The sequence below is a fragment of the Kaistella chaponensis genome (assembly GCF_900156725.1).
Taxonomy (GTDB): Bacteria; Bacteroidota; Bacteroidia; order Flavobacteriales; family Weeksellaceae; genus Kaistella; species Kaistella chaponensis.
On the sequence record NZ_FTOI01000003.1, the window covers coordinates 173,014 to 230,684 of the forward strand.

Annotated in this window: 50 protein-coding genes (2 of these 50 only partly in view); 23 read left to right on the plus strand and 27 right to left on the minus strand. The window is 34.9% G+C overall.

The genetic code is table 11. From position 1 onward, the window contains the following. Nucleotides 1-1,652, minus strand: partial view of a hypothetical protein gene (locus BW932_RS04525; RefSeq protein ID WP_076385805.1) — the 5' portion only. 256 nt of this gene lie to the left of the window's left edge; the window shows 1,652 of its 1,908 coding nt (coding positions 1-1,652); its start codon is at nt 1,650-1,652; its stop codon lies beyond the left edge, outside the window. 218 nt (nt 1,653-1,870) lie between these two features. Here BW932_RS04525 and BW932_RS04530 point away from each other — a divergent pair, with 218 nt between their 5' ends. Continuing rightward, entirely contained in the window at nt 1,871-3,217 is a 1,347-nt protein-coding gene (locus tag BW932_RS04530) for an IS5 family transposase (RefSeq protein WP_076385807.1), read from the plus strand. Between the two features lie 106 nt (nt 3,218-3,323). Here the strand turns inward: BW932_RS04530 and BW932_RS04535 are convergent, their stop codons facing one another. The 6 genes from BW932_RS04535 to BW932_RS04560 form a co-directional block, all read right to left on the minus strand. Beyond that, nucleotides 3,324-3,977: a LuxR C-terminal-related transcriptional regulator gene (locus BW932_RS04535; RefSeq protein WP_076385808.1), complete on the minus strand. Its 654-nt coding sequence runs from the start codon at nt 3,975-3,977 to the stop codon at nt 3,324-3,326. Further along, complete coding sequence (locus BW932_RS04540) at nt 3,978-5,924, minus strand: tetratricopeptide repeat-containing sensor histidine kinase (protein WP_076385810.1); 1,947 nt, start codon at nt 5,922-5,924, stop codon at nt 3,978-3,980. Nucleotides 5,925-6,016: 92 nt separating this feature from the next. Continuing rightward, nucleotides 6,017-6,676: a response regulator gene (locus BW932_RS04545; protein ID WP_076385813.1), complete on the minus strand. Its 660-nt coding sequence runs from the start codon at nt 6,674-6,676 to the stop codon at nt 6,017-6,019. 64 nt (nt 6,677-6,740) lie between these two features. Then, the gene (locus BW932_RS04550; RefSeq protein WP_076385815.1) at nt 6,741-8,099 is read right to left on the minus strand and encodes a sensor histidine kinase; all 1,359 of its coding nucleotides are present in this window, start codon (nt 8,097-8,099) and stop codon (nt 6,741-6,743) included. 207 nt (nt 8,100-8,306) lie between these two features. Beyond that, entirely contained in the window at nt 8,307-9,836 is a 1,530-nt protein-coding gene (gene gpmI / locus BW932_RS04555) for a 2,3-bisphosphoglycerate-independent phosphoglycerate mutase (RefSeq protein WP_076385817.1), read from the minus strand. Between the two features lie 52 nt (nt 9,837-9,888). After that, a complete protein-coding gene (locus BW932_RS04560; protein WP_076385819.1) occupies nt 9,889-10,428 on the minus strand; it encodes a GNAT family N-acetyltransferase in 540 nt (179 codons plus the stop codon). Between the two features lie 95 nt (nt 10,429-10,523). Between BW932_RS04560 and BW932_RS04565 the strand changes: the two genes are divergently transcribed. Continuing rightward, the gene (locus tag BW932_RS04565) at nt 10,524-11,204 is read left to right on the plus strand and encodes an SIR2 family NAD-dependent protein deacylase (RefSeq protein WP_076385821.1); all 681 of its coding nucleotides are present in this window, start codon (nt 10,524-10,526) and stop codon (nt 11,202-11,204) included. Between the two features lie 185 nt (nt 11,205-11,389). Here the strand turns inward: BW932_RS04565 and BW932_RS04570 are convergent, their stop codons facing one another. From BW932_RS04570 to BW932_RS04585, 4 genes are read right to left on the minus strand one after another with little or no spacing between them, the layout of a single operon-like run. Further along, the gene (locus BW932_RS04570) at nt 11,390-12,034 is read right to left on the minus strand and encodes a response regulator transcription factor (RefSeq protein WP_076385823.1); all 645 of its coding nucleotides are present in this window, start codon (nt 12,032-12,034) and stop codon (nt 11,390-11,392) included. Between the two features lie 6 nt (nt 12,035-12,040). Further along, nucleotides 12,041-12,796, minus strand: coding sequence for a sensor histidine kinase (locus BW932_RS04575; RefSeq protein ID WP_159436418.1), 756 nt, complete (start codon nt 12,794-12,796; stop codon nt 12,041-12,043). A gap of 26 nt (nt 12,797-12,822) precedes the next feature. Beyond that, nucleotides 12,823-13,476, minus strand: a complete 654-nt coding sequence (locus BW932_RS04580; protein ID WP_076385827.1) for a hypothetical protein — start codon at nt 13,474-13,476, stop codon at nt 12,823-12,825. Nucleotides 13,477-13,483: 7 nt separating this feature from the next. After that, nucleotides 13,484-13,891 carry a hypothetical protein gene (locus BW932_RS04585; RefSeq protein WP_076385829.1) on the minus strand — a complete coding sequence of 136 codons (408 nt, stop codon included), beginning with the start codon at nt 13,889-13,891 and terminating at the stop codon, nt 13,484-13,486. A gap of 178 nt (nt 13,892-14,069) precedes the next feature. On the opposite strand from BW932_RS04585, the gene BW932_RS04590 reads away from it, so the two are divergent. The 3 genes from BW932_RS04590 (at nt 14,070) to BW932_RS04600 (ending at nt 17,456) form a co-directional block, all read left to right on the plus strand. Further along, complete coding sequence (locus BW932_RS04590) at nt 14,070-14,753, plus strand: YggS family pyridoxal phosphate-dependent enzyme (RefSeq protein WP_076385831.1); 684 nt, start codon at nt 14,070-14,072, stop codon at nt 14,751-14,753. Nucleotides 14,754-14,830: 77 nt separating this feature from the next. Then, nucleotides 14,831-16,015 (plus strand): sigma-54-dependent transcriptional regulator, encoded by a 1,185-nt coding sequence (locus BW932_RS04595; RefSeq protein WP_076385833.1) that lies wholly within the window; start codon nt 14,831-14,833, stop codon nt 16,013-16,015. A gap of 67 nt (nt 16,016-16,082) precedes the next feature. Beyond that, entirely contained in the window at nt 16,083-17,456 is a 1,374-nt protein-coding gene (locus BW932_RS04600) for an MATE family efflux transporter (RefSeq protein WP_076385835.1), read from the plus strand. A 324-nt stretch (nt 17,457-17,780) separates the two neighbouring features. On the opposite strand, the gene BW932_RS04605 is transcribed toward BW932_RS04600, so the two are convergent. Further along, the gene (locus tag BW932_RS04605) at nt 17,781-18,725 is read right to left on the minus strand and encodes a hypothetical protein (RefSeq protein ID WP_076385837.1); all 945 of its coding nucleotides are present in this window, start codon (nt 18,723-18,725) and stop codon (nt 17,781-17,783) included. 448 nt (nt 18,726-19,173) lie between these two features. On the opposite strand from BW932_RS04605, the gene BW932_RS04610 reads away from it, so the two are divergent. The 4 genes from BW932_RS04610 (at nt 19,174) to BW932_RS04625 (ending at nt 22,229) form a co-directional block, all read left to right on the plus strand. Next, nucleotides 19,174-19,524: a helix-turn-helix domain-containing protein gene (locus BW932_RS04610; protein WP_076385839.1), complete on the plus strand. Its 351-nt coding sequence runs from the start codon at nt 19,174-19,176 to the stop codon at nt 19,522-19,524. A gap of 177 nt (nt 19,525-19,701) precedes the next feature. Next, nucleotides 19,702-20,301, plus strand: a complete 600-nt coding sequence (locus BW932_RS04615; protein WP_076385841.1) for a hypothetical protein — start codon at nt 19,702-19,704, stop codon at nt 20,299-20,301. A 154-nt stretch (nt 20,302-20,455) separates the two neighbouring features. Further along, nucleotides 20,456-21,409: a hypothetical protein gene (locus BW932_RS04620; protein WP_143745501.1), complete on the plus strand. Its 954-nt coding sequence runs from the start codon at nt 20,456-20,458 to the stop codon at nt 21,407-21,409. A 211-nt stretch (nt 21,410-21,620) separates the two neighbouring features. Then, entirely contained in the window at nt 21,621-22,229 is a 609-nt protein-coding gene (locus BW932_RS04625; RefSeq protein WP_159436419.1) for a hypothetical protein, read from the plus strand. 238 nt (nt 22,230-22,467) lie between these two features. On the opposite strand, the gene BW932_RS04630 is transcribed toward BW932_RS04625, so the two are convergent. The 5 genes from BW932_RS04630 to BW932_RS04650 all read right to left on the minus strand — a co-directional run bounded on the left by BW932_RS04630 (nt 22,468) and on the right by BW932_RS04650 (nt 30,183). Next, on the minus strand, nt 22,468-25,656 hold the full coding sequence (locus BW932_RS04630; RefSeq protein WP_076385845.1) for an efflux RND transporter permease subunit: 3,189 nt from the start codon (nt 25,654-25,656) through the stop codon (nt 22,468-22,470). A 4-nt stretch (nt 25,657-25,660) separates the two neighbouring features. Further along, nucleotides 25,661-26,722: an efflux RND transporter periplasmic adaptor subunit gene (locus tag BW932_RS04635; RefSeq protein ID WP_076385847.1), complete on the minus strand. Its 1,062-nt coding sequence runs from the start codon at nt 26,720-26,722 to the stop codon at nt 25,661-25,663. Between the two features lie 55 nt (nt 26,723-26,777). Beyond that, nucleotides 26,778-28,127: a TolC family protein gene (locus BW932_RS04640; RefSeq protein WP_084566442.1), complete on the minus strand. Its 1,350-nt coding sequence runs from the start codon at nt 28,125-28,127 to the stop codon at nt 26,778-26,780. A gap of 78 nt (nt 28,128-28,205) precedes the next feature. Next, nucleotides 28,206-28,814, minus strand: a complete 609-nt coding sequence (locus BW932_RS04645) for a TetR/AcrR family transcriptional regulator (protein WP_076385849.1) — start codon at nt 28,812-28,814, stop codon at nt 28,206-28,208. 250 nt (nt 28,815-29,064) lie between these two features. Next, nucleotides 29,065-30,183 (minus strand): DNA polymerase III subunit, encoded by a 1,119-nt coding sequence (locus BW932_RS04650; RefSeq protein WP_076385851.1) that lies wholly within the window; start codon nt 30,181-30,183, stop codon nt 29,065-29,067. Between the two features lie 232 nt (nt 30,184-30,415). Between BW932_RS04650 and BW932_RS04655 the strand changes: the two genes are divergently transcribed. The 4 genes from BW932_RS04655 to BW932_RS04670 are packed head-to-tail and all read left to right on the plus strand — an operon-like array spanning nt 30,416 to nt 34,910. Continuing rightward, on the plus strand, nt 30,416-31,687 hold the full coding sequence (locus BW932_RS04655; protein ID WP_076385853.1) for a hypothetical protein: 1,272 nt from the start codon (nt 30,416-30,418) through the stop codon (nt 31,685-31,687). A 3-nt stretch (nt 31,688-31,690) separates the two neighbouring features. Further along, nucleotides 31,691-32,281 (plus strand): LPS export ABC transporter periplasmic protein LptC, encoded by a 591-nt coding sequence (lptC, locus tag BW932_RS04660; protein ID WP_076385855.1) that lies wholly within the window; start codon nt 31,691-31,693, stop codon nt 32,279-32,281. 31 nt (nt 32,282-32,312) lie between these two features. Next, entirely contained in the window at nt 32,313-33,359 is a 1,047-nt protein-coding gene (locus BW932_RS04665) for an anhydro-N-acetylmuramic acid kinase (RefSeq protein ID WP_076385857.1), read from the plus strand. Between the two features lie 27 nt (nt 33,360-33,386). After that, nucleotides 33,387-34,910: a carbon-nitrogen hydrolase family protein gene (locus tag BW932_RS04670; protein ID WP_076385859.1), complete on the plus strand. Its 1,524-nt coding sequence runs from the start codon at nt 33,387-33,389 to the stop codon at nt 34,908-34,910. 91 nt (nt 34,911-35,001) lie between these two features. Here BW932_RS04670 and BW932_RS04675 read toward each other — a convergent pair whose 3' ends face one another. The 5 genes from BW932_RS04675 to BW932_RS04695 all read right to left on the minus strand — a co-directional run bounded on the left by BW932_RS04675 (nt 35,002) and on the right by BW932_RS04695 (nt 43,723). After that, on the minus strand, nt 35,002-37,431 hold the full coding sequence (locus BW932_RS04675) for a TonB-dependent receptor plug domain-containing protein (RefSeq protein WP_245820646.1): 2,430 nt from the start codon (nt 37,429-37,431) through the stop codon (nt 35,002-35,004). A 34-nt stretch (nt 37,432-37,465) separates the two neighbouring features. Further along, nucleotides 37,466-38,275, minus strand: a complete 810-nt coding sequence (kdsA, locus tag BW932_RS04680; protein WP_076385861.1) for a 3-deoxy-8-phosphooctulonate synthase — start codon at nt 38,273-38,275, stop codon at nt 37,466-37,468. A 402-nt stretch (nt 38,276-38,677) separates the two neighbouring features. Continuing rightward, a complete protein-coding gene (locus BW932_RS04685; RefSeq protein ID WP_076385863.1) occupies nt 38,678-39,202 on the minus strand; it encodes a DUF1697 domain-containing protein in 525 nt (174 codons plus the stop codon). Nucleotides 39,203-39,211: 9 nt separating this feature from the next. Beyond that, a complete protein-coding gene (locus BW932_RS04690) occupies nt 39,212-40,201 on the minus strand; it encodes an adenosine deaminase (RefSeq protein WP_076385865.1) in 990 nt (329 codons plus the stop codon). 36 nt (nt 40,202-40,237) lie between these two features. Further along, nucleotides 40,238-43,723 (minus strand): glycosyltransferase family 117 protein, encoded by a 3,486-nt coding sequence (locus tag BW932_RS04695; RefSeq protein WP_076385867.1) that lies wholly within the window; start codon nt 43,721-43,723, stop codon nt 40,238-40,240. A 221-nt stretch (nt 43,724-43,944) separates the two neighbouring features. Here BW932_RS04695 and BW932_RS04700 point away from each other — a divergent pair, with 221 nt between their 5' ends. The 4 genes from BW932_RS04700 (at nt 43,945) to BW932_RS04715 (ending at nt 49,162) form a co-directional block, all read left to right on the plus strand. After that, nucleotides 43,945-44,982: a PLP-dependent cysteine synthase family protein gene (locus BW932_RS04700; protein WP_076385869.1), complete on the plus strand. Its 1,038-nt coding sequence runs from the start codon at nt 43,945-43,947 to the stop codon at nt 44,980-44,982. Nucleotides 44,983-45,088: 106 nt separating this feature from the next. Further along, nucleotides 45,089-46,363: an aminotransferase class I/II-fold pyridoxal phosphate-dependent enzyme gene (locus tag BW932_RS04705; protein WP_076385871.1), complete on the plus strand. Its 1,275-nt coding sequence runs from the start codon at nt 45,089-45,091 to the stop codon at nt 46,361-46,363. Nucleotides 46,364-46,444: 81 nt separating this feature from the next. Continuing rightward, on the plus strand, nt 46,445-46,855 hold the full coding sequence (locus BW932_RS04710; protein WP_076385873.1) for a GreA/GreB family elongation factor: 411 nt from the start codon (nt 46,445-46,447) through the stop codon (nt 46,853-46,855). Nucleotides 46,856-46,966: 111 nt separating this feature from the next. Beyond that, nucleotides 46,967-49,162, plus strand: coding sequence for a B12-binding domain-containing radical SAM protein (locus BW932_RS04715; RefSeq protein WP_076385875.1), 2,196 nt, complete (start codon nt 46,967-46,969; stop codon nt 49,160-49,162). Between the two features lie 216 nt (nt 49,163-49,378). Here the strand turns inward: BW932_RS04715 and BW932_RS04720 are convergent, their stop codons facing one another. Next, on the minus strand, nt 49,379-49,660 hold the full coding sequence (locus BW932_RS04720) for a FoF1 ATP synthase subunit delta/epsilon (RefSeq protein WP_076385877.1): 282 nt from the start codon (nt 49,658-49,660) through the stop codon (nt 49,379-49,381). An 83-nt stretch (nt 49,661-49,743) separates the two neighbouring features. After that, nucleotides 49,744-51,252, minus strand: a complete 1,509-nt coding sequence (gene atpD / locus BW932_RS04725) for a F0F1 ATP synthase subunit beta (protein ID WP_076385879.1) — start codon at nt 51,250-51,252, stop codon at nt 49,744-49,746. A 438-nt stretch (nt 51,253-51,690) separates the two neighbouring features. Here atpD and BW932_RS04730 point away from each other — a divergent pair, with 438 nt between their 5' ends. Next, nucleotides 51,691-52,611 (plus strand): bifunctional riboflavin kinase/FAD synthetase, encoded by a 921-nt coding sequence (locus tag BW932_RS04730; protein ID WP_076385881.1) that lies wholly within the window; start codon nt 51,691-51,693, stop codon nt 52,609-52,611. Between the two features lie 57 nt (nt 52,612-52,668). Here BW932_RS04730 and BW932_RS04735 read toward each other — a convergent pair whose 3' ends face one another. Next, nucleotides 52,669-53,025 (minus strand): MmcQ/YjbR family DNA-binding protein, encoded by a 357-nt coding sequence (locus tag BW932_RS04735; protein ID WP_076385883.1) that lies wholly within the window; start codon nt 53,023-53,025, stop codon nt 52,669-52,671. Nucleotides 53,026-53,135: 110 nt separating this feature from the next. On the opposite strand from BW932_RS04735, the gene BW932_RS04740 reads away from it, so the two are divergent. Next, nucleotides 53,136-53,792 (plus strand): NAD(P)H-binding protein, encoded by a 657-nt coding sequence (locus BW932_RS04740; protein WP_076385885.1) that lies wholly within the window; start codon nt 53,136-53,138, stop codon nt 53,790-53,792. Between the two features lie 91 nt (nt 53,793-53,883). Here the strand turns inward: BW932_RS04740 and frr are convergent, their stop codons facing one another. Both frr and pyrH read right to left on the minus strand, forming a co-directional pair. Then, nucleotides 53,884-54,438, minus strand: a complete 555-nt coding sequence (gene frr / locus BW932_RS04745) for a ribosome recycling factor (protein ID WP_076385887.1) — start codon at nt 54,436-54,438, stop codon at nt 53,884-53,886. 60 nt (nt 54,439-54,498) lie between these two features. Then, nucleotides 54,499-55,206, minus strand: coding sequence for a UMP kinase (gene pyrH, locus BW932_RS04750; RefSeq protein ID WP_076385889.1), 708 nt, complete (start codon nt 55,204-55,206; stop codon nt 54,499-54,501). A 134-nt stretch (nt 55,207-55,340) separates the two neighbouring features. Here pyrH and porQ point away from each other — a divergent pair, with 134 nt between their 5' ends. The 4 genes from porQ to BW932_RS04770 form a co-directional block, all read left to right on the plus strand. After that, complete coding sequence (porQ, locus tag BW932_RS04755; protein WP_076385891.1) at nt 55,341-56,339, plus strand: type IX secretion system protein PorQ; 999 nt, start codon at nt 55,341-55,343, stop codon at nt 56,337-56,339. 60 nt (nt 56,340-56,399) lie between these two features. Beyond that, complete coding sequence (gene cmk / locus BW932_RS04760; RefSeq protein ID WP_076385893.1) at nt 56,400-57,074, plus strand: (d)CMP kinase; 675 nt, start codon at nt 56,400-56,402, stop codon at nt 57,072-57,074. A gap of 103 nt (nt 57,075-57,177) precedes the next feature. Next, on the plus strand, nt 57,178-57,561 hold the full coding sequence (locus BW932_RS04765; RefSeq protein ID WP_076385895.1) for a YtxH domain-containing protein: 384 nt from the start codon (nt 57,178-57,180) through the stop codon (nt 57,559-57,561). Between the two features lie 80 nt (nt 57,562-57,641). Next, on the plus strand, nt 57,642-57,671 hold the 5' end (the start) of the coding sequence (locus BW932_RS04770; RefSeq protein ID WP_076385897.1) for a phage holin family protein. It continues 279 nt past the right edge of the window; 30 of the gene's 309 nt are visible here — the first part of the coding sequence; its start codon is at nt 57,642-57,644; its stop codon lies beyond the right edge, outside the window.

Genomic DNA, 57,671 nt, shown 5'->3' on the forward strand with positions numbered 1-57,671 from the left:
CTGCTAAAATCAGTATCAACATCAATCGCTTTCACCATTTCCATAATCCAATTGACTGATTTTCCGTCTTTACTTTGGATGATATAACTTGTGGCGGAAAAATTATCTGCGGTCATGGGTGAATTATTGAAGAATCCTTTTTTATTCTTTTGATCTAATAAAACGGTATAATTTTTATTAAGATGCCCATCTGGACTGAAATGCAGCATATACAAACCTTGGTAGATTCTGTCGTAACTTTTTCCTGAAGAGCTGGTCTGAACTCCTGCCAATGTATTTAAAAATTTATTTCCACCACCACGACTGTTGTTTTTTTTGAAGTCCTGAAAACTTAGAAGCATAGAACCATCGTTTAAAATCTGGAAATTATTGGTTTTAAATTTCTTTCCATCAAATTCTAAGGGCTTTTTCATATCTAGACCAGCGACTGCTTTTTGATTCAATTCTGTGATTGGTGTTGCATTTACAAAGACCGCTTTTCCACCAGACATTTTACAAACGATAAAATCGGTGTATTTTTTTTCATCCATTATCGCATCAAGTGCGTCTTGACTTGGCATCATTTCTTCTTTCCCCGAAACCACATTCACTGTTTTTTTTGCAGCACTGATAAGTCCTCCTAAACCGCTTACTTTGCCAATTATATTTTCAGCAGCAGAGGAACCTCCTTTGGTTTGTTCAATTTCTTCATTGTCCATACTGGTTGCAGCAACAACGGAACCTAGAATCTCTTCGGTAGATTTGCCGTCCTTTTTAATTCCTAATCCATACAAAATAACTTCCCCATTTTTTTCGTAAGCATTAATGATTCGATATCCCGAAGTTGGTGCTACAAATTTGAAATTTTCTTTAATTTTTCCTTCAGGTGAAATACGGAAATAAGTCATCTCATTCGGTGTTCCGGCGGTTCCTTTTGCTGGAGACATAATGTGAATCCAATCTCGTGGCAGATCATCATTCTCGATGTTTTTGCTGTCATCATCTAAAAGAGGTTTTGAAAAAACAGGTCTTAATTGATACGTAGTGTTGATGGATTCTAAATTTGTGATTTTGCCGTCATTGTTTACTTTTAGAAGATCCATTTTAGAAAAATCTGCTTTTTCTTTGCTATAAGGATATCCAATTACCAATATGGCGCTGTCTTTTTCCACTTCATAAGCTCCACCGAAAAGGTATTCGTCTCCATTTTCATTGACGAGTTTCTGCTTATCGAGCATTTTTACTTTCTTAACATATCCACCAGCAAGCCAATTGTATTTTGCGGTAACTTCTCGGTTTTTGTAAACCATTTTACCCATCATGTTTGAACTTACAGAAATTGCTTTGTTGATCAGTAAATCTCCCTTATAAGTAAGACCTTTGTAGCGTTTTCTGGCTTTTTCTATTTCCCACTCGTCCTTTACAGTATTGACTAAATTTGCCTCTTTATCAAAAGAGTAAGTTTCTATTTTAACCTTTTTTTTGGATGATGGCAAAAAATAGATCATGTCAAAAGTTCCATTGTCTTTCCCTTCTATTCCACCGAGGTATCCTTTTTTGGCTTTTCGAGAAATATCGTAATCTTTTTCGAGGACATTGAATCCTGCTTGTTGTGCGGTAATTGCTGTGCAACTGAAGATGCAGATTGCAAAAAGTGATTTTTTGAGTTTCATTGTTTAAGTGATTTTTGTTCTACAGATGTAAAATTATTTGATCGCCGAAAATAATGTCTACCCTGAATTGGGTATTTTCAAATCAATAATAAAACCTCAAAAATAAATAGTCTGTCCTTAAACCACCTATAATTTACTGATTATTAGTATTTTGGGTTTAAAATAGCTTGTTTTTTATTGCAAGAATTTGTATCTTAGAGCTTTAAAACCTTGCAAATATGTTGGGGAAAAATCCAGAAAAGAAGCCAGAATTATTCCGCCCAATGTTGGTGGATTTTATTGACCACGAGCATGAACTTGTTCTACTTTCAGAAAAAATAGATTGGAATTATTTTGAGAAAGAATTTTCGCCCTTGTATTCCAAAGTGGGCAATCCGAGCCATCCGATTCGGTTTATGGTGGGTTGTTTGCTACTGAAACATTTGTATAATTTGGGCGATGAGACGTTGGAAAAAGCCTGGATCATGAATCCTTATATGCAGTATTTTTGTGGTAGGGTTTTCTTTGAACACGAATTTCCTTGTGACCCGAGTAATTTTGTTCATTTCCGAAAAAGAATTGGCGAAAAAGGTATCGAAAAAATCTTTGCCTACAGCGTAAGAATGCACGATGCCAAGACGAACACCTCAAATTTTGTTTTGTCCGATACTACCGTTCAGGAGAATAATACCTCTTTTCCTACCGATGCAAAATTGTGCAAAAAAGTGATCGATTATTGCAACAAAATAGCCGGAAATGAAGGCATAAAACAAAGACAACGCTACACAAAAGTCAGCAAACAAATGGTGCGCAACACCTACAACGGAAAACATCCCAAGCGGGCAAAAGCGGCAAGGAAATCTCAAAGACAGCTCAAAACCATCGCCATGAGACTGATTCGTGAATTGCAGCGGAATTTTAATGCAGAACAGCAAGAATTTTATAAAGATTTAATGACATTGTACACCAAGGTTGTCACACAAAAAAGAAACGATGCCGATAAAATTTACAGCATTCACAAGCCTTTTACCCGATGTATTGCCAAAGGAAAAGCGCATAGCCAGTATGAATTTGGGAATAAGGTAGGTTTGATAACCACCGCCAACAAAGGCAAGAAAATCATTCTCGGGATTAAAGCATTTTTGCAAACTCCTTACGATGGTCACACCATAGAACCACTTTTGGAACAGATGGAAACCGGTGGTCAAAAGCTCCCAAAAGAACTCGTTTACGATAGAGGTGGCAGAGGAAAATCAGAAATAAAGGGCGTGAAAATCTCCATCCCAAGCACTCCAAGAAAAAAAGACACTGCTTATCAAAAGCAGACAAAGCGCAAAAAATTTAGAACCAGAGCGGCAATAGAACCTATCATCGGACATTTAAAAACCGATTTTAGGCTGGCAAAAAATTACTTCATGGGAGAAACGGGACCACAAATCAATGCATTACTAGCTGCAACCGCCTGGAACATGAAGAAAATGATGGAACTACTGAAACAGAAAATTATTTTCTTATTTTGTAAGATACAAATTATGCTGTTTTCTAATCCTGTTTTTAAAAATAAATTAAATAGTGGGTTTTGTTAAGGAACGACTAAATAATGAGGTTTTAGATATGAGTTTCATGGTTTTGGTGAAGTGCACCCGATTTATATTCTTCAGTATTCTCTTTTCAAAGGGATTTTTTTTTGGACTAAATAGTTTCCAACAGATTAAGATCATGCACCATTTGTATAAGTTTGGTGATCGAATGTGCCTCTGTTTTTCTATAAATATTTTTACGGTGTGTTTCGACCGTATTTTCGCTGATAAAAAGTTTGGCGGCTATTTCTTTGTTAGAAAAACCATTGATCATCAAATCAACAATTTCTTTTTCGCGGCAAGAAAGCTTTATTTCAGGATATGCAATAATTTTTTCCCGGAAGCAATTTAATGCCTGCAATGCTTCTTCAGAAAGATGGATATATCCTTTGCTTACATCATTTAAAGCACTGTACAATTCGGTTCTGTTTATTTTTTTAGAAAGATATCCTTCGACTCCGATTTTTTCTATCAATTCATAGATTACTTTTGGTTCACAATTCATAGAAAGAACGATGATTTTAATTTCGGGAAATTCTTTTTTAATTATTTTAGAAGCTTCCAGTCCGTTAATTGTTGGCATCATTAAATCGACTAAAAGTATTTTTGGCATTAACTTCTGCCCTCTTAAATCGCCTAAAAAATCATAGGCATCGTTATATGTTTTTAGAATTTTTACATTTTTTTCGAAACCTAAAAGCATTTCAAGACCTTCAATAATAATATTGTGGTCGTCGATAATTACGATGTCGAGTGTGTTTTCCATCTATATTGGGATTTTCATTACAATTGAAGTTCCTTGTCCTTCGGCGCTCTTAATTTTTAGATCTCCCTTCAATATATCAATTCGTGATTTGATGTTATCTAATCCTAAACCATCGTTTTTGGAACTTATTTTTAAGGGATTAAAACCTACGCCATCATCTTTAAAAATCGCCTCAATCATAGTATTGCTTTGAATGAGAGAGATTTCTACCCTATTTGCTTTTGCGTGTTTTATGGTATTGTTGATGCATTCTTGAATAACGCGGTACATCACCACCTGAATGTTTTGATTTAAATCATTTTTTAAACCTTCCATCTTCAAATCGATTTGAAGTTTTGGTGAATTTGTTTTTGAAATTAAATCCCGAAGTGCGTCGGAGAGACTATTTTTAATGAGCATATTTGGCATGATCTGATGAGAAAGTGTTCGAACATCTGCCATTGCTTCCATCAAAATATCCTGTGTTTTGTGTAAAACATTAGCAAAATTGTGTTCATCTTCTTTGTAATCATCCAAAACGCTCATGTTCATATTTGCTGCGGTGAGCAATTGCCCAATCCCATCGTGAAGGTGAGTTGCCATTCTTTTTCGCTCATTATCTTCTGCATTCATTACTGCTTTTGTCGCTAAATCTTGCTGATGTAGAATTTCTTTTTGGAGTTGTATTTTCTGTTTGTTCTGATAACTTTTGTAGTAGATTAATCCCATTAAAATCAGTCCTAGCAAAGAAAAAACCATCACATTTTTTTTGAAAATCTTGGATTTTTGTGACAAAATCTCATTGTCTTTGTTGAGACTTTGATATTTTTTTTCCATTTCAGCGGTGTCTTTGAAGACATTGGTGTTGACCAAATCATTATCAAGCGAAATATATTTTTCAAAGAAAAGATCGGAACTATCGGTTTGATTACTGTGATGGTAAATATTGGTAAGCAATTTATACGTAGAAAGTAAATTTTCTTTGGAATTTTCTTTTTCAAAAACGGGCAAAATATTGAGAAGAATTTTTTTAGCTTCTTCAAATTTTTCCTGAACAATCAAATTTTGCGCAATATCTATATCATTGCTTTCCGAATCTATTTTTGAGTTTAATTCTTTTCTTGTCACTTTCGAAATTTCGAGATTTTGGGCAGCTGCAGAATCCTTTTTTAAAAGGGTATTAAGATTTCCCAAATTTCTGTTGGAGAAAGCATAACCTTGTTTGTTCCCGACTTTATTGCAGATTGCAGCACTTTTATTGTAATATATTTCCGCATTTGCATAGTCCTTTTTCAATTGAAATGCTTTACCGAGATTCAAATAATTTTCGCATAATTTATTGTCGAACTCTACGGTTTGAGTTTGCTTTTCAAAAAAGGCAATCGCTTCAGTTAAATATTTGATGGCGTTGTTGTTATCTTTTAAATCGACGAAAAGCAATCCTATATTAGCTTTTGTGGTGTTGATGTTTTTATAATCCGCTTTGCTTTCAAAAAAATGGAGGGCTTCCAAATACATTTTCATCGCTTTTTTATACTGATATGTACTTTGATATACCGAAGCCAAATTGTTATTGAGTTTTGCAATTCCTGCCACATTGTTTTGTTGTTTCCGGATTTGATACGATTTAAGATAATTTTTTTCTGAATTTTTAAAATCGTTATTTCGGAAATGGACGGCTCCCAAATCACTATATATTTGAGATAAAAGGGTAGAATCTTTTACATTTTCGGTAACAGCAATTGCTTTCTTTCCATATTGCAATGCAGAATCTACAGATACACTTGCATAGTACCAAGTGAGATCAGCGTAAATAGACGCTCGTTTTTTATCGTCAGGATTTTTGGTTAATTCTGCTTTTAAATTGGTAATTACTTCTTGTAGATTCTGTGCTTTCGCCACTTGGAACGAAATGTGAAAAGTGAGTATGAAAAGTACTCTCAAAAGTTGATTTTTGGAGGGTAACATAAAAAGTGTGATTTTTATCAAAAATCATTATTACAATAGTTTCGTGCAATACGTAATTATACGTAATTATAAATACGGGAGAATGTTTGCGATTAAATCCAGTTATTCTTGTGTGCTAAACTGATTACTTGCGCTCGGGAATTCAGGTGAAGCTTTTTGTAAATATTATTCACGTGAGTTCTCACCGTATTGGGACTGATAAATAATTTCTCAGCAACATCTGCGGGATTATTGCCTCCTACAATTTCTTTTAAGATCTGAATTTCACGGGAACTCAACTGGTAATCTTCGATTTTTTCGAGGGTGTTGTTATTTTGTGTGATACCGCTTAGTAATTTCATTGCTCTTCTTGCGATTGCGGGACTCATTGGGATTCCATCATATTCAATTACATTGGCAATGGCGTCGACAATATTTATGGCTTTGTCTTCTTTGAGGAGATATCCACTTGCGCCTGCTTTTATGGCGTCGAAAATTTTGTCATTATCTTCATAGATCGTCAAAACGATAAATTTAATGGAAGGATACCGAATGGAAGAAAGCGAAATGGTTGAAATCCCATCCAATACAGGCATTTCTAAATCAATAAGTACAACTTGCGGATAGTCTTCTTTGCGCAAGTTTTTCATTAAATCGAAAAAATTATTCCCATTTTCTGCTTCAATGACAATATGAATATCTTCATAGGGAAGTATTTTTTCCTTGATGATTTTGCGGTTGATAAAATGGTCTTCGACAATTCCAATTTTCATGGTCGTTCGCTTTTTTCAAAAATATTAAAAAGATTCAAAAAAAAACATACGCAAAAATGCGTAATTATTTGGGAGAATCTGTAACTGTTATTTTAGTTCCGTTGCCCTTTAAATTTTCAATTGTAAAAAACATCCCTATATTTCGTGAGCGTTCCTCCATATTATTTAGTCCATAGGAGTCAACAGCATTATTTTTTGTAAAACCTACTCCATTGTCTTCAACGCTAATTTCAAAATAATCGGTACTGATAATACTTATTTTCACTTTGTTTGCGTGTGAATGTTTCATAATATTTTGGCAAGCTTCCTGTATAATTCGAAAAATATTACTCGCTTCTGTTGTGCTCAGAATTTTATTGTTCACAATATTTTCTTCAAAAGAGACCTTTATATTGGTGTTTTTAAAAATATTTAGCGCATATTGTTTTACATAATCAAAAGATGATTCTGCGGCAATTTTATCATTATTGAGTACCCAAATTGTCTGTCGCAGTAAACTCAAAATATTTTCTGCATTTGCCTTTAAATCTTTGATTTGATTGCTATTGAGTTGTTTATCGGAAGTAGAAATGTGATCAATTTTTGCAATAAGACTGTTTGCATAAGCACCGATATTATCGTGTAAATCGCGGGAGATGTCGATTCTCTGCTCATTAAGTTTTTTATCATTTTCAGATTTTGCCAAAACGTAATTCATCTCCAATTCTTTAGAAATCATATTATTTCGCACTGCAACCACCGAATAGATAAATGGAAAATAGATCGGCATTCCTATCAAATCGAGATACATTTGTGGAACATGGAACAGATAAGTCGCTATAGTGGCAATAATTAAAAAGGAAAATAAACTGAAAATCATGTAATTAAGAAATTCATTCGCCCAATTTTTTCGAATTCTTTTCTGTACATAAAAGGGATCATTTGGGTTAAGATGAAATTTTTTCAGCCATATTTTTGACTTTACAAAATAATAAAGAGGAATAATTATTACCGCTGTATTAACACTATTATAAGGCAAATACGACCCAGCTGCCATTTGCTTCATGATACTTATTTTTTCTTCCGGTGAACAAAAATTATAGAGAATTCCTCCCAAAAAAGCAATTATCGGTATTATGATGTGGGGTACAACATTCTTTATATGAGTGTCATTGATCTCTGTAACATAGAAATAAATGGCCGGACCAAAAAGAAAAGGAACACCCATTAAGGCGAAATGTAATCCGAGTAAATGGTAGTTTTCGAAGTAGAAAATGAGCAGATTTCCGGTGCAATTAACAATAACTATTAAAAAGATGACAGAAAAAGAAATGCGAACCCGCATTTTTTCTTTTTTATTGAGTAAAGTTGGCAGAATTAAAAGAATGAGAACTAAAATGACCGTTATGTTCAGAATTAATACGACAGGATCTTTATAATTCATAATGAGGATTTTTAGTAAAAAAAATAATTCTTTATTACCTAATAATAAAGAATTAAAATTAACAAATTATAGCGAAAAATGAATGAGCTCAGGAAAAAAATACTGAATTTTTTAACGCCCAATTTTAAACCACTAAAAATCCGAATTACGTCTGCGTTGGAAAAAAGAATTTAAATCATCCCTTGAAAACATAGTAAAGGTTTATTTTTAGCTGACCAAAACTTCACCTGTCATTATTTCAGGAATTTCAATTCCCATCACTTTTAAAATTGATGGAGCAACATCACCTAATTTTCCGGGTTTTAGATTCCAGGTCTGATCTTTATCCATTACAATTAAAGGAACAAGATTGGTAGAATGTTGCGTATTGGGAGTTCCATCTGGGTTGATCATCACATCCGAATTACCGTGATCCGCTAAAATGAAAACAGCATAACCATGTTCGTAGGCTGCATTAGCAACTTTACTGATACACTTATCTACAACTTCTGCGGCCTGTACTGCAGCGGAAAAAACGCCGGTGTGTCCTACCATATCGGTATTTGCAAAATTCAGACAAATAAAATCTGCACTTTCGTTTTCAATTTCTGGAAGAATTTTTTCTGTAATATCATAAGCTGCCATTTCAGGCTTGAAATCGTACGTTGGAACGTCTTTCGGACTTGGACAAAGTAGCCTTCTTTCTCCTACGAACTGCGCTTCTTGGCCACCCGAAAAGAAAAAAGTTACGTGTGGATATTTTTCTGTTTCCGCGACTCTGATTTGAGTTTTTCCATTTTTTTCCAGAATTTCACCCATTGTTTGATGGAGAACTTCTTCGTCGAAAACGACTTTTACATTTTTGAAATTTTTATCGTAATTCGTCATTGTCACATAATACAGATTAAGATGATGCATCCCATAATCTGGTAAATCATGCTGCGATAGAACTTCTGTAATTTCGCGTCCACGGTCAGTTCTGAAATTAAAGCAGAAAACCACGTCATCATTTTCGATCTTGGCCACGGGTAAATTGCTCTCTTTCAGGCAAATCATTGGCTTAAGAAATTCGTCTGTGATTCCATTTTCGTAAGCTTTTGTAATGGATGATAAAATATCGTGAGTTTGTTCACCCACACCATTTACCATTGCATCATACGCCAATTTTACACGTTCCCATCTTTTGTCCCGGTCCATCGCATAGTATCTTCCGACAACTGTTGCTAATTTTCCGGTAGTTGTTGCCATGTGATCAAGAATTTCTTTTATGCATCCTTCCCCAGAATGAGGATCACAATCTCGACCATCGGTAAAAGCGTGAACATAAACATGATCTTGTAATCCATTTTCATGCGCGGCAGTCAAAAGTCCTTTGAGGTGATTGATGTGCGAATGTACACCGCCATCAGAAAGCAAACCAATGAAGTGAATATTTTTCTTGTTTTTTAAAGCATAATCAAATGCTGCGGTAATCACGTTTTCTTTTCCTAAAGTGGCGTTTTCTACAGCAATGTTAAGTTTTACAAGATTTTGGTAAACCACACGTCCAGCTCCCAAATTCATATGTCCAACTTCAGAATTTCCCATCTGACCAAAGGGTAATCCTACCGCAATACCGCTTGCTTCAAGTGTTGTATGGGGAAAATTCTGATAACATGAATCGATAAAAGGAGTATTTGCTTGATCGATTGCAGAGACTTTTGAATCAGTGCCAATTCCCCATCCGTCGAGAATAGCCAAGATTGCTTTTTTTGACATTTTTTTAAATTTTATAGTACAAATTTAATGAATAATGCGCTATTTTCCTAGATTATGGCTTTTGAATTTCAGAAGTTAAAATTTTTTCAAACGCTTTTCTAGGACTTCCTCGAAAATGTACTTCGCCGCAATACGAGTATTGTAGTCGATCGAGAATTTTTAGCATTTGAATATTATCGAAATTGGTGTCAACTTTAATACTGAAGATTTGTTTGGCTTTAACAAATTCTTCAATTTTTAGAAATAAGGCGGTAGCGATTCCTTTACCTAAAAACTTTTCCGAGATTGCGACCCGATGGATCACTGCGTAATTTCCGTTGCTCAACCATTTTCCCTCTATATTTTCATAAGCCTCCTCACCATCAAAAATAATTGCAGAATAACCCACAATTTCATTTTTCAGTTCTAAGACGAATCCTACTTTATTCTGAATGTCGATTAATGGTGTTTCCGCATTAGGATAACCATCTTGCCACTGATTGCTGCCGTCTTCTTTGCGTCGTTGAACTGCTTGTTTTAGAATTTCCCAGATGATTTTCTGGTCTGAAATCTGTGCGCTCCTTAAAGTAAAATCTTCTTGCAAATCTTGCATTTGATATTTTTTTATTGAACAAATTTACTTAAGATTTCTTGAAATGATTCTTCAAAAATTGAAATTTATTTTGTGTAATTTTAAAAAAAATTAAGATGATCAAAAAACTGGTTGTGCTTTCTGGAGCGGGAATTTCGGCAGAAAGCGGTGTTAAAACTTTCAGAGATTCTAACGGTTTGTGGGAAAACCATCGCATCGAAGATGTTGCAAGTCCCGAAGGTTTTCAAAGAAACCCGCAAATGGTTTTGGATTTTTATAATGCAAGAAGAAAACAGTTGCAAGAAGTGAAGCCCAATGAGGCACATCTGCTCTTAGCAAAACTTGAAGAGTATTTCGAGGTGCATATCATTACGCAAAATGTAGACGATTTACATGAGCGAGGAGGATCATCGAGGATTATCCATTTGCATGGTGAGCTGAAAAAAGCGCGGCCAATAGATTCTGAAAGTGAAACAATTGTTTGGGAAAACGATTTGAATTTGGGTGACCTTAATTCTAAGGGAGTTCAATTGCGTCCTCATATTGTATGGTTTGGCGAGATGGTTCCAGAAATGGATCAAGCGGTGAAAATTGCAGAAACTGCGGATATTTTTCTGGTTATTGGAACATCGATGCAGGTTTATCCAGCGGCAAGTTTAATTCAGTTTATTCCCGATCATTGTGAAGTTTTTGTGATTGATCCGAATCTTGACCAAAATTTTGTGGCGGCAGATCATTTTCTTAAAACTTCTGCTACTGATGGAATGCGAAAATTAATCGAAATTTTGTTGAAGTAGGAACTTTTTTGGGAGCACTTTTGATTGAACTGGTGCAATTGCAAGTACGATCAAACCTATACAGCAGCTTATTGAAATGAAAAAACCGGTTAAAAAACCGGCCTTCTCTTTTCATCATTTGTGAATTGTGTACTGCAAAACTATACTATTATTTGAGGTGAAACAAGGGTGAAAACACCCTTTTTTCAAATAATATTATTTCTAATGGCAAATAATACAACACCTACTCTCGTTTTAACATTCAATTTTATAAAAACAGAGTCCCGATAACCGTCTATTGTTCTGGGACTCAAACTCATTTGGTCTGCAATTTCTCGATAAGTTAGTTCGGAGCATGATAGTTTAATGAACTCCAACTCGCGACTCTTAAAGGAATCATTTAAATTTTGTACAAGCTTCTCTTCTGTTTTTATTTTTAGCAAACTTTGGGTTAATAAATCAGTATAAAAAGTGCCTTGTTTATGTACAATATCAATGGCATCAAATAAGATATCCGGCGACATATCTTTCAGCAAATAACCTTTCGCGCCCGCTTTGAGCATTCTTATTATTGTAGTTTCGTTATCTTCCATGGTCAGTGCAATAACTTTTATGTTGGGAAATTCCTTCGAAACTTCTTGTGTTGCTTCGATTCCGTTTTTAATGGGCATATTAATATCCATTAAAACAACATCGGGATGATCTGTTGTGGTTCTCAACTGATCCATAAAATCCTGACCATTGAAGCAGTTCATCGTTACTTTAAAATTTACATTAAAAGAGATTAAATTTTCAAGTGCTTTCGAAACTAACTTATGATCATCTACAATTGCAATTTTTATCGTTTCCATGGTTTTTTATTTGTTATAGGTAATCAAAACCTTTGTACCTATTTTTTCAGAAGAATTGATCTCAAATTTAGCATTGATCACTTTTGCACGACTGATCAAGTTTTTTAGACCGCTTCCGTTGTTTACTCTATCCATATTAAATCCGATTCCTGTATCGTTAATTTTAAAGTTGATTCGATCTTGATCATCAAACACAATTAATTCAATGCATTTCGACCTAGAATGCTTGATGACATTATTGATACATTCCTGTATAATCCTGAATAAAATAAGCGCATGACTGGAGTTGATCTCTAAGTCCCGATTATTAATATCATAATGAACTTCCAGGAGCTGAAATCTTTGAATTCTAAAAATTTCGCGTTCCAAAGATTCAATAAAACCAAAATGTTCTACTTGCTTGGTTATGAAAACTTTCGATATATTTCTAATATCCTGAATGCACTCCCCGATTAAAAGGTTGATCTCATTTGCAATTATTTTATTATCGCTTTCGGTAGAATATGATAATTTATTGGTCATCAATCTTGCGACCGAAAGTTTCTGGCCCAAATCATCGTGAAGTTCTTGTCCAATATAATTTAAGGTCTGTTCTTTGATCTCCACCTGTGAATTTGCAAGTTCTTGTTCAAAGGTAGCTTCTTTTATTTTTTGTAATAAAATTAATTGTGATTTTTTTTTGATAAAAACGCTATAGATTGCTACCATCATCAAAACCACTAACAAAATCATGAAAGTGGTTAGAATAAGTAAGAAATCCATTTCAGAAAATTTCATCACTCAAAAAATTAAATATCTCTTTTCGCCTTTAAAATACCCAAAAGCAAAATGGTATATCCCGCTACATTTACCAGGAATAATAATACAAAAAATATATTAAGGTTAATCAAATTGGTTGCAGTATAACTGATAACAAGCAGCGGTAAAACTCCTAAATAAGTGACGAGCAAACTGATGCAAACCCAGAAAGGAAAATAGTGACCTAATCCCAAAATTTTATCCGAATTAAATGTCTGTGACATGACTAAAAAAATACTTCCCGACAATAAAACCACTTCCAGAAAATAACTGAAAAAGGGAAATATTGTAAAGAAGTTCTCAAAAACCATTGCTGAGACCAAATAATTCAGTAGAAATAAAACAATCAATGAAAAATTAATCTTTTTCAGCTTCTTCGAAAGGAGAATACTCTGAAAATAGAGCAAAAACAGCAGAAACACAAAGAAATTAATTCCGATGACGTATAAAATTGAAGAATTAAAAGTTTTATCAAAAAAACGCTGTACAGTGCAAAAAATTTCAATAAATGTTAAAATTGTAAGTGCTGCAATAAAATAAGAACTTCCCTTCTCTAACTGTCTTCGTTTTACTACTAAAAGCAATAAACAAATGACCATCAGAAAAGCAACAAAAGATCCGGCTATTTCTCTATTCCAAACCATTGCAATCTTAAAAAGGTGGTGTTACATTCATATAATTCAAATCTGGGATCTCATCTGATTTTGGGGATCCTTCCTTATTGATGCTCTTATTTTGGTTTTCATCTAAATCTGTTGGAGAAAAAAATATCATTTGATAACCTAGATATTCTGGGTTAAGTTTCGGATCTTTCAGGTTTTCGGGATATTTCCCAAGCGTCACCCGAACTCCTTTGTTTGTAATTCCTCTTTTTTCCATTTCCTCATCAATGAGTTTTAGATATTCTTTTAGCACCTCTAAATCAATACTATACGTTTTTGAATCCGGTTTAGATGCAGGTCTTCTGCTATTGATTTCGACATAATTAGTTCTCATGTATTCCTCTGCTAGAATAATACTTTGATCGGGACTCATTAGGTGCTTTTCTAAATTGCTCATGTTTTTTTTTTTAGTTTAAACAAATGTATCATTAATAAGGATTACAAAATAGGGTTAAATCACCCTAAAATTGAAAAATTTAAAAAAGATTTCTCTTTTCTTTTTAAAAATTTGTAATTCATCATTAAAATTGGTAATTTTCAAGATTAATGTGCGAAAGTCCTTTTAGAAGAATAATATGAATAACGATCTGACCCAATTTTCGGAAATAACACGTAATTATAAAAAAATAGCCTCGGAATTACCAGCATCAGTTCAGCTAGTTGCAGTTTCTAAAACTCATCCTGCGTCTATTGTTCAACATATTTATGATCAAGGACAAAAAGTTTTCGGCGAAAATAAAGTACAAGAATTGGTAGAAAAGCAAGCGATTTTGCCCAAAGATATACAGTGGCATTTGATTGGTCATTTGCAAAAAAACAAAGTGAAATATATCGCACCATTCATCGATACCATTCAAAGTGTAGATTCTGAAAAACTGTTAGAAGAAATCGACCGACAAGCCGAAAAAAACAACCGAAAAATTAAAGTTTTGCTTCAGCTAAAAATTGCAGAAGAAGAAACAAAATTTGGACTCGAAATTCATGAAGCCAAAGAAATTTTCAGCAATTATTTGAACGGAAAATTTCCCAATATTGAAGTGACCGGTTTAATGGGAATGGCCACGTTTACAGAAGATAAAGATCAAGTGAAGAAAGAATTTACTTATTTAAAGCAAATTTTTGATAAATTGTCATTTCAAAGAAAACTAGAAACTTTATCGATGGGGATGAGTGATGATTATCCTGTAGCCATCGAATGTGGCGCAAATTCTGTTCGCGTTGGTTCCGCCATTTTTGGGCACCGAAACTATAATTTATAGTATTTGAAGGTATGATTATTGCTACCTGTTCTGCAAATTTTAAACTCAATTTTTACAAAATTAATAAATTCCAATAAATGCAAAAAATCTTAATAGTTGAAGATGAAAAAGCCATTTCAGGGGTACTTCAAAGTATTCTTAGTGATGAGCTTCCGGATTATGAATTCGTCATTGCCGAGGATGGTCTAGAAGGTTTAAAACAAATTGAAAAAGAAGATTTCATTTTGGTTGTTTCTGATATTAAAATGCCAAAACTTTCTGGAACTGAATTGCTGAAACAAGCACTTCAAATTAAACCAGATACTACTTTTGTTATGATTTCAGGTCACGCAGATATCGATACTGCGGTAGATTGCCTGAAAATAGGCGCGTATGATTTTATCTCAAAACCAATTGATATTAACCGATTGATAACGAGTGTGAAGAATGCACTTGACAAAAGAATTTTACAAAAAACCAATCAGAATTTAAAGGTTGAAAATACAACTTTAAAGAAAAAAGTCAACAAAAAATATCAGATGATCGGCGAATCCCCTGCTTTGAAAAAAATTCAGGATATGATTGAAAAAGTTGCGGCTTCTGATGCAAGAGTATTGATTACAGGACCAAATGGTGCTGGAAAAGAATTGGTAGCACACGCCATTCACGCGCAAAGCGACCGAAGCAAAGGTCCCATGATTGAAGTAAATTGTGCTGCGATTCCTTCAGATTTAATTGAATCTGAATTGTTTGGACACGTAAAAGGAAGTTTTACCGGAGCCATAAAAGATAAACAAGGAAAATTTGAACTCGCCAATAATGGAACCATTTTTTTAGATGAAATCGGCGATATGACATTGATTGCGCAAGCAAAAGTTCTGCGCGCCTTGCAAGAAAGCAAAGTTTCGCCGGTTGGAAGCGACAAAGAAATCAGGGTTGATGTGCGAATTTTAGCCGCAACCAACAAAAATATGAAGCAAGAAATCGAGTCCGGAAAATTTCGGGAAGATTTGTACCACCGACTTTCTGTAATTGAAATTTACGTTCCACCGTTGGATGAAAGAAAAGAAGATATTAAAATGTTAGTCGAGCATTTTTCTAAAATCATTTCTGAAGAACACGGCACAGTAAAAAAAGAGTTTGATGAACAAGCCATTAAAAGCTTAGAAAATTTCTCCTGGACAGGAAATATCCGAGAATTGCGAAATGTGGTTGAACGTTTAATTATTTTAGGATCGAATCCCGTTTCTGCGGATGATGTCGCCAGTTTTGTGAGAAAATAAATAAGTAGAATCTAACAAAGTTTGTAAAAGTTTGCAGTATTTTTGCCGCAAACTTTTTTTATTGTCTATGAAATTCCTTAATCCTAAATATACAAAGGCGAGTTTAACCCTTGCTTTGCCTGTAATGCTCACTCAAGTGGGGCAGGTTTCCGTGAATCTTTTTGATAATATCATTGTTGGAAAATTATTGGGTGCTCAAGCTTTAGCTTCGGTTTCCTTAGGAAATGCCGTTTTCTTTTCAATCTTTGTATTTGCGTTGGGATTTTCTTTTGCAATTCCGCCATTGGTTTCCGAGGCGCATTCACAGGAAAAACACAGTGTGATCAATTCTGTTTTTAGACATGGTTTTGTAATCAATTTGGGAATTGGACTTCTTTTGATGATTGTGCTTCTGCTTTGTCTTCCACTTCTCTATCATATGGATCAACCAAAAGAAATTATTCCCGATACCATCGGCTTTTTAGGAATAATGACGCTGAGTATTTTGCCTTTTATGGTTTTTCAGACCTTGCGCGAAGTTTCAGAAGGATTATCTTATACTTTAGGCGTTACCAAAGCAACCATCATTGCAAATGTCATCAATATTATTTTGAATTATGTTTTCATTAAGGGAATGTTCGGAATTGCACCAATGGGCGTTGAAGGTTCGGCTTTAGCCAGTTTAATCGCCAGAATTTTCATGATGGTTTTCCTTTATTATGTGCTTTTGAAAGAGCCAAAAACGCGGAGATATATTAAAGATTTCTCGTTGAAAGTCGTTGGATTTTCAAAAGAAATGTTTACAAAAATGTTGAAGATTGGTTTTCCCACTTCTTTACAAATGTTTTTCGAGGTTACGGCTTTTGCAGCTGCAGCTTTTATTTGCGGTCTGGTTTCCTCGAAAGATATTGCATCTCATCAAATTGCGCTTTCCATGGCGTCGTTTACCTTTAATTTATGTATTGGTTTCAGTGTGGCTTCAACCGTGATGATTGGGCGAAAATTAGGCGAAAAAAATTATACGGAATTAAAAGAAGTCGGCATTAATAATATGAAATTGGTTTTCATTTTCATGTTTGCTTGCGGCGTGTTCTTTATTCTTGGAAGACATATTTTACCGACTTTTTTTACAAAAAAAGAAGATGTAGAAGTTATTCAATTGGCTGCGAAATTAATGATCATTGCCGCCTTATTTCAGCTTTCAGATGGAGTTCAGGTGGTTGCATTAGGTTGTCTCCGCGGAATTCAGGATGTGAAAATTCCATCGATTATCACATTTATCGCCTATTGGGTGATCACCATTCCTTTGGGATATATACTTTGTGTGCCTCTGAAAATGGGTGCTTTCGGAATGTGGATCGCGCTTGGTTTGGGCTTGACGGTTTCTGCCATCCTTCTTGTTCACCGTTTTCTGAAACTTTCTCAGCGGAAAATAGAGACAGCAAATAGCAGTTCTTTTTAGGCTTTACGGACACGATGCAATCCTGCGGCAGCAGAGATTATTTGATATAGAATTGGCAGATAACCCTATCATTGATGTGACGAAAACGAATGGGTTTTAGAAGTATGGTCATTATCATAAGGAGGAATAGTTTTGCTCAAAGTCAGGAGACTTAATGCAGTGGGACAAATTATTCAGTAATGAAAACCACCCCGACTTTTTCCTATCGGAAAAGCCCACCCCTCCAAGGGAGGGGAATTTTTTTACCCACAATCGCTCTCACAAAAAAAAGTACAACGTGTAAACATTGCACTTTAATTTAAAATTTAAAATCTGTAATCCCTCCTACTCTGTCACCCAAATTTTATAGGCGGCGGACACACTCGGATCGGGGTTCTGCAGCAGTACGTATTCTGCGGCGTCACTGGGATTGAGGTTCAGGGATTTTCTCGTCACATACGCGCCGGCGTTTACTGTTACAGGCACCCCGTTGAGCACCGCAGCATCGGTGGACAGTGCAAAAGTAAGCGGTACAGTTCCCAGATTTTGGATCTCGAAACTGCGTGAAGGAAGGTAAGGAATAGTAGCTACTACTGCGATGCTGGCTGCAGAGATCCGACCCTCATAATCCGCCGGCGTTTGGCTGCCGGTACCGTCTATGCTGCGCGCACCCAGGTAGCCCACGTGCAAACTGGGATTGGTCGCCTGAAAAATCCCCATCACTTTGTCCAGCTTATTGCGCACCAGATCATCCGTAGCCTCCATTTCTTTTTCCAGATCAGCCAGCGCTTTGCTGCGTTCATTGATCTGTCCGCGCGGACTTTGGATATTGTCCAGATAAATTTCCGACGCCGCTGCAGCTGCAGAAAGATCTGTGGGTAAGACCCCAAAAGGTGCAAGATCCGTCATAATGGGCATGGCTTCCTTGATGATGAGCTGCGCGAAGGTATAAAAATCATTATCCCGCATATAACCCATGTTACTCAAGGATTCATCGCATTTTTCGGCGAGGATGCTGTTGCCGTTAACACTCGCATAAGCGACAATGGCAGTGCTGAGTTTCAGAATCTTTTGGGTGAGGTTGGTTCGTTTGGTCTGTTTATCCACCGTATATCCCGTGATATCCGTATCTACGATGGTCGCGAGGGCCAGTACGGTGTTTACCTGATCATCCAGTTCGGTTTGTAGACTGGCTACCATGGGAATTGCAGCGGTTTCATCAGCGTGATGGGTAAGGTAGAACTGTACTTTTTGGTACATGCTGAGTTTGTTTTCTAAATTGTTTTCCATATCATTTGGTTTTAAGTGTTAATACTTCAAATTTATAAAATTATTTCCTATAAAAATAGTGAATAAACTAATACTATTTAAAGTATTGCCCTATTATAAGTAATACTTTCACTTTTTAGCGCTTGCCTGAACAATTTGAGTGATGTGAAAGGATCGATATTTCATCTGAATGACCCGCTTTAAGACAACCATTTAGTGTACTTTGCTTCGGAGACTTAATTTTTAGTATTGGAAAGTAATATATATGTTACGAAGACTAACTATTTAGAATAGGAGAATAAATCTTTAGAAGCGGGTTCTAAGTCTTTAGAATTGGGAAGTAAATCTTTAGAATTGGGGATTTATTTTTTAGAATTGGAGAGTGAATTTTTAGAAGCGGAGATTAAATCTTTAGGATCGGGGCTTAAATCCATTTAATTGGGCTACATTTGTTATAAATAATACCATTATGTTTGTATTTCAAATCCGGGAATATTTTCTCCAAAAGGGCATGAAGCCCTCTGTCTATACGCTGATGAAGATGGGCATTGCCCAGAAATCTGCTTATAATTATCTTTCGGGCAAGGCGATGAGCATCCGTCCCGATCATTTGTACAAAATGTGTACGTTCCTGAACTGCACGCCCAAGGAACTGCTGCGCCTGGATCTGCCGGAAGATGATGCGAGTCTGGAAAACCACCCGCTGAAAGAGTGGGCAAAAAAACCCAGAGCCTTTCCGCTGCAGGAGTTTCAGGATCTTACGCCCGCTCAACTGGAAGCGGCACAAGCGGCGATCCGGAGGATTATTGAGGGCAACTGATTGGTGCTGTTTATTGGGGATGTTTTAATATATTTGAAAAAAAATAAAGCTCAACTTCAGTTGAGCAAACACAACGAATATTTGTTGTATTTGCTCAATTAATTATAAAAAGGTTGAGGATATAAGAAAGTTACCCGCAATTTTAAAAAACAACCGTCAAAAATTGAAAAAACAAATATGAAAAGAACTCTATTTTTTGCATCATTACTAATTTTAACTTCATGTATCTCAATTGCAAAAACAATCTATGGAATTAAAGATCCAAAGATAGAAACAAAAGAATCAATACAAAAATATGCTAATTCTATTGATATGAATTCGCAAAATATACTCTTAGTAAAAGACAAAAATGCTTATAAGCCAATGCTCCAAGAATTTCAAAGAAGTATACCTGAAGCAGTATTATTTGACTCTAATGGAAATAGAGTAACATATAAAAGCAATTCACAGGATTGCAATGCAGGTCTTTTTGCTACAATTCCAAAACTAACTCCTAACACTAAATTGGAACAACAATCAGGAAAGAACTTAAATGATTTTACGGAAAATCTTGTTAATTTAAATAACAATAAAGTTGAAAACTTACCTAAAGCAGACTTTTATCTTTTTCTAAATTGGGCGAAATTTATGGGGAAATTAAATAAAGATCATGTGAGGATATGGGAAGAATTAGCAAAAAACAATAAAGATGTCAATATTGCTGTCTATAAAGTGAACATGGATTTTTTAGATACATGGGATTTAAAAGACAAAAATTTCAAAATGATAACTAAATAAAAAAACTGCGGGTAACAAGATATTTCTACAAGCGGGTATGAAGTTTTCAATTGAAGATTTTAGCAATCAATTAAGCTTTTAGCAAGTAGAAAGTTTTCGTATTTTCATCCCGCCTGCAGAAATACCCAACCGTTAGCTGTAATTTCAAAACGATATGACATTAAAACATTACTCTTTTTTATTTATTTTTCTGAATTTTGGTCTTTCTTTTAGCCAAACAAAATTACCTTTTGACGAAAATTTATTATTAAAATTAACAATGGATTATAATAAAGATACAATTTTTCCAACATACAGTAAGTCGAATTTTGTTTATGTAAATTTAAAAACTAAAGATACTTTGTTCAATAAAAAATTTAAAGAAGCCTATCCTTTCGTTAAAAATTCGGCTCTAATTTTTGATGAAAAAACTAATTCATATAATATTATTGATAGAAATGGAGATTTTAAGTTTAAAGAAGGAACTTTACAAAAGATATTAGAAACAAATCATCCCTATAAATCTGTTATTAGATTTCTTAAATTCGAAGATAATTCACAACAAATATTTCTTTATGATTTATATGAAAGTAAAATTGTAAACGAATATATTAAGCCAAATATTTGTGCAGAATCTGTTCCTCCTCCAGTAATTGAAAAATTAACTAACGGAAAATATTCTTTAATTCTAGATAATGGAAAAAAAGTAACTTATGATTTTATAAAAGCATTGAATTCATATGGTTATATTGTTAAAAAGAATAATTTATTTGGTGCAATAGATTATAAAACAGGGAAGGTAATTATACCAATTCTGTATAACAATTATGCTGAAATTAATACATCACAAATTATAGCTTTAAAGAAAGGTAACATATGGTATTATTATGGATTTACGTTATTAAAAAGTAAATATTTATTTTCTATTTTTTTCCCACAAGATGAATTTGACAAAAGGTTTGGCATTTATAAAAATCAAAAGGGATATAACATATTATTTAAAGACCATTCAACTTTACCACAAGAATTTGATTGGATTTCTGATAATGGAATTTTAGCTAAAAAAAATCACAACTTCTACTTTATTCAATTTAACTCAAAAAATATAATTCCTTATTATAAAAACTAAAAAGAAACTACAGCTAACATCATATTGGCAAAATGCGGGAGGAAGTGCAAAATTGAAAAGCAGAAATATTATTCCGCTCATGCTTTTCAATTTTGCAATTTTTTGTAAGTTCGTTTCATGGAAAAAATATCTGCAACGTTTGGTCGTTCTTGAACTAAAATTCTTCGAAAGCCCGCACTTCGCCAATACTTTTTCCGTTATGCGACATTTTATGAAAACAAAAATCCTTTCAATAATCTTGATAATATTTACAAAATTATTATTTTCTCAAAGCAATGTTCCTAGTGATTATAAAAAAATACCGGACAGTTTATATAATAAAACGAAATTGTATAAATTCATAGTTCCAAAAGAAAATTACAGTTACTGGAAAGTTGTTAATAAAGAATCACAATTACCTGAAACATTAATTTATCAAACAGGAAGTTTAAAAAATTTAATTGACGCAATTTTACAGGAAGACGGTTTTTTTTATGAATGTGAACCTTCGGGTTGTTTTTCGTACATAGTCGCATATAAAAAAGAAATCCCCGAATATTTTAAAACTGAAACGGAGTTACAGAATTTTATCGGAGAAATTGATAATTTACCCGAAGCTCTTTTGTTAGCAAGGACTTATGATTTTTGGTTCGATAGAAAACAAATAATTGGCGGAGCTTATAAGATAGATTCTAAATATGTTTACTTGTATTTATCAAAATTTAGCAGTTGCCCTGTAAACAAGGAATCATTCATCATAAAAATTAATAGAAAAAATAAAGAAATTAAATATCAAAGCAACGGAGTATATTATAAATCAAATGATTGCTACACATCTTAAAAAAAACGTCGCATAACAAGATATTTCTACAAGCGGGTGTGAATTTTTCAGTTGAAGATTTTTAGCGGTTAATTAAGTTTTTAGCAAGTATAAAGTTTTCGTATTTTTAGCCCGCCTGCGGAAATACCCAACCGTTAAAAATTATCTTCTAAAACAATTTTGCCTTCACAAACATCCACATAAAAAGCCGTTTCATTCATTTGAAACGGCTTTCTTTTAAACAAAAAACTAACTATAATTATAAGGTGTGTTTGGTAGTGAAACCATCTTCACTTAGTTCCTGCGGAACATAATCGGCTACCATTTCGCCTTCGTAATCTACTTTTTCATGTTTGCCCATTCTTCTAAGCATAGAATCAAAAAGTGAATATACTACGGGAACAATGATCAGCGTAAGGAATAAGGAAGAGGTTAATCCGCCAATAATTACCCAGGCTAAACCGTTGTTCATTTCCGCTCCTGCTCCTTTCGCCAATGCAATTGGAAGCATCCCGAAAATCATCGCAATCGTGGTCATCAAAATCGGACGAAGTCTTGCGTGATTGGCCTGAATTAATGCATCATGCGTACTTTCACCGGCGGCTTTTCTCATGTTGGTAAAATCGACAATCATAATTGCATTTTTCGCTACCAATCCAATCAGCATGATCATCCCTAACATGGTGAAAATATTTAATGAATTATTGGTTAAGGCCAAAATGACCATTACTCCAATCAACGCCAAAGGAATTGAAAATAAGACCACAAACGGATATACAAAACTGTCATAGAGGGAAACCATCACCAAATAAACCAATACAATTGCGGCTAATAAAGCGATTCCTAAAGTACCGAAACCTTCGGTCTGGTTTTCCATGTCTCCACTCCAGATGTAATTTACACCGGCGGGTTTTGTTTTTTCATTGTCCATAAATTGTGCAGACCATTCGTTCGCAACGTCTCCTACAGGGCGACCTACTACTTTTGAAAGGACTTTTACGGAAGGAGATTTATCTCTTCGCTGAAGCAAACTCGGTCCAGAACTCATATCTACATTCGCAAACTGGCTCAATCTGATCTGTTCGCCATTGTTGTTGGTGAACATTAAGTTTCTCACGTCGTCAATAGACTGTCTGTTCGCATCTGCAAAACGGATGTTGATGTCGTATTCATATTCTCCAGCATGGAATTTTCCATCGGTATTACCGTTAAAGGCAGTCTGCATTGCTTGTCCAACACTAGAAAGATTAAGACCCAAAGTCGCCATTTTATCACGGTCGATATTCACACGAACTTCTGGACTTCCGGTATCGGTGGATAATTCTGCATCTACAGAACCGGGAACTTTTTTCAATAATTCTAAAATTCTGTTGGCTTCTTTGTTTGCCGTTTCATTATCTGGAGCTGTTACTACCATTTCAATAGGGGCGTTATCTGCTCCCATTAATCCGATTGGTGCGGTTTTAAATTCTACACCAGTAAACTTTTCTTCAAGATCTCTCTTGAATTTTGCAGCCAATATATCGGTACTTTCTGACCGATCCGCTTTGTCAATTAAAATAACCTGAACTTCTGATTGATAAACCGTTGCCTGCGCACCTCCAAAACCTGTAGATTGCTGACCAACAGTGGTAATTAGATCTACTACTCTTTTGTCATTTCTTAAATATTTTTCTACATTTAAAGTCACCTGATTTGTTTTTTCAATAGTCGCATCTTTTGGTAATTCTATTTGAACCAAGAATTGTCCACGGTCCATCTTTGGGAAAAATTCTCCCCCGATAAATCCGAAAGCTACCAACATCATTGAAGAGATCAAAATAAGGAAGGTTACTACAACAACCATTATTCTTCTCAATCCAGTTTTCAACGCCCATTCCAGAATTCCTGTGATCCAGTGGGTGAATTTATCCAATTGCGATTCAAACCAAAGAATGAATTTTTCAAATGGATTTTTACCTGTAAGATGGACTACTTTCCCGAATCTTGAAGACAACCAAGGAATGATGGTAAAAGACGCCAATAAAGAAAACATTGTCGCCATAACGACGGTTACACAAAACTGCGCTAAAATATCTGACACTAATCCAGAACTCATCGCGATCGGCAAGAAAACCACCACGATCACTAAAGTAATTGCAGTTACGGTAAATCCAATTTCTGAGGCACCGTCATAAGCTGCACGAATTCTGCTCTTACCCATTTCCATGTGTCGGTACACATTTTCGAGGACCACAATAGCATCATCCACCAGAATACCTACTACCAAGGAAAGTCCTAATAAACTCATTAAGTTTAGGGTATAACCCATTAAATACATTCCAATAAAAGTTGCAATTAATGACAATGGAATAGAAACCATTACGATAAATGCATTTCTAATATTGTGAAGGAAAAGCAACATGACGATTGCCACCAAAATAATTGCTAAAACCAAATCGAAAATTACGTGATCTGCTGATTCTAAAGTAAAATCGGTACTGTTATCTACAATTTTTACCTGAAGACCTTGAATGGCGTAATTTTTCTGAACATCTGCAATTGTTTTCTGAATATTTTCCGAAACTGCAACCGCATTCGCATCGGATTGTTTTTTGATCTGCATCAAAATGGTTGGATTCTGATTAAATCTTGCAATTTTTTCAATGTCCTGTTGCGTATCAAAAACCGTTGCGATATCTGAAAGTCGTACCTGCGCTCCATTTTTACTGGAAATAATGAGATTGCTCATTTCTGCAATCGACTTGTATTTTCCAGATAAACGAATGGTTGATTTTGAAGTTCTTGATTTTAAACTTCCTGTGGGGAAATCTAAATTGGAAGAAAGAATGGCTTGCTGCACATCTCCGATGGAAATATTATAACCTTGCAATTTTTTTTCGTCAATATTCACCTGAATTTCGCGCTCCTGTCCACCAACGAGGTCCACTTGCGCAACACCATTAACACGGGAAAAAATAGGTTCTACTTTTTTATCCAGTAAATCATAGAGTTCCTTGTTGTTGAGTTTATTACTCGTAAGACTCATGGTGATAATCGGTAAATCATCCAGAGAGAATTTATTTAAGGAAGGTGCATCTACATCATCCGGAAGTTGGGATAAAATTGCGTTTACCTTTCTTTGAGCATCATTCAGGGCATAATTTACATCAGCTCCAGTATTCAGCTGAACCATAATTACGGAAAGACTTTCGTAAGAAGAGGATTCTACTTTTTTTACATTTTCTAATGATCCTACCGCATCTTCAATTTTACGGGTTACCGAAGTTTCTACCTCACTTGGCGATGCTCCCGGATAAACCGTAGAAATCGTGACCATATTGGTTTCAAATTTCGGGATGAGTTCGTACCCCATCATAGAGTAGCTCAGTAAACCACCTAAGGTAAGTATCGTAAATAATACGATGACTAACGATGGTCTTTTTATTGATATTTCTGCTAATTTCATCTTTCTACTTTACGATGTTTATTTTTGATCCATTCTCTAAGTTGATCTGTCCACTGGTAATTACCTGTTCACCGCCATTCAAACCACTAATAATTTGAACTTTATCGCCATAAACTTTTCCGGTTTTTACGTTGATCATTTTAGCAGTTCCATTCTGAACAATGAATAATTGACCAGAACTCACTCCATTTACAAAAGCTTCTGCGGGAACGGTTAACATATTTTGATTTTCAGCACCAAAATTGGTTTTGAATAAAGCGGTTCCGTACATTCCGGCTTTTAAACTTCCGTTGTTTGCCACTTCAATTTCTACTGGGAAATTTAATGAAGCGTCACTTTTCGGCGCGATGAAGGTAATTTTTCCACCGAACGATTCATCAGGTAAAACATTTACGGTAATTGGAACAGTCTGTCCAATTTGAATTCTACCGATCTGACTTTCGTCCACCAAAACAGATAATTTTAAACTGTTGATGTTTACGATTTCAAATAAAGAAGTTCCGGGCGCAACCACCATTCCTGGTTCTACCATTTTTTTATTGATGATTCCGCTAATTCCAGCTCTTACACTTGTATCATTAACTCTTACACTTTGAGCACGAACTGCAGACTGCATATTTTTCAGCTGTAATCTGGAATTATCAACTTGCTGTTTGGTAACTCCACCCGTTTTATAAGCGTTTTCATACCGTTGATTATCGATAATTGCGTTTTGCAGATTATTTTTTGCCTGAGAAAGATCTACTTCAATAGCATCTCTTTTAATGGTTGCCAAAACCTGTCCTGCTCCTACTCTGGAACCTTCTCTTACCATTACATTCACAATTCTACCAGAAATTTCTGATGACTGATTTGTTTCCTGTTTCGGGATAAAAGTTCCGTTTGCAGAATAATCAGTATTGATATTTTCTCTACTTGCAGTCACTACATTCACATTGATTTTATCAACCTGTTTAGCAACTTCTGCAACTTCTTTTTTCTGTTCTGCTTTATTGCTGGCAATTTTGTAAGCTCCTAAACCGATAAGGACTACTGCTACGATAATATATATTAAAGTTTTTTTCATTTTGAATAATTATTTTTTGTCAAAAGAAAACTTTCAACAAGATTTTAGTATTAGTTTATTTTAAATAAGTTTTAAGTTCTCCTTTCGATTTATAATACTGAATTTCTGCAATTTTATACTCTAAAATAGCATTGCTGTAATTGTTTTTTGCTTCTACCAAAGCATTTTCAGCTTCCAGAAGTTCCGTTAAAGTTGCTAAACCATATTGGTAATTACTTTTCGTATTAGAAGTAACCGTTTCCGCCAGTTGAACATTGGCTTTTTGATTTTCTAAAGAAGCCAAACTGTTTTCAATTTGCGATTTTGCATTTTGATAGGATAAATCTAAACCGAGTTTGGTATCTTTTCTATCAACTTCTAATTTATCCAGTTCTATTTGCGCCATTGCAACTCTCGCTTTCGTCGCGAAACCATTGAAAATAGGAATGTTTATGCCTAAAGTTACCGCAGAATAATCTGCCCAATAAACACCATTATTTTTACCGTTGGTTAAAGGAAACTTATCTCCCAATCCTTGCCAACTGTAGTTTGCATTCAAATTTACGGTTGGATAATACGCTGCTTCAATGGCTTTCTTATTAAATTCTAAGAGTTGTTTTTGTTTATCCAAAATCAAAACTTCCGTGCGTTCATCGGTTGCAATCTTATCTTCCAACAAATGCGGCGTAATTTCCATATCTTCTTTTACCAACTGGATTTTATTTTCAATCGGCATTCCCATATAGAATTTCAAGGCATTTTCAGCTTGGTTGATTCCGTTTTGCTGTTGTTTTAAAACAGTAGAAATATTGGTAAGATTTACATTCGTTCGATCTAAATCTACTTTTTTTGCCAAACCATTATCAAATAAACTTTTAATAATATTCCGCGCTTTTTCCGTACTGGAATAACTACTTTCTAAAGTTTCTTTCTTTTGCTGAATGGTAAAAACCTGAAAATAAGCATTGGAAACACGCTCTATGATTTGCTCATCCGTTAATTGGGCATTCAACTGATAAAATTCTTTTGTTGATTTGGCTGCTTTCAAACCCACAAAAACCTGCTGATTAAAAAGTGCTTGAGACAATTGTAATCCACCTCCTGCATTCCATTTTTGTCCCAAAGAGATCAGTTGAATATTACTTGGACCTCCGCTGAAAGCACCTGTATCCAAAGCAGTTGTTTGTAGAATTGGGTTATAGGTAATATTTGCAACTCCATTAATATGAGGCAATGCTCCAGCTTTCGCTTCCATGATTTGATAGTCTGCGTTGCGAACATCTAATTTCGCTTTTTGTGCCTCTGCTTTATTTTGCAGTGCGAATTCGATGGCTTGCTTTAAGGTTACAGTCTCCTGCGCTTTCAATCCAGTGACTGAAAATGCAAATAAGACTGCTCCGAGAGCCATTTTTCTCCAATTGGTCATTTTATATTATTGTTATTTATTACAGTTGATGATGATCTTTCTCAAAATAAATTTTCCTTAATCATGCTGAAGGATTATTTAATCTAATTTTTGCTTAAGGTTTTTAAGGACTTCTTTTCCCTTTTCATTCGTAATTGCATTCAGGTAAAAAAACATAGTTTCCTGCATAAAATTTTCCCGTTCGATGAGTTCTACATCAAAGTAAGGAGAACTGTCATAAGACATTACGAGCTGAAAAAAAAGCTTAGCATAAAGTTCTGGATCGAAATCCTCTCGATAAAGACCTTGCTTTCTACCTTTTTCAATATTATGAACCAAAACTTCGGAGAATTTTGTAGAAAAATTCAACATATGTTTATGGAAAATCGCAGGATAATATTTTAAAAGCTGCCGAATAAGGATGTTATTATTGGAGTGAGAAACCTTATCAATTTCTTCGTCACGACAAAACATTCTTGCAACTGCATTGTCTATATTTTCATCCAGATATTTTAATCTTTCAATTACCTCCTGAAGTTTGTATTTCAAGACTTCTTCCAGTAATTCTTCTTTATTTTTGTACTTCTGATAAAGTGTTTTTTTAGAAATTCCAAACTCTTTCGCAATCTCATCCATCCTCACGGATTTCGCACCGTTTTCAATGAACAGTTGAGTTGCTTTGCTTAAAAAAATTGTTTTTTCTTCCATAATTTGGGGGCAAAGATACTAAAGAAAACGTAAAAACAAAAATAGTTTCCAAGTTTCTCCAAATCTATAAGAGTAATAGACGACATTAATAAGGACGATTAAAATTTATTTTTACTTTAAAAAAGTTTGTAATTTTCTTTTAGGAAAAAAGAATGTAGAAGAAGAAATCGAAATATTTCAAAACTTGGTGCAGAAAAAAAACGAAAAAAGTAAACGGTAAAGAAGTCTAAATCACTTATGAAAACGGATTTTACGCAGATTTGTGAATATATCGTGAGAGTTTGATTCCCAAATCGGTCCACACAATTTTCGGATTTGCGTTTCTTTCTAAATGGTAATCAGCTTCGGAAATCTCGGTCAAAATCGATTCGATATTTGCACCATGAATGAAATTCGAAAATCGATCCCATTTGAAACCACCAGAATCGATTTTTTTATACACCAAATCATCGTTGCCGTAATTTTGAAGCATTGCAAGTCGGAACATTTCTGCACAATAATCCAGAAAGCTCTTCTGCTTCTCCCGATTCCAACTGGAAATATTTCTGGCCCAAAGCACAATATTTTTCAGAAACTCTGGCTTTTTCTTCACTTGAAAAGCGTCACGAACCCAAGCAACGAAAATCTGTTCAAATTCTTCATCAGAATTTTCTTCCCGCAAAATTTTCTGCGCAATATTCCAGTCTCCTTGCGCTTGAAAAACGATTTCATTTATTTTTTCATCTGTTAATTGCTTATTTTTTCTGAGCGCATTTTCAAGATCTTCATCTTGAATTCTAGGAATTTCTACCACCTGCGTTCGCGAAAGAATGGTAGGTAGAATAAAATCCGCATTTTCAGCAATTAGGATAATTAAAGTGTCTTTCGGCGGCTCTTCCAGAAATTTCAAAAATTTGTTTGAAGCAGAAATATTCATTTTATCGACTTGCCACACCACGAGAATTTTACTGCCGCCTTCAAAGCTTTTTAGGGAAAATTTCTTGTTCAGCTCATCGATTTCATCGGCGTAAATTGTTAATTGTTTGTTTTCAGAATTTAAAACTTTATTCCAATCTTCGCTGTTTGAATATGGATTTTCGAGAATCATGTTTCTAAAATCTTCCAGAAAAAGCTGCGAAAGTCCGCCCTTTTTGTCCTTAAAAACAGGAAAACTGAAATGCAAATCCAGGTGATTCAAATGTTCAACTTTCGATGCAGAATGCGCGTTTTCTTTAGTGAAGATTTCTTTGGCAAAAGCCATTGCAAGCGGTAAAGTTCCATATCCATCTTTCCCGATAAAAAGTTGGGCATGGCTTACTCTTTTGTCATGAATACTTTCTTTCAGAAGGTTTTTTAGTTTATCCTGACCTACAATGTGTTCCCAATTCATTTTTCAAAGATAAAAAATTCAAACTATTTTTTGGGTGCTGAAAATGATGTTCGTTAAAATCTTTTATGATTTTCCATTGAGACTTTCAAACCATTTTTTTTGCTTTTTTATTTATTAAAATTTTGCAAGACCATCTCAAACAAAGTATTCCCCTTAACAAACTTTAACCAAAGTAAATTTCCTCAATTCAGTAATATTTAGGATATTTGCGCATTATTTTTAAAAATAGAGAATGAAAAGAATTTTTGTATTACCATTGCTTGTCGCAGGATTATTTTTTAATGCGCAATCAATTGGTAATTCTCCTTATGCTGCCTTCGGAATTGGGGATATTAAGTATGACAATACGACTGATGTGAATGCGATGGGCGGTATTTCTACAGCATATATTTGGGACTTCAACAATAATTTTAATTTCAGCAATCCTGCTGCTAATAAAAATTTAGAATTAACCTCCTTGAAAGTGGAAGGAGCCAATGAAAATAATTTCTTCAAATCGAATTATGATAATATGAGTGTTACCAAACACTCTTCTTATTTATCAAATATCTCAATTGCATTTCCGCTTTCACCGAAAGTAAAATTTGGATTAGGTTATCAACCTTACAGCTCCAAAAAATATTCTATTCTTAGCAAAGAAACGTTTACTGATGGTACTGTTAAAGCAAATCTTTTTTCAGGGGAAGGAATGATCAGTACAGTTCAGGCAGCGGTTTCTTATCAAATCTCTCCCGAATTTGGACTTGGTTTTAGAACGAATTTCTATTTTGGGAATGTTTATGACATTAATGAATTGACTTATTCAAATGCAGAATTGATCAACGGTTACGAAACGAAAAATAAAACTAAATCTTTTAATTTCACAGTCGGAACTGCCTATCAAAAAAAATTGGCTGCAGATAGAAAACTTACTTTAGGAGGTACATTAACCTTCGGAAATACAGGTAAATTAGAAACACAGTACACCAACAGTACGTATTTTTATACCACAGGACAAACCAAAAACAATGTAAGCATCGTAGATTCGAAATTTAGCGAAAATAAAGACCTTATTCCACTAGGTTTCTCTTTAGGAGCTGGATATGGTAAAGATGCAAAATGGTTTGTAGGTACTCAGGTTGATTACAACAAATCGCAAATTGATTTTATAACTGATCCGTTTGCTAACCAAGCTTCTTACAAAATTTCTGCTGGAGGTTGGTATTTGCCTAATTACAATAATTTCAGAAATTATTTTTCCCGCGTAACTTACCGTTATGGTGCTTATTACGAAAAAGGAAACTTATCTTATATGGGAACCAACGTGAATAAATTTGCGATTACCGGTGGTTTATCATTGCCTTTTGAAAATAAGAGCGCAAGTAGAATGAGTGGTATCGATCTAGGAGTAGAATTAGGTCAAAGAGGAACCCTTGAAAACAACATGATTCGACAGAATTTTGTGAACCTTAAAGTCGGACTTCATTTCGCCGATAAATGGTTTAACAAACGTCTTTATGATTAAGAAATGAGTATTTACAGAAAAATATTCTATAAAAATATAGCCGCCTGTTTAGGGTGTGCTATATTTTTTGCTTTAAATTCTTGTGATGAGGATCTTACCAAAATCAGTAAAAACAAAAACGTCAATTTTCCATCACAAATCATCAACAATGCTCAAATTGTGCAACGGGATTCGGGATTGGTTAAGTTGCGCGCAAATGCAGCACTTATTGAAAAATACGAGTACATCGATTCCCCATATATTGTAGCAAGAAAAGGAATTAACATCCTTTTTTATGACAAAAAGAAACCCAATATTCCCGGGAAAATCACTGCGAAATATGCCAAATTTAATGAGAAAAAGAAATTTTACGAGGCAAAAGGTAATGTGAAAATTATTACCAATGAAAACCAAATGTTTGCTATGCAATCCGTTTATTGGGATCAAAACAAAAAATTGATTTATACTTCAGATACGGTTTATGTTACCGATAAAGACGGCTCTACTCTTGTGGGAGCTCAAGGAATGAGAGCCAAAGATGATTTCTCCGAATATACCTTCTATAATAATTCTGGAAATATCAATGCCAAAAAAATTCCGGAAAAAGGAAGATGATTTTTCGTAAATTCGTGAAAAAATTTTCTTTATGGAGTTTCATGTAATCGGTTTAATGTCGGGAACCAGTCTGGATGGACTCGATATTTGTTACGGCAAATTTCAAAATGAAAATCGGATTTGGAAATATGAAATAGTAAAAGCCGAAACGATCTCTTATTCTCAACACTGGGAAGGAAAACTTCGAAATTGTCTTAACTTAAATGCGGCAGAACTTTTAGCCTTGCATTCCGAATATGGATTTTTTTTAGGAAAGCGCGTAAAAGAATTTATTGGGCAATTTGCTTTAAAAAATGTTGATTTAATTGCGTCGCACGGTCACACCGTTTTTCATCAGCCTCAAAATAAATTCACCTTACAGATCGGCGACGGAAGAGCCATCAAAATTTTGAATGAGATTCCGGTCGCTTATGATTTTCGCAGCCAAGATGTTTTGATGGGTGGAAATGGTGCGCCACTCGTTCCGATTGGTGATGAACTTCTTTTTTCTCAATATGATGCATGCTTAAATATCGGTGGATTTTCTAATATTTCTTTTAAAAAAGATGGAAAAAGAATGGCTTTCGATATTTGTCCTGTCAATGTAATATTGAATCAGTTTGCTCTAAAATTAGGAAAAAACTATGATGAAAATGGAGATTTTGCAAGAGCTGGAACAGTTAATTTTGAAATATTAACTTTATTGAATACGCTCCCTTTTTATCAATCTGCACCTCCAAAATCTTTAGGAATCGAATGGATTAATGAACATGTTTTACCTTTACTAGAGGGAGATCACGCAGAAAATATTTTAGCCACTTTTACAGAACACGCAGCTTTTCAAATTGCTGAAATATTCAATCATTTTAAACTTAAAAATGTTTTATTTACAGGAGGTGGAACTTATAATTCCTATTTAATTGAGCGCATCAAAAATAAAACTTCAACAGCGATTATTGTTCCAGAGAAAGAACTCATCGATTTTAAAGAAGCTTTAATTTTTGCGTTGATGGGAACATTGCGCATCAATAATGAAATCAATATATTATCTTCTGCAACAGGAAGTTCGGCAGATCACTGCTCCGGAATTTTAATTTAAATTCCATTAATTTAAAAAAATAAATAGATGCAAATAGATATTAGAAAATTGTCCATTGATGATTACGAAGAATTAAGAGATACGATGCAGAAAGCTTATCCTGCAATGTCTGAAAGTATCTGGTCCAAGAAAAGCATCCAGAAACTCATCAAAATTTTTCCGGAAGGACAAATCTGTATCACCGTCGATGATAAAATTGCTGCGGTTTGTCTGTCCTTAAAAGTACAGTACGAATTATTCGGCGACGATCATACCTACAAGGAAATAACAGGAAATTACACCTTTAATACGCATTCTGAAACAGGAAATGTTTTGTACGGAATAGAAATTTTCGTAGATCCGGAATTTCGCGAACTTCGACTTGCGCGACGATTGTATGACGCCCGAAAAGAGCTGTGCGAAAAATTGAATTTAAAATCGATAATTGTTGGTGGTCGTATTCCCCATTATCACTTGCACAGTGCAGATTTATCACCAAGAGAATACATTCAGCAAGTTCGAAAAAAAGAAATTTATGATCCTGTTTTAAGTTTTCAATTAGCGAATAATTTTTTGCCAGTTCGGGTGTTGAAAAATTATCTTCCGGAAGATTTGCACTCCGAAGAAAACGCTGTTTTGATGCAGTGGAATAATATTTATTACAGCAAAAAACCTAATACAATGCAGGATTCTGTAATCCGATTAGGTTTGGTTCAGTGGCAAATGCGCCACTTCAAAGATATCGATGCATTTTTTGAGCAGGTTGAATTTTTTGTAAATGTGATGGCAGATTATAAATCAGATTTCATCATGTTCCCCGAATTCTTCAACACTCCTCTACTGGCTCCGTTTAATGCGCTTTCGGAACGAGAGAGTATGTTTAAACTGGCAGAACTTACAGAGGAAATTAAAATCCGACTTTCACAATTGGCAATCAGTTATAACATCAATATTATTGGTGGAAGTATGCCGTATGCAGATACAGAAAAGGATGATTTGTACAACATCAGTTATTTGCTTCATCGCGATGGAAAGATTGATGAACACAGAAAAATTCACATCACACCGAACGAAAAAAAATTCTATGGAATGAAAGGTGGAAATGAAATAAAAGTCATCGACACCGACTGCGGAAAAGTGGGATTGGTCATTTGCTATGATGTTGAATTCCCCGAATTACCACGAATTTTAGCCGATCAGGGAATGAAAATTTTGTTTGTTCCTTATCTCACCGATACGCAGAATGCTTACATGAGGGTTCGTCATTGTGCTGCAGCAAGAGCCATTGAAAATGAATGTTATGTCGCAATTGCAGGTTGTGTAGGAAACTTACCCGGTGTAAATAATATGGATATTCAATACGGACAAGCTGCGGTTTTTACGCCTTCTGATTTTGCTTTTCCTTCTAATGCTGTGAAAGGTGAAGCCACACCAAACACTGAAACGACTCTGATTGTAGATGTGGATTTGAATTTATTAAAAGAATTACACCATTACGGCGCTGTACGAACGATGACCGATCGCCGAAAAGACTTGTACGACACCATTAATTACAACAGCGAATTGGAATAAGATTCTAGTAAAAAATCAAATATCCTATAAAAAGAAAATCCCGAAACAATTAGAGTTTCGGGATTTTCTATATTTGGTTTTCCGGTAATTCTTACAATTTAAATTCTAATTTCACATTAAAGAATCTTCCCGTCAATCTTACTGGAACCGGATAGTTATAACCTGTTGAAACATCATTTACCCACTGATTTGCAACGGTATTACTGATGTTGAAAGCGTTGAAAATTTGAACGCCCAAAGTCAATTCACGGAATTTACCCCAAAATTGACCATTTGCTTTGTTGTCTTTCTGATCGATGAACACTTTGGATAAACCAATGTCAACTCTTTTGTATGAAGGCAACGTTCGTTGATATTTGTAAGGCGCTTCAAAATCTGGTTTTCCGTTATTGTCTAAAGAAATTGGAGTTCCAGAAGGCAATCCATTGGCATAAACCAAAGTTAAGTTCACCCGCATTGACGGAAATTTCGGCATATAATCCTGGTAAAACATGGAAAATCTAAATCTTGGATCAGTTGGTCGTGAAATATCTCCTCTTCCATCAATATTTTCTTTTACTCTTGCATAACTTGCGGAAATCCAAGAATCTACACCTGGAACAAATTCGCCAAATAATCTAGTATCGATTCCGTATGCATAACCTTCAGAATTATTTTGTCCGGAATATCTGATTCTCACATTATCTAAATAATAAGGAATCAGATGATCCATTTTTTTGTAGTACAGTTCAGTGGTTAATTTAAATGGTCGGTTCACCATTTTAAATTCGTAATCATTCGCTAAAATAATCTGCATCGACCGCTGAGATTTGATGTTTGGATTAAAGTTACCATCTAAATCCTTAATCTCTTTATAAAAAGGCGCTTGGTAATAAATTCCTCCCGAAACTTTAAACAACATATCCATGTCCCAATTCGGTTTTACTGCAAATTGCGCTCTTGGAGAAATGATGGTTTCGTTATTGAAATCCCAATGAGAAGCTCTAACTCCTGCATTTACAAAAACGCGGTTGTCGCCCCAGAAGAATTTTTTGGAATACTGCGCATAACCTGACATTCTGGTTGGCTGAATATGATTTGCCCCCGAAATATTGAATCGCAAACGGAGCTGCGACGCATCTAAAGTTCCTGGGTTCACGAAATCTCTCGGCGTACTGTAACCCAAAGAATCTACCAATTGCCATTCGTTAGTGAAATCCTGTAAATTTTCTTTTTCAAATTTCAAACCTACTTCAAAATCGGTATTCAAATCGGGAGAAAATTTGGTTTTTAATTGCGCTCCATACGTTTTCACCATCAAATCATTTCGGGCGTGGTCGATCTGTCCGCCAACATCATAAGAAGTAACCGGCGCTCCTGTAATCGGATCAAAAGTTTGCAACTGATAAGCAGACGCAATACTGTAATATTCTTTTTCACGGTTTTGGTAAGCGAAACTATCTAGACTAAATTTCCATTTTTTATTGGGTTTAAAGTTAATGGTTGCAGTTCCCATCATGTTTTTATACTGGTCATCTTCTTTACCATTGTAGAAAACGCTTAATTTTAATGGAGTTTGCAGCGATCCGAAATCAACTTCCTTCACTTTCGGTATCATTTCATAATCATTTTTACTCCAATATCCGATGAAAGAAACATCCCACTTTTCGTTAAATTTATAATTAATGTAGGTCTGAAAATCCATGTACTGCGGATTAAAATCCGTGTCTTCATTTAAAGTATTCAAGACCAAATTGGTGTTTCTATATCTTGCAGAAAACAATGCCGACAATTTTTTGTTTTTTGAGGCAAATCCGGTCGAAAGTCTTGCTCCAATTAAACTTACTTCGCCCGAAAGTTCAAATTTTGTAGGTTGTCTGTAATAAATATTCAAAGCAGAAGACATTTTATCGCCGTATTTCGCTTCAAATCCACCTGCAGAGAAATTAATCGCTTGAACCATATCGGGATTGATGATGCTAAGACCTTCCTGTAAAGAATTTCGGATTAAAAAAGGCCTGTAAATTTCGATATCATTGATGTAAATTAAGTTTTCATCATAATTTCCGCCACGAACCATGTATTGCGAAGACAGTTCCGCATTGGAATTCACGGAAGGTAAAGTTTTCAAAAGTCCTTCTACACCACCGGAAAGTGAAGCAACTTGCTGCGCTTCCTTGGCCGAAATTTCTATGGAAGTGAGATCGGTAGTTTTTGGTTTTCCTTTTTTCTGAAAAACAACTTCCTGAATCTGACTTTCGCGCTCAACATTTGCAAAGAGAACATTGAGGTTTTGAACTTTGGGTGTGATTTTAATATTTTTAGTAAAACCTCTGAAATTTTCTTTTTCTACAGACAGTTTTTGCTCAGATTCCGCGAGTGGAATCTTTACAAAACCTTTAGCATCTGTAGTAAAAACTTGATTGTTATAGGAAACATTTGCCTGCGAAACAGGATTTCCATCGTTATCTAAAACTTTTAGATTGATCTGCGAAAATGCGAAAATTGGCATTACCGCCAAGAGTAAAAGTAGTTTTTTCAAGGCTGAGAATTTAGTTTTTAAAGATAACAAAAAATTAGAGAATCGCTTCTCTCACTCTTGTTAATTTTTGAAGAAGATCTTCGAGTTTATCAAGTCTGAGCATATTTGCACCATCAGAAAGTGCGACACTTGGATCAGGATGAGTTTCGATGAAAAGTCCATCTGCACCGACTGCAATTCCGGCTTTTGCGATGGTTTCAATTAATTCTGGTCTTCCTCCTGTAACGCCCGAACTTTGATTCGGTTGCTGCAAAGAATGCGTCACATCTAAAATCACGGGTGCATAATTTCTCATGGTCGGAATTCCACGGAAATCTACGACCAAATCGGTATATCCGAAAGAATTTCCGCGCTCGATAATCGCCGTTTTTGGGTTTCCTGAATCGGTTACTTTTTGAACGGCAAACTGCATCGATTCCGGAGAAAGAAATTGTCCCTTTTTCAAAGAAACACATTTGCCAGTTTTTGCAGCGGCGATGAGTAAATCGGTTTGACGAACCAAAAATGCAGGAATTTGTAGCACATCCACATAATTGGCGGCCAAAGCTGCATGTTCGTTCTCATGAATATCGGTTGTGGTAGGAATGTTGAACGTCTCTCCTATTTTTTTTAGAATTTCTAAGGATTTTTCTTCACCAATCGTGGTGAAAGAATCTACCCTACTGCGATTTGCTTTTTTAAAACTTCCTTTAAAAATGTACGGAATTTCGTATTTATTGGTTATTTCCACAATTTTTTCGGCGATTCTCAAAGCCATTTCTTCACCTTCGATAATGCATGGACCTGCAATTAGGAAGAAATTTTTTGAATTTTTGTGGTGTATGTTTTCGAGGTATTGAATCATTGATATTTATTTAGGAAAACAAAAATACGGATTTTTTTGAGGAAATAATTTTTAAGTTGATTGATAGTGAATTTAGCTATTGGGATTATTTTAAAAAAATCCGAATGACTGAAGGATTTACCAAACTACTTTGGGATCGACTGGAATTCCGAAGGAATGAAAGGATTATAACCAAACTATTTTGGGGTTTATTGGAACTCTGAAGGAGTGAAATTATAAATGACCTAATTATACTATGAGTCTTTGGCGATTGATGTGATTATTCTTCAATATTACAATAATGGTATTCCTTCGGAATTGTTTTAAGTTTTGGCTAAAACCACTTTCAACAGCAAAGAAACAAAGCGCGGTAATTCCGACCACTATCTGAACCGCTCCTATTTATAATTCATTATTTTAAAACTAAAACTTCTTTAGAATTTTTTCTATTGTATTTATATTTCTGGAGGTCAAATGTTCTTTCAAAGCTTTCTTGCCTAAAATTTTTCCAAATGAAGAATCTATAGTTTGGCCTTTTTGAATTTGCCAATAAAAAATTCCACCTACAATTTCCCCGTTTTCATTTTGAGAAACAGCACTTTTCTTAAATTCTTCTAGAAGTATATTTTCTATGTTTTCACTGCCTACGAATACGTAGATATGTGAATCTTCCGATTTCTGAAAAGGATTTTTTTGGATGATTTCTGCGATCTCTTCTTTGGTTTTAAGGAATAAAAAAGCATCATAATTGAAATATTCTGAAAGTGCTTTTTCTAAAATAGACTTCAATTCCGACGACATTAAATCTGATGAAAACAAAACATTTCCTGTTGCCAAAATGGTGGAAACATCTTTCATTCCGGCTTCTGCAAAAACTTTAGAAACTTCCGCCATTTTCATGGAAGTTCCATTTATATTAACTCCACGAAGAAAAGCACAATATTTCAAAAGATGATTTTATAGTTTAGAAATCCAATTCTCCTTCACATTTTCGGGTAAAAAAGAATATTCAAATGAATTGCGAACCAAAAGTTTCACTTCTTCCATCGATAAATCTAAAGCTTCGATGCAAGCCAAATAATTTTGAGTCAAATAACCTCTAAAATAAGCAGGATCATCTGAATTTACGGTTACTTTTAAACCTAAATCAAGCATTTTTTTCACAGGATGATTTTTGATATCATCCACATTTCGCAAGGCGGTATTTGAAAGTGGACAAACCGTTAAAGCCATTTTCTCGGCAACCAATCGTTCCACTAATTTTGAATCTGTTAAACAATTATTACCATGATCAATCCTCGCAACTTTTAATACATCTAAAGCTTCCCAAATATATTCAGCTGGACCTTCTTCACCGGCATGAGCAACAGGAATATAGCCTTCTTTCACGGAAGCTTCAAAAACTTTTTGGAATTTGGAAGGTGGATTTCCTTTCTCTGAAGAATCTAAACCGACCATTTTGATCAAATGTTTGTACGGAAGCGATTGCTGCAACGTTTCAAATGCATCTTCTTCTGTTAAATGACGCAGATAACTCATGATTAAGAGAGAAGAGATTCCGTGATTCTTTTCTGCATCTTCTCTTGCACGTTGAATTCCATTAATCACGGTAGAAAATTCAACGCCTCTTTTGGTATGTGTTTGCGGATCGAACATGATTTCTGCATGCACGATATTTTCTTCGGCACAATGTTTAAAATACGCCATCGTGAGATCATAAAAATCCTGCTCGTGAAGAAGCACGTTTGCACCAGCGTAATAAATATCCAGAAAATCTTGTAAGTTTCCGAACTGATAAGCTTTTTTTACTGCTTCTACATTTTCGTAAGGAATTGCTACCTTATTTCTTTGGGCAATTTCAAACATCAATTCTGGTTCAAAACTTCCTTCGATATGAAGATGTAACTCTGCTTTCGGAACTTTTTTGATATATTCTGAGATGGTCATTTTATTCAAATTTTGGTTACTATTTTTTAATTCAAACTATTGAGTCGCTTTAATAATTGCACTTGTGATTTGCTCTTCTTTTTCTTTGGCGTAAGTAGAATCATAAGGTTTCATCACATCAAAAATATAAGTATAGAATGGCGTTATTTTCTGCACATTTTCCGATTGTATGATGGCTTTTTCTTTGCCCATTGTTTGCAAATCTTTCACAAAAGTATTGAAACGTTTATCGATAGGTTCTATAGATTTTACCAAATAATCATATCCTTTTTCTGATTGTCCAATTTTTTTGTAAGCATCTGAAACGGCACCAACAATTAATGAATATTCCATTGGTTTTGTTCGCATTTGTCTTGCTACGAATCGTTGTTCGCTTGGCGACAAGCTGTTGTAATAATCGTATTCGGTGAAAATTCCTTTTTTGAGTTCTTCCGCCAGTTTCAGACCTTTTTGTTCTTGTCCGGAAACGATGTAACCATAAACAATTGAACTCAAAGATCTCGGATCATCGTATTTTGCAACGGGAATTTCCTTTGACACCAAATCCAGCAATTCAACCGCTTTTGCATTTTGTCCGGAAAGAGAAAGTGCTTCTGCAGCGCGACTTACTGAACCACGGTAACTCACAATGTTTTGTGTACAGGTTTCATCAAAATGAACTTTTAGGTCTTTGAAATTTCCCCATTTGAAATTTTTGATGGTTTTGTATAAAGAATTGGCGTCTACTCTACCCATTTCTCCATCTTCCCTTTCAGGAGTTTCGATCGGAACTAATCGATAACTGAAACCATCATACTGCAAATAATCACCGAGATAGAAAATGTTTTCTGGATCGTAAATTCCACCTGAAGAGAAATTGATAGGTCTTTTCCAATCGAAATTGGCCAAAATATCTAGCATAAGCAGATTGTTTTTAAACATGCTATTGCTTTTGTAGTCGATGGTAATTTGATTTAATGTTTCGGGTAAATCTTTTGCTTCGATAATTCCTGCTTTTAATGCATTCGCTTTGTTTACAGGTAATACAAATTTAGAAACAGGTAAGAAATTGAATTTCTCATATTTGGCATCTCCAAAAAGAAGCTTTAGAATTTCGTCTTTGTCTGCAGATTTTAATTTGATAAAATTCATGGCATCTTTTAAAGTCATCGAATCCTGAGTCTGAAATTTCCGGAAACCGGCAAAAGTAGTTTCAGGAGCGCCTTGATCTTTTAGGTTTGCAAACACATTATTCCAATCATCTTTTGTCATGAGATAAATCTGATCGTTTGTTCCGTCCCGGTAATCATCATGATTTAAAGTAGAGGGAACCGGCATCGAATTATAGGTTCTGCGTTTCACCTGATCGATGTTCCAAGGTGTAGAAAGCAAAGTAAAATTCACCACTTTCACATCATCTCGAAGTCCGGAAGTTTCCTGCATTCCCCAAATCGGATAGGTATCATTATCACCGTAAACAAAGAGAATATCATTTTTTGGCAACGATTTCAATGAAGAATATGCATAATCATAAGCAGTGTATCGGTTGCTTCTGTCGTGAACATTAAAATTCTGAAAACCCATCATCAATGGAACGCCTAGAAGAAGAATTCCTGCGCCAATATTGATAGAATTCGATTTTACTTTTGATTGAAGGTACCAAAGCAAGGCACCCGCTCCTAAACCAATCCAAATAGCAAAAGCATAGAAAGAGCCGACCATCGCATAATCTCTTTCGCGGACTTCGAAAGGTTTTACGCCCGTGTAAAATACAATTCCGACACTGGTTAATATAAATAAGGATAAAATTGCGTAAAATCTACCGAAGTCTCTTTTCAGTTGAAAGAAAAATCCAATAATTCCTAGTAGCAAAGGCAAGAAGAAAAAGGCAACCGTGCTTTCATTTTTAAATTTCGCAGGCATTTTGCTTTGATCGCCCCACATTGCATTGTCGATAAAAGGAATCCCTGAAATCCAATTTCCTTTGTTGTTTTCCATGTGTCCTTCAAGGTCATTTTGCCGACCAACGTAGTTCCACATCAGATATCTCATAAAATAATATCCGTTTTGGAAGGTAAAAAAATAATCTAAGTTTTGTGCCAATGAAGGTTTTTGAACATTGATTAAATTATATTTTTTTACTTGGAGATAATCGTCTGCTTTGATGGATCCTTCTTCATATTTCTTGCGCAATTCCTCAAATATTTTCTTTGCTTCGGGATTGTCTGCGATATCTTCATTGTCATAATTAAAAGAGAAATCTGGAGCACCATACATCGAAATATAATTGTCCATGACATCTTTATCTTCATTAAACATTCTCGGCATAAAGCTTACATGATCATGGCTGAAAACATAATTAAAACGATCTCCTACTCTTCGGTAAGTACCCGTTTTATCGTCTTTTTCGTAAACATCTCCTGTTTTTTCAGTTTTATAACTGCCATCTTCATTTTTCTGAATTCCATTGGCATCCAAATAAGCGGTGTAATTTTGACCGTAAGAAGTTGGCCAATCTCCATATTGTACACGATTATAATAATCTAACATTCCGATGGCGTTATCGGGATTATTTAAATTCATTGGCGGATTTGCCGTGGCTCTAATCGGAATTACCATCCAGCAAGAGAAACCAATAATCATATAAACCACAGATAAAGCGATGGTTTGATAAATGTTTTTCTTTGATTTTTTCGCGTACTTAATCCCAAAGTAACATAAGGACACTAAAATAGAAAATGCGATAATGGTTCCGTAATGAAAAGGAAGACCTATTCCATTCACAGCGAAAATTTCCATTTTTCCAAAAAGAGTCATTATTAGAGGAAAAATACCTTTAAATACAACTCCTAAAATAACGAGTGTAAAGACATTTGCCCAGAGAAAACTCTTCCAGGAAAACTCATAATTTCTTGCATAGTACATTAAACAAACAGCGGGAATCGCCAACATACACATCATGTGAACACCTACAGATAAACCGGTTATAAAAAATATTAAGATAATCCATCGTTCGTTATCAGCATCATGATATTCGTTTTCCCATTTAGTAATAAGCCATACTAAAAGTGCAATAAACATACTTGTCATGGAATATACTTCACCTTCTACCGCTGAAAACCAAAAAGTGTCTGAAAAAGTAAAACACAAAGCACCAACAACTCCTGCAAAAAGAATTGAAATTTCTTGATGTACAGTAATCTCTGCAAAGTCTTTATTTAAAAGTCTTCTGACCAAATGTGTGATGGTCCAGAAAAGGAAAAGTATGGTCAATGCACTGAAAAGAGCCGACATTGAATTGATAACTACGGAATAATTTTCTCCATTACCAAAAGCAAATAGCGCAGCAACTGCTCCTACCAATTGAAAAAGTGCAGCTCCAGGAGCATGCGTAACCTCTAATTTTACGGCAGAAGAAATATATTCCCCACAGTCCCAAAAACTGAAATTCGGTTCCAAGGTTGATAGATAGGTAATAAAAGCAATAGCGAAAACAACCCATCCCAAAAGGGTGTTCCACTGTTTAAAAGACCAGTTTTTCATAGATAAAAATTCAATAATGCGAAAATAGGGATTTTAGGTTACTATTCGGATATTTTAACAAATTTTAAATGACTTGGCGTGATTATTGTCAGACTGCCGATCAAAATAATCCTGAAACACTTTTACAGAAGGTGCGATATATCATATAACTTGACATAAATTGTTGAATAATTAAATTTTTCGTATTTTTGCACACAGTTTTCTAGAGAAAAAATGAAACAATGACTCATGTTTACGGTAACATTCTTGGCTTAATCGGTCATACTCCTTTGGTTAAATTAAATCGGGTGACCAACGATATTTCTGCAACGGTTTACGCCAAACTAGAATCTTGTAATCCTGGACATTCCACGAAGGACAGAATCGCACTGCACATTATAGAAGCAGCAGAAAAAAAAGGGCTTCTGAAACATGGTTCTACTATTGTAGAAACCACTTCAGGCAACACCGGTTTTTCTATTGCAATGGTTTCTATTATCAAAGGTTACCAATGTATTTTAGCAGTTAGCGACAAAACAAAAGCAGAGAAAATTGCCTATTTAAAGGCATTAGGAGCTACAGTTTATATTTGTCCGGCTAATGTCGCACCAGATGATCCAAGGTCTTACTATGAAGTGGCAAAAAAAATAGCAGCCGAAACTCCTGATTCTATATATATCAATCAATATTTCAACGAACTCAATATTGATGCGCATTACCAATCGACTGGTCCTGAAATTTGGGAACAGACAGAAGGTAAAATTACTCATCTTATTGCATGTACAGGAACTGGAGGTACACTATCTGGTTCAGCAAAATTTCTGAAGGAAAAAAATCCAGATATTAAAATAATCGGTGTAGATGCTTCTGGATCAATTTTAAAAGGTTTTCACGAGACTGGAACAATTAATCATTCAGATATTCATCCTTATCAAATCGAAGGAATGGGAAAAAATTTAATTCCTTCTGCCCTTTTATTTGATAAAATCGACGAATTTATTCGGGTTAATGATGAATTGTCTGCACACAGAACCCGCGAAATTGCTCTGAAGGAAGGTATCATGGGAGGTTATACAACTGGTGCGGTGGTGCAAGGTTTACTGCAATATGCCACTACTCATGAGTTTTCAAAAGAGGATGTGGTTGTCGTTATTTTTCCAGATCATGGCTCAAGATATATCACCAAGGTTTACAGCGATGAATGGATGACAGAACAAGGTTTTATGAACAACGATGTTCTCAATGATGAAAAGGTCTTCAAAACAGAAGTAATCAAATAGCATTTAAAAGAAAATTAAAAACCTTTTTGTAATTAGCGAAAGGTTTTTTTTAATATAAATTAATTCAGTTTTTTTTTCATAAATTACAAAATAATAAGATAAAATAATGACGGATATTTTTAAGCGTCTTAGGGAAAACCCAGGTCCATTGGGACAATTTGCAGATTATGCAGAAGGTTATTTCGTTTTTCCAAAGCTAGAAGGTCCAATTGGACCAAGAATGAAATTTCAGGGAAGAGAAGTTATATTTTGGAGTGCCAATGATTATTTGGGACTTTGCAACCATCCGGAAGTTTTAGAAGCTGATGCGAAAGCTGCAGCCGAATATGGAATGTTTTATCCAATGGGAGCCAGAGCAATGTCGGGAGAAACAGATCAACACCAACAATTAGAAAGAGAATTGGCAGAATTTGTAAAAAAAGAATCTGCTTATCTTTTAAATTTCGGATATCAAGGAATGGTTTCTACCATCGATGCATTGGTCGGCAGACATGATGTTATCGTTTACGATGCCGATTCACACGCTTGTATTGTTGATGGTGTTCGTTTGCACATGGGTAAAAGTTTTACTTACAGACACAACGATATCGAAAGTTTAGAAAAAAATCTGATTCGCGCCACAAAAGTTGCAGAAGAACAAGGCGGTGGAATTTTGGTTATTACAGAAGGAGTCTTCGGTATGCGCGGTTTGCAGGGAAAAATTAAAGAAATTTGTGACTTAAAATCTAAATACAGTTTCAGACTTCTTGTTGATGACGCACACGGATTCGGAACTTTAGGTGAAACTGGAGCCGGAGCTGGTGAAGAACAAGGTTGTCAAGATCAAATCGATGTTTACTTCTCTACTTTCGCAAAATCAATGGCGGGTTTCGGAGCATTCATCGCAGGTGACGCAGATATCATCAGGATTTTAAAATATAATTTGAGATCTCAGGTTTTTGCAAAATCTTTAACAATGCCAATGGTGATCGGTGGTTTAAAAAGGTTAGATTTATTAAGATCAAGACCAGAAATCAAAGCAAAACTTTGGGAAAACGTGCGTAAATTACAAAACGGACTTGTTGAAAGAGGCTTTAATATCGGAGGCTCAAATACATGCGTAACTCCAGTAATGATGCAAGGTTCAACCGTAGAAGCCACTTTATTATCAAGAGATTTAAGAGAAAATTTCGGCGTTTTCACCTCTGTCGTCATTTATCCTGTAATTCCAAAGGGAATGATTTTACTTCGATTAATTCCTACCGCTTCACATACTGATGCTGAAATTAATGAAACTCTTGCAGCTTTTGAAGAGATTCAGAAAAAATTAGTTTCTGGATTTTACAAAGACCAAGAGCAAAAATTGTTAGAAGAGCAAAATCTTCGATTCAAAGACGCATAATATTTTTCAAAGATTTATTTCAATATAAACCGTTTGAAAAATTCAAACGGTTTTTTTATACCCCAAATTAAAAACATAATTATGGAACAAATCATCATCACCAAACAAGACAGCACTAGAATTCATCAAGCAATTCGAGAGGCAAAATTAAAAAATACCATCAAAAAAGAAGATGCAGATCAATTACTAGCAGAATTGCACAGCGCCAAAATTGTAGCTTCTGAAGATATTCCGAAAGATGTGGTTACCATGAATTCGATTGTAAAAATTCATTTTGAACACAATACAAATAGCATTCAGTTTCAAATTGTTTATCCTCATTTGGCAAATATCAAAGAAAATAAAATTTCGATCTTTTCCTCGGTTGCATCGGCTCTAATTGGTTACCGTGTTCACGATGAAATCGATTGGCTCATTCCTTCCGGCATGACAAAAATTGTAATCGATGAAATTATTTACCAACCTGAAGCGGCAGGTGATTTCGATTTATAATAATTTTGAAAACCAAAATATTTGACCGTTAGATTTTTCTGACGGTCTTTTTTAAAAATTGAATAACCAAAAGTTCATAGAATTAAAATAAATTTGCAAAAAGAATTCTCATTGAAAGATCTCCTTCTCATCACTCCTCCTTTTACCCAGCTCAACACGCCTTATCCGGCAACAGCTTATATAAAAGGTTTTTTGAATACCAAAAATATTTCAAGTTATCAAATTGATCTTGGAATTGAGGTTATTTTAGCATTATTTTCGAAAAGTGGAATTGAGAAAATATTTTCAAAAACGCCTTCCTTAGAAGGAACATCGGAAAACTCAAAACGAATTTTTGCTTTACGCGAAGAATACATCAAGACGATCGATCAGGTTATTCTTTTTCTGCAGAATAAAAATCCAACTTTAGCCAGACAAATTTGCAGCATGAATTTTCTGCCGGAAGCATCACGTTTCAATCAACTTGATGATATGGAATATGCGTTCGGAAACATGGGTTTACAAGACAAAGCAAAACATCTTGCGACTTTGTATTTAGAAGATATTTCAGATTATATGGTTGAAAATATCGATGCAGATTTCGGTTTCAGCCGGTATGCAGAAAGAATTGGTCAAAGTGCAAATTCCTTCGAAGAATTGTATGAAAAATTAAATGATCAACATACTTTTACCGATGAATTTACCTTAAAAATTTTACAGGAAAAATTAGATCTTGTTCAGCCAAAATTGGTGTGTTTTTCCGTTCCCTTTCCGGGAAATTTGTATGCTGCTTTTCGCTCTGCGCAATTTATTAAAGCCAACTATCCAAATATTAAAATTGCAATGGGAGGTGGTTTTCCGAATACAGAATTGCGGGAATTGAAAGATGCCAGCGTTTTCGAATTTTTCGATTATATCACTTTAGATGATGGCGAACTACCCCTCGAATTGGTGTATGAAAATGCGATCTCAAACAAAGATATTTCGGAAGCAGAATTCAAAAGAACCTTTATTTTAGAAAATCTGGAGGTAAAATATATAAACAATACGGCAAGATCTGATTATAAGCAAGCTTTTGTAGGAACTCCGGATTATAGCAATCTCCTTTTAGACCAATATATTTCCGTCATCGAAATCGCAAACCCGATGCATAGTTTATGGAGCGACGGACGATGGAACAAACTAACCATGGCGCATGGTTGTTATTGGGGAAAATGTACTTTCTGTGATATTTCTTTGGATTATATTAAAATTTACGAACCCATTTCTGCTAAAATTTTAGTAGATCGAATGGAAGAACTCATTGCACAAACAGGCGAATCTGGGTTTCATTTTGTAGATGAAGCGGCTCCTCCAGCTTTGATGCGCGAAGTTGCACTGGAAATTCTTCGTAGAAATTTAGTCGTGACTTGGTGGACGAATATTCGGTTTGAAAAAAGTTTCAGTCGTGATTTATGTTTTTTATTAAAGATTTCAGGATGTGTCGCTGTTTCCGGCGGATTGGAAGTTGCGAGTGATCGCCTTTTGAAGTTAATCGATAAAGGAGTTTCCGTAGAACAAGTCGCAAAAGTGACGCGGAATTTCACAGAAGCGGGAATTATGGTTCACTCCTATTTGATGTTTGGTTTTCCCACGCAAACGGTGCAAGAAACCGTAGATTCATTAGAAATGGTCCGTCAACTTTTTGAGATGGGAATTTTGCAAAGTGGATTTTGGCATCAATTTTCGATGACCGCACATTCACCAATCGGACAAAATCCTCAAGAATTTGGAGTTCAACCTCTTAAAAAGGAAATACAATTCGCCAATAATGATATTGAATTTACCGATGAAACCGGAATTGACCACAGCAAATTTAGTTTTGGACTAAAGAAATCTCTTTTCAATTTTATGCACGGAATTAATTTCGATCTTCCTTTAAAAGATTGGTTTGATTTCAAAATTCCGAAAACTACGATTCATCCCGATTACATTCATGATTGTCTTTTGGAGGAGGAAAATTTTGTTTTTAAAGCGAATTCAAAGTTAGTTTTTTTGGATAAAAATCCCCAAACAGAGAATCTCACCAAAAGAACCAAAGTTGGAACATTCGAGTTTACAAGACTTATTTTCCATCTTCGAACCAATATTGTGAAATTCGAATTAGAAAAAGAAAAGGCAGAATGGCTCCTGAAGATTTTCGCCGAAAATTCTACCGCAAATCCCAAAAAAATAACCGCACAACAATTGAAAAATCAGTTTGAAGAAAATTTTGAAGACTTCGAATTGTTTTGGTTTTCAAAACCGATGCAACAGTTGAAAGAAAATGGTGTAATTCTGAGTTTGTAATTTTCACTTTTAAAATCAATAAACGCATTAAAATAGAAGAATTTTCACCTGAATAAAGTTGCGAAAATCTCTTTACTTTTCTGGCTCGTGAAAATTACGGGTACAACTTTGTGCGAAAAACTGGGCGATTTTATTGCTCAAACATTGAAACAGGTTGCATGCAAAAAAAAATCCCATTTATTTCTAAATGAGATTTATATAGTGAAATAAAGTTTATTATTCTGCGAGAATAATTCCTTTGTTATTATTGAATTCGATCACTCCGCTTTTCACTGGGAAAGAAAATACACTTTCTTTTTCATTCTCTTTGGTGAAATGTCTTGCAAAGTTCTCATCAATCTGGTTGGTGAAAACTCTCACTTTACCACCGATTAATGAAGCAACGATCGCTGCGTGATCTTTCATAATATGGAAGTCGCCATTTTTTCCTGGAAGCAAAACTGAACTTACTTCGCCTTCAAAAACTACAAATTCCGGGGTTAATATTTTTATATTCATTTTTTCTCAGATTAAAGAGTAAAGAGAAAAGAAAAAAGAGTGAAAAATGTCTTTCCTCTTTTTTCTTTTTTCTATATTTCTAATTATGCGTTTTCCGCTAACATTTTTTGTCCAGCTTCGATTGCTTCTTCAATGGTACCTTTCAAGTTGAAAGCAGCTTCTGGCAAGTGATCTAATTCACCATCGATGATCATGTTGAATCCTTTGATGGTATCTTTAATATCAACCAATACTCCTTTCAAACCTGTAAACTGTTCTGCAACGTGGAAAGGTTGAGATAAGAAACGTTGTACTTTTCTTGCACGATAAACCGCTGATTTATCTTCTTCAGAAAGTTCTTCCATCCCAAGAATCGCAATAATATCCTGTAATGCTTTGTATTTCTGTAGAATTTCTTTTACTCTTTGTGCACAGTTATAATGATCATCACCTAAAATCTCCGGCGTCAAAATTCTTGAAGTTGAAGCCAAAGGATCAACCGCAGGATAAATACCTAATGAAGCAATTTTTCTGTCCAATACTGTAGTTGCATCTAAGTGAGCAAAAGTTGTAGCTGGAGCTGGATCTGTTAAATCATCTGCAGGAACGTAGATCGCCTGAACTGAAGTAATTGAACCATTTTTTGTAGAAGTAATTCTTTCTTGCATCGCACCCATTTCTGAAGCCAAAGTTGGTTGGTAACCTACTGCAGATGGCATTCTTCCTAGAAGTGCAGAAACTTCTGAACCTGCTTGTGTAAAACGGAAAATATTATCAACGAAGAACAAAACGTCTCTTCCTTGTCCTTGTCCGTCTCCATCTCTAAAATATTCAGCGATTGTTAAACCAGACAAAGCAACTCTAGCTCTTGCTCCAGGTGGCTCATTCATTTGTCCGAAAACGAAAGTACATTTAGAGTCTTTCATTTGTTCCAAATCGATTTTAGATAAATCCCATCCTCCATTTTCCATAGAGTGCATGAAATCGTCGCCATATTTAATAATACCGGATTCCAGCATTTCTCTCAAAAGGTCATTTCCTTCTCTCGTTCTTTCACCAACACCGGCAAAAACCGAAAGACCACCGTGTCCTTTCGCAATATTGTTAATTAATTCCTGGATCAATACTGTTTTACCAACACCTGCACCACCGAACAAACCGATTTTACCTCCTTTAGAATAAGGTTCAACCAAGTCGATTACTTTAATACCAGTAAAAAGAACTTCAGCAGAGGTTGATAATTGATCAAATTTAGGTGCTTCTCTGTGAATTGGTAAACCATTTTCTTTAGAAACTTGTTGAATCCCGTCAATTGCATCACCTACCACATTAAACAAACGGCCATAAACGGCGTCACCTGTTGGCATTGTGATTTGTTTTCCTTGAGAAATTACTTCCTGTCCTCTTTGTAGACCATCGGTTGCATCCATTGCGATACATCTTACAGAATCTTCACCAATATGTTGTTCTACTTCTAGGATTACTTTGTTACCATCAGTTTTTGTAATCTCCAATGCATCGTAGATGCTTGGAAGTTCTGCTGCATCTGTAAAAAGTACATCGATTACAGGACCGATAATTTGAGAAATTTTTCCTTTAATTTGGTTTGCCATTGCTAAATTTTTTCTTGAGTGCAAATATAATGAAAGTTCCCAAATCTGCAATTGGTTCAAAAGAAGATTTTTATCATATTTTTTCTTTGATTTTTGGGATCTTTCAAAACAAAAAAATCTAGCCATCATAGACCGCTTTAATTTGATACCAATTTCTTTCTAATGGTTTCTCGATTTGATGGTTACAAGTTTAATATTAACAAGTGATCATGTGAATTAGAGAACCATCAAAGTTGATTATGTAATCTTAATTTTAACCTAGAAAGCGAGAGCGATAACTTGATCATTCAATTTTGAAAAGAAAAAAAATGTATTTAATGATCTAAAAACTGCTCATTATGGGCACTTTCATAAAAAAAGAAGGGTTAGAAATTTTGCGTAGACCATTTTAACATTTGATTAAAAAAAGATACTTTTGCAGCATCAAAATTTCTTCTTTTGAAAATCATCAAAAATCTTCAAGATTATCACCAAAAAACTCCTTTGGCACTTTCCATCGGAATGTTTGATGGGGTTCATATTGGTCATCAATCTATTATTAATCAACTTAATACGGTTGCTAAAGATAAAAATTTAGAATCTGCAATTCTCACTTTCTGGCCGCATCCCAGAACCATTTTCTATCCCAATGACGATCTAAAATTACTGAATACGATTGAAGAAAAAACCTATTTCCTCCAAAAACATAGCATTCAGAATCTAATTTTACAAGATTTTTCTGAAGATTTTCGCAATTTAACAGGTGCAGAATTTGTAAAACAAATTTTGGTCGAAAAACTGAACGTTAAACATTTAATCATCGGTCACGATCATACTTTTGGTAAAAATAAAAGTGGTAATTTTTCCTTACTAGAAAAAATGGCTACAGAATTAGAATTTGAGGTTCAACAAGTTGAAGCCGTTGATTTTCAGGAAAGGCACATCAGTTCGACCCAAATTAGAAAAGCATTGTCGGTCGGAAATATAAAAGAAGCCAACGAAATGTTAGGTTATACGTATTCTGTTTCAGGAGAAGTTGTTCACGGAAAAAAGATCGGCAGAACGATTGGTTATCCTACAGCAAATATTGCGGTGAATTCTATGAAATTTTTACCGAAAAAAGGCGCCTATATTGTAGATGTTTTTGTGAAAAAGCAACATTTAAAAGGAATGCTCAGTATCGGAACCAACCCTACTGTTGATGGTAAATTGGTTTCTGTGGAAGTTTATATTTTAAATTTTAATGATGATCTTTATGGTGAGGAAATCTCTGTCAATTTCCGGGAGTTTCTTCACGATGAAATAAAATTTGAAAATCTGGAGAAATTGATTGAAAGATTGGATGAAGATAAAAAACTGACGGAAAATTTTCAGTTTTAGTTTTTGATTCAAATTCGTTCTCAATTTTAAATCATTTAGTATTTGCGTGATCGTTTTTCAAGAATTTAAAACTTCTTCCCGAATTTTTTTAGGTAGAGCTTTTAATACTAATTCATAAGAATGATCGATTAAGTTTACGATTAATTCTTGCTTCAAACCTTCACAAATTACCGAATTCCAGTGTGTTTTGTTCATGTGATAAGCGCCATTAATTTGCGGGTATTGTTCGCGAAGTTCTGCACTCCATTCCGGATCGGTTTTTACGGCAATGCTTAAAGGTTGTTTCTCCAAAGACATCAACAAAAACATTTTTCCACCCACTTTTAAAACTAAGGTTTCTGGATTGAAAGGAAAAGTCTCTTCTACTCCATTTTTTTCTGCGAGACAATATTCGAGGATTTCGTTGGCATTCATATTGTTGTAAGTTATTCGTAGAGCACGATGGGACTCTCAAACAAATTTAGTAATTTTATTACATTAAAAACGCTGTAAACCACTCGTTGTTTATCGCTAAAATCCGAAATATGAAAGCACTTGTAATTGGCGCAACTGGCGCTACAGGGAAAGATTTGGTCACTCAACTGCTGAGTGATCCCGATTTTAAAGAAGTAGATGTTTTCGTAAGAAAACCGGTAACAATACAAAATCCAAAATTGAAAACGCATATCGTCGATTTTGAAAAACCCGATGAATGGAAAGATCTGGTAAAAGGAGATGTTGCTTTTTCGTGTCTGGGAACAACTTTGAAAACTGCAGGAAGTAAGGAAGCTCAGCGAAAAGTAGATTACGATTACCAATACAATTTTGCGAAAAGTGCGAGAGAAAATAATGTTGAAGATTATGTGTTAGTTTCTTCCTATGGCGCTGATTCGAAATCGAAAATTTTCTATTCTAAAATGAAAGGTGATTTGGAGCAAAGTGTAAAAGCGCTCCATTTCAATAAAATAACCATATTTCAACCCGGAATGCTCGAAAGAAAAGAGACCGAAAGAATGGGAGAAGTTTTGGGCGGAAAAATAATTAAATTGGCGAATAAATTGGGAATGTTTAAGAGTCAAAAACCTTTGCCTACCAAAGTTTTAGCGAAAGCAATGATCAATTCATCTAAAATAAAATCAAACAGTTATTCTAAAATAAAGTTGGGAAGTATTTTCAGTTTTGCGGAGAAAGGTAAGCTTTGAAAATAAAAAATGAAGCAATTTTAAAGCTCACCAAATAAAAAGCCGTTTCAAAACGTATTTGAAACGGCTTTTTTTATAGGATCAAGTGAAATTATACTTTCATAATTTCTGCTTCTTTCGATTTCAAATGTTCATCGCAAATTTTAACGAATTTATCCGTCAAAAGTTGAATTTTAGCTTCTTCATCTTTAATTAAATCTTCAGAAACTCCATCTAATTTTCTTAGATCTTTCATTCCTTCCTGTCTTGCATTTCGGATGGTAATTTTAGTTGCATCTGATTCACCTTTTGCGTTTTTCGCCAACTCACGTCGTCGTTCTTCCGTTAAAGGAGGAACATTCAGAGTAATATTTTCTCCGTTGTTCATCGGAGCAAATCCTAGGTTTGAATTGATAATTGCTTTTTCAATTGCTCCAATCGCAGTTTTATCCCACGGTTGAATAGAAATCGTCATTGCATCGGGAACCATCACGTTTGCAACCTGATTCAATGGAGTTGGTGCGCCGTAATACTCTACCATCACGTCTTGAACCATCGTTGTTGAAGCGCGACCTGCTCTAATTTTCTGAAAAGCATGGTCCAAATGTTTGATAGCAGCATCCATTTCCTGCTTAACCATATCTGTGATCATCTCTAAATCTCCCATAAATTTTTTGTTTCTAGTTTAAAGTATATCGTGTTTATCTGCTTTTATTTTTTTTTACAACTATATATTGACTAAAGTTCCGATATTTTCTCCTTGTACAATTTTCAAAAGATTCCCTTCTTTGTTCATATCAAAAACAATGATTGGCAATTTATTCTCATGGCTCAAAGTAAACGCGGTCATATCCATTACTTTCAACCCTTTTTCGAAAACCTCTTCGAACGTTAAAGAATTATATTTGATGGCATCTGCATTTTTTTCCGGATCTGAATCATAAATTCCATCGACTCTGGTTCCCTTTAAAATAACATCTGCGCCAATTTCGATGGCTCTCAAAGTTGCAGCGGTATCGGTTGTAAAATACGGATTTCCTGTTCCTGCCCCGAAAATTACTACTCTGCCTTTTTCTAAATGTCTTGTGGCTTTTCTTTTAATAAAAGGTTCAGCTACTTTATCCATTTCAATGGCAGACTGAAGTCTGGTGTGAATTCCTGCGTCTTCTAATGCTCCTTGCAACGCCATTCCGTTGATCACAGTTGCCAACATTCCCATGTAATCTCCCTGAACTCTATCCATTCCTTTTGCAGCTCCTGCCAATCCACGGAAAATATTTCCACCACCAATTACGATGGCAATTTCACATTTGATATCTACTAATTTTCTTATTTCAGCAGCATATTCTTTTAAACGATCATTATCAATTCCGTATGAACGGTTTCCCATCAAAGCTTCACCGCTAAGTTTTAGAAGAATTCTTTTGTATTTCATTTTTTTACTTTATTACTTTTTTTGCACTGCAAATATAAGGAAACCCAAATAATTTCGTTAATAGATTTATATTTACAGCGAAATATTTTCAGAAATTATATAAAAGAATTATTTTTGTCCTAATAAACACAAATTTGAAAAAATCAACCTTCCTTTATTTTTTACTTTCACCTATAATTTTGTTTGCTCAGGAAGGGCAAAACGTTTATCCCTTTCTCAATATTCCTGTTTCAGCAAGACAAGCTGCATTGGGTGGTGATGCGGTTTCTATTAGAGATTTCGACGTAAGTTTTGCGGGGGTAAACCCAGGTTTAATGAATTTGGAGCAGGATCAAATGATATCTTTAAATTTCGCTTCTTATCTCGCCGATTCTAAATATGGAACAATTTCTTTTGTTAAAGATCTTGGTGAAGCGCATTTAATTTCATTTAATGCGAGATATATGGATTACGGACGAATGCCGCGAACCGACGAAAGCGCAACCATCGATGGTGAATTTGGCGCAATGGATGCTTCTGTTGGACTGGGTTACGCGTATCAATTCGATGAAAATTGGACGATCGCAGGTGGAACAAATTTTATCAGTTCAAAAATTGACAATTATACCTCAATGGCAGTCGTTGGAACTGCGGGAGTCACCTATCATAATCAAAAATCTAAGGAAACCTTGGCTTTGGTTTTTCGGAATTTTGGCTACCAATTCAAACCTTTTAATGGGGTTCGCGAAAATGTTGCTTTCCGGGTCGATTTAGGATATACCAAAATTTTAGATGAATTTCCAGTAGCTTTAACGATCACCGCGCATGATTTACAAAAATTAAATATTTCACAAGATTTTAATAATAATGGTCAGGAAGTAAACTTTGGAAGAAAACTTGCCGATCACTTCTCCGTGGGTGCAGAACTTTTCCCAGAGCAGAATTTCAATATTCGTTTTGGTTATAATGTAAAACGTGGAAATGAATTGGCGGTCTTAGATCAGAGAAGTTTCGCAGGACTTTCTGCCGGTTTTGGAATTAAAATTTCCTCATTCCGTTTCGATTATTCCCATGTTCGATACCATAATTCTTCTAATGTTAACATGTTTGGACTTACTTTAGATTTAATTGAAGTGGGTGGGAATCGAAGATAATTCTTTAACCCAAAGCTCAATTAATTTGCCCTCTCCAAAAAAAATCAAGAAATTTGCTTCATGAGAAAACCTGTAATCGCTATCGATGGCTATTCCTCTACCGGAAAAAGTTCGATTTCTAAAATAATTGCGCAGGAACTCGGTCTTGTTCACATGGATACAGGTGCTCTTTACCGAGGAATTACCTACTTCGCACTTCAAAATTGTTTGAATAATGAGGGTGAAATTAATTTATCCCAATTATTTGCAAGATTAAATGAAATACATCTTGAATTTAAACCCATCGATCAGGAATTGGTGCTGTTTCTTAACGGAATAAATATTTCGAATGAAATCAGACGAAATGACGTCGCAGCGAACGTGAGTCTGATTGCCTGCCAAAAAGAAGTGCGTGATTGCCTCTTGGAAACACAACGAGAAATTGCCAAAAATGGAGGTGTAATCTTAGATGGACGCGACATAGGAACCGTCGTTTTACCCAAAGCGGATTACAAATTTTTTCTCACTGCAAGTATTGAAGAGCGTACGAGAAGAAGATTTTTGGAGTTGCAATCGTTGGGAATTGAAACCGATGAAAATGCTGTCATGCGAAATTTAATTAATCGAGACAAAATTGACAGCGAAAGAGAAGTGGCACCTTTGCGAAAAGCGAGCGATGCTATTCTGATTGACAATACGCATTTGTCTAAAAAAGAAACGATTGCATTAATATTATCTCAAATTGATGACATTTAACAACTTTTAAGAAAATTATTGGATGGATTGGTATATAAATTGTAACTTTATAAGGGTTTAAAATTAAATATCATTAAAATATTAACTATTAAAATTTAATAAAATGTCAAAAAAAGGAAATAATGCAGCAGGAGTTTTAGCTGGTTTACTTGCAGGTGCTGCAGCAGGTGTTGTATTAGGAATGCTTTACGCTCCGGAAGAAGGTAAAGAAACTAGAAAAAAAATCAAGGAAAAAGCAGGTGATCTTAAAGATCAGGCAGTTGACCAATATGGAAAAGTTTCTGAAAAAGCGAAAGAGCAATACCAAGATGTTACAACCAAAGTAAAAGATCAGTACGGAAACATTTCTTCTCAGTTCAAAGAAACTGCAGACAAAGTGGTAACTTCTGTGAAAGACGGTTATGACAAGTACAAAGACCAAGCGATTGCAAAAACTACAGAAGTAGTAAAAGATGTTGAAAATGAATTAGACGGATTGAAATCTTAATTAATTTCCGTTTTATTCTCTATTAAAAAGGAACTTAACGGTAAGTTCCTTTTTTTTGTAACTTTATAAAAATTTAAAGCATGTTGAATCTTTTAAAAGAATATGCCTAC

Bases quoted from the DNA above. Each gene is read 5' to 3' on its own strand.
- BW932_RS04625 (WP_159436419.1), top strand. From the start codon at position 21,621: ATGAAAACAAAAATCCTTTCAATAATCTTGATAATATTTACAAAATTA.
- BW932_RS04595 (WP_076385833.1), top strand. From the start codon at position 14,831: ATGCAAAAAATCTTAATAGTTGAAGATGAAAAAGCCATTTCAGGGGTA.
- BW932_RS04605 (WP_076385837.1), bottom strand. From the start codon at position 18,725: ATGGAAAACAATTTAGAAAACAAACTCAGCATGTACCAAAAAGTACAG.
- BW932_RS04655 (WP_076385853.1), top strand. From the start codon at position 30,416: ATGAAAAGAATTTTTGTATTACCATTGCTTGTCGCAGGATTATTTTTT.
- BW932_RS04620 (WP_143745501.1), top strand. From the start codon at position 20,456: ATGACATTAAAACATTACTCTTTTTTATTTATTTTTCTGAATTTTGGT.
- BW932_RS04635 (WP_076385847.1), bottom strand. From the start codon at position 26,722: ATGAAAAAAACTTTAATATATATTATCGTAGCAGTAGTCCTTATCGGT.
- BW932_RS04580 (WP_076385827.1), bottom strand. From the start codon at position 13,476: ATGGTTTGGAATAGAGAAATAGCCGGATCTTTTGTTGCTTTTCTGATG.
- BW932_RS04695 (WP_076385867.1), bottom strand. From the start codon at position 43,723: ATGAAAAACTGGTCTTTTAAACAGTGGAACACCCTTTTGGGATGGGTT.
- BW932_RS04530 (WP_076385807.1), top strand. From the start codon at position 1,871: ATGTTGGGGAAAAATCCAGAAAAGAAGCCAGAATTATTCCGCCCAATG.
- BW932_RS04545 (WP_076385813.1), bottom strand. From the start codon at position 6,676: ATGAAAATTGGAATTGTCGAAGACCATTTTATCAACCGCAAAATCATC.
- BW932_RS04765 (WP_076385895.1), top strand. From the start codon at position 57,178: ATGTCAAAAAAAGGAAATAATGCAGCAGGAGTTTTAGCTGGTTTACTT.
- BW932_RS04650 (WP_076385851.1), bottom strand. From the start codon at position 30,183: ATGAATTGGGAACACATTGTAGGTCAGGATAAACTAAAAAACCTTCTG.
- BW932_RS04705 (WP_076385871.1), top strand. From the start codon at position 45,089: ATGACGGATATTTTTAAGCGTCTTAGGGAAAACCCAGGTCCATTGGGA.
- BW932_RS04735 (WP_076385883.1), bottom strand. From the start codon at position 53,025: ATGAATGCCAACGAAATCCTCGAATATTGTCTCGCAGAAAAAAATGGA.
- BW932_RS04570 (WP_076385823.1), bottom strand. From the start codon at position 12,034: ATGGAAACGATAAAAATTGCAATTGTAGATGATCATAAGTTAGTTTCG.
- frr (WP_076385887.1), bottom strand. From the start codon at position 54,438: ATGGGAGATTTAGAGATGATCACAGATATGGTTAAGCAGGAAATGGAT.
- BW932_RS04550 (WP_076385815.1), bottom strand. From the start codon at position 8,099: ATGAATTATAAAGATCCTGTCGTATTAATTCTGAACATAACGGTCATT.
- BW932_RS04700 (WP_076385869.1), top strand. From the start codon at position 43,945: ATGACTCATGTTTACGGTAACATTCTTGGCTTAATCGGTCATACTCCT.
- BW932_RS04740 (WP_076385885.1), top strand. From the start codon at position 53,136: ATGAAAGCACTTGTAATTGGCGCAACTGGCGCTACAGGGAAAGATTTG.
- BW932_RS04720 (WP_076385877.1), bottom strand. From the start codon at position 49,660: ATGAATATAAAAATATTAACCCCGGAATTTGTAGTTTTTGAAGGCGAA.
- BW932_RS04600 (WP_076385835.1), top strand. From the start codon at position 16,083: ATGAAATTCCTTAATCCTAAATATACAAAGGCGAGTTTAACCCTTGCT.
- BW932_RS04535 (WP_076385808.1), bottom strand. From the start codon at position 3,977: ATGGAAAACACACTCGACATCGTAATTATCGACGACCACAATATTATT.
- BW932_RS04540 (WP_076385810.1), bottom strand. From the start codon at position 5,924: ATGTTACCCTCCAAAAATCAACTTTTGAGAGTACTTTTCATACTCACT.
- BW932_RS04575 (WP_159436418.1), bottom strand. From the start codon at position 12,796: ATGGATTTCTTACTTATTCTAACCACTTTCATGATTTTGTTAGTGGTT.
- BW932_RS04665 (WP_076385857.1), top strand. From the start codon at position 32,313: ATGGAGTTTCATGTAATCGGTTTAATGTCGGGAACCAGTCTGGATGGA.
- BW932_RS04610 (WP_076385839.1), top strand. From the start codon at position 19,174: ATGTTTGTATTTCAAATCCGGGAATATTTTCTCCAAAAGGGCATGAAG.
- atpD (WP_076385879.1), bottom strand. From the start codon at position 51,252: ATGGCAAACCAAATTAAAGGAAAAATTTCTCAAATTATCGGTCCTGTA.
- BW932_RS04560 (WP_076385819.1), bottom strand. From the start codon at position 10,428: ATGCAAGATTTGCAAGAAGATTTTACTTTAAGGAGCGCACAGATTTCA.
- BW932_RS04615 (WP_076385841.1), top strand. From the start codon at position 19,702: ATGAAAAGAACTCTATTTTTTGCATCATTACTAATTTTAACTTCATGT.
- kdsA (WP_076385861.1), bottom strand. From the start codon at position 38,275: ATGATTCAATACCTCGAAAACATACACCACAAAAATTCAAAAAATTTC.
- BW932_RS04565 (WP_076385821.1), top strand. From the start codon at position 10,524: ATGATCAAAAAACTGGTTGTGCTTTCTGGAGCGGGAATTTCGGCAGAA.
- BW932_RS04585 (WP_076385829.1), bottom strand. From the start codon at position 13,891: ATGAGCAATTTAGAAAAGCACCTAATGAGTCCCGATCAAAGTATTATT.
- BW932_RS04590 (WP_076385831.1), top strand. From the start codon at position 14,070: ATGAATAACGATCTGACCCAATTTTCGGAAATAACACGTAATTATAAA.
- BW932_RS04645 (WP_076385849.1), bottom strand. From the start codon at position 28,814: ATGGAAGAAAAAACAATTTTTTTAAGCAAAGCAACTCAACTGTTCATT.
- cmk (WP_076385893.1), top strand. From the start codon at position 56,400: ATGAGAAAACCTGTAATCGCTATCGATGGCTATTCCTCTACCGGAAAA.
- BW932_RS04630 (WP_076385845.1), bottom strand. From the start codon at position 25,656: ATGAAATTAGCAGAAATATCAATAAAAAGACCATCGTTAGTCATCGTA.
- pyrH (WP_076385889.1), bottom strand. From the start codon at position 55,206: ATGAAATACAAAAGAATTCTTCTAAAACTTAGCGGTGAAGCTTTGATG.
- BW932_RS04710 (WP_076385873.1), top strand. From the start codon at position 46,445: ATGGAACAAATCATCATCACCAAACAAGACAGCACTAGAATTCATCAA.
- BW932_RS04690 (WP_076385865.1), bottom strand. From the start codon at position 40,201: ATGACCATCTCAGAATATATCAAAAAAGTTCCGAAAGCAGAGTTACAT.
- gpmI (WP_076385817.1), bottom strand. From the start codon at position 9,836: ATGTCAAAAAAAGCAATCTTGGCTATTCTCGACGGATGGGGAATTGGC.
- BW932_RS04640 (WP_084566442.1), bottom strand. From the start codon at position 28,127: ATGACCAATTGGAGAAAAATGGCTCTCGGAGCAGTCTTATTTGCATTT.
- BW932_RS04670 (WP_076385859.1), top strand. From the start codon at position 33,387: ATGCAAATAGATATTAGAAAATTGTCCATTGATGATTACGAAGAATTA.
- lptC (WP_076385855.1), top strand. From the start codon at position 31,691: ATGAGTATTTACAGAAAAATATTCTATAAAAATATAGCCGCCTGTTTA.